At 37.9% G+C, this 57,671-nt stretch carries 55 protein-coding genes and 2 tRNA genes (1 of these 57 running past the window's edge); 21 read left to right on the top strand and 36 right to left on the bottom strand.

Going from position 1 to position 57,671, the window contains the following annotated elements:
* Together Q0039_RS04655 and topA are read right to left on the bottom strand one after the other, a co-directional pair.
* Positions 1–1,041, bottom strand: the 5' portion of a protein-coding gene (locus Q0039_RS04655) for a formimidoylglutamase (RefSeq protein WP_297509806.1). 111 nt of this gene lie to the left of the window's left edge; 1,041 of the gene's 1,152 nt are visible here — the first part of the coding sequence; it begins with the start codon at positions 1,039–1,041; its stop codon lies beyond the left edge, outside the window.
* Between the two features lie 6 nt (positions 1,042–1,047).
* Positions 1,048–3,552 (bottom strand): type I DNA topoisomerase, encoded by a 2,505-nt coding sequence (topA, locus tag Q0039_RS04650; protein ID WP_297509803.1) that lies wholly within the window; start codon positions 3,550–3,552, stop codon positions 1,048–1,050.
* Positions 3,553–3,861: 309 nt separating this feature from the next.
* On the opposite strand from topA, the gene miaB reads away from it, so the two are divergent.
* The 7 genes from miaB to groL all read left to right on the top strand — a co-directional run bounded on the left by miaB (position 3,862) and on the right by groL (position 10,546).
* Positions 3,862–5,316: a tRNA (N6-isopentenyl adenosine(37)-C2)-methylthiotransferase MiaB gene (gene miaB / locus Q0039_RS04645; RefSeq protein ID WP_297509800.1), complete on the top strand. Its 1,455-nt coding sequence runs from the start codon at positions 3,862–3,864 to the stop codon at positions 5,314–5,316.
* A 27-nt stretch (positions 5,317–5,343) separates the two neighbouring features.
* The gene (locus tag Q0039_RS04640; protein ID WP_297509796.1) at positions 5,344–6,603 is read left to right on the top strand and encodes a sigma-54 dependent transcriptional regulator; all 1,260 of its coding nucleotides are present in this window, start codon (positions 5,344–5,346) and stop codon (positions 6,601–6,603) included.
* 145 nt (positions 6,604–6,748) lie between these two features.
* Complete coding sequence (locus Q0039_RS04635) at positions 6,749–7,249, top strand: LptE family protein (RefSeq protein ID WP_297509793.1); 501 nt, start codon at positions 6,749–6,751, stop codon at positions 7,247–7,249.
* 1 nt (position 7,250) lies between these two features.
* A complete protein-coding gene (locus Q0039_RS04630; protein ID WP_297509790.1) occupies positions 7,251–8,105 on the top strand; it encodes a tetratricopeptide repeat protein in 855 nt (284 codons plus the stop codon).
* A 6-nt stretch (positions 8,106–8,111) separates the two neighbouring features.
* Positions 8,112–8,474: a preprotein translocase subunit SecG gene (gene secG, locus Q0039_RS04625; protein ID WP_297509787.1), complete on the top strand. Its 363-nt coding sequence runs from the start codon at positions 8,112–8,114 to the stop codon at positions 8,472–8,474.
* Positions 8,475–8,604: 130 nt separating this feature from the next.
* The gene (locus tag Q0039_RS04620) at positions 8,605–8,880 is read left to right on the top strand and encodes a co-chaperone GroES (protein ID WP_297509784.1); all 276 of its coding nucleotides are present in this window, start codon (positions 8,605–8,607) and stop codon (positions 8,878–8,880) included.
* Positions 8,881–8,917: 37 nt separating this feature from the next.
* Entirely contained in the window at positions 8,918–10,546 is a 1,629-nt protein-coding gene (groL, locus tag Q0039_RS04615; RefSeq protein WP_297509781.1) for a chaperonin GroEL, read from the top strand.
* Between the two features lie 49 nt (positions 10,547–10,595).
* Here the strand turns inward: groL and Q0039_RS04610 are convergent, their stop codons facing one another.
* The 8 genes from Q0039_RS04610 to xrtF form a co-directional block, all read right to left on the bottom strand.
* On the bottom strand, positions 10,596–11,264 hold the full coding sequence (locus Q0039_RS04610; RefSeq protein WP_297509778.1) for a VTT domain-containing protein: 669 nt from the start codon (positions 11,262–11,264) through the stop codon (positions 10,596–10,598).
* 264 nt (positions 11,265–11,528) lie between these two features.
* On the bottom strand, positions 11,529–13,115 hold the full coding sequence (locus Q0039_RS04605) for a SulP family inorganic anion transporter (protein WP_297509775.1): 1,587 nt from the start codon (positions 13,113–13,115) through the stop codon (positions 11,529–11,531).
* Positions 13,102–13,419 (bottom strand): hypothetical protein, encoded by a 318-nt coding sequence (locus Q0039_RS04600; RefSeq protein ID WP_297509773.1) that lies wholly within the window; start codon positions 13,417–13,419, stop codon positions 13,102–13,104. The genes Q0039_RS04605 and Q0039_RS04600 overlap by 14 nt, the downstream gene beginning before the upstream one ends.
* Before the next feature lie 359 nt (positions 13,420–13,778).
* Positions 13,779–14,117 carry a heavy-metal-associated domain-containing protein gene (locus tag Q0039_RS04595; protein WP_297509770.1) on the bottom strand — a complete coding sequence of 113 codons (339 nt, stop codon included), beginning with the start codon at positions 14,115–14,117 and terminating at the stop codon, positions 13,779–13,781.
* A 15-nt stretch (positions 14,118–14,132) separates the two neighbouring features.
* Entirely contained in the window at positions 14,133–16,139 is a 2,007-nt protein-coding gene (locus Q0039_RS04590) for a TonB-dependent receptor plug domain-containing protein (RefSeq protein ID WP_297509768.1), read from the bottom strand.
* Between the two features lie 50 nt (positions 16,140–16,189).
* Positions 16,190–16,606 carry a hypothetical protein gene (locus Q0039_RS04585; RefSeq protein WP_297509765.1) on the bottom strand — a complete coding sequence of 139 codons (417 nt, stop codon included), beginning with the start codon at positions 16,604–16,606 and terminating at the stop codon, positions 16,190–16,192.
* Positions 16,607–16,650: 44 nt separating this feature from the next.
* Positions 16,651–17,100, bottom strand: a complete 450-nt coding sequence (locus Q0039_RS04580) for an exosortase F system-associated protein (protein WP_297509763.1) — start codon at positions 17,098–17,100, stop codon at positions 16,651–16,653.
* Complete coding sequence (gene xrtF, locus Q0039_RS04575) at positions 17,087–17,644, bottom strand: exosortase family protein XrtF (RefSeq protein ID WP_297509760.1); 558 nt, start codon at positions 17,642–17,644, stop codon at positions 17,087–17,089. The genes Q0039_RS04580 and xrtF overlap by 14 nt, the downstream gene beginning before the upstream one ends.
* 72 nt (positions 17,645–17,716) lie before the next feature.
* Here xrtF and Q0039_RS04570 point away from each other — a divergent pair, with 72 nt between their 5' ends.
* From Q0039_RS04570 to Q0039_RS04545, 6 genes are all read left to right on the top strand, one after another.
* A complete protein-coding gene (locus tag Q0039_RS04570) occupies positions 17,717–18,172 on the top strand; it encodes a GAF domain-containing protein (RefSeq protein WP_297509756.1) in 456 nt (151 codons plus the stop codon).
* Between the two features lie 99 nt (positions 18,173–18,271).
* Positions 18,272–18,541: a 30S ribosomal protein S15 gene (gene rpsO / locus Q0039_RS04565; protein ID WP_073363115.1), complete on the top strand. Its 270-nt coding sequence runs from the start codon at positions 18,272–18,274 to the stop codon at positions 18,539–18,541.
* Positions 18,542–18,675: 134 nt separating this feature from the next.
* Positions 18,676–20,850: a polyribonucleotide nucleotidyltransferase gene (locus tag Q0039_RS04560; RefSeq protein ID WP_297509751.1), complete on the top strand. Its 2,175-nt coding sequence runs from the start codon at positions 18,676–18,678 to the stop codon at positions 20,848–20,850.
* 194 nt (positions 20,851–21,044) lie between these two features.
* On the top strand, positions 21,045–21,908 hold the full coding sequence (locus Q0039_RS04555) for a sigma-70 family RNA polymerase sigma factor (protein ID WP_073363102.1): 864 nt from the start codon (positions 21,045–21,047) through the stop codon (positions 21,906–21,908).
* Positions 21,909–22,177: 269 nt separating this feature from the next.
* The gene (rpe, locus tag Q0039_RS04550) at positions 22,178–22,837 is read left to right on the top strand and encodes a ribulose-phosphate 3-epimerase (RefSeq protein ID WP_297509742.1); all 660 of its coding nucleotides are present in this window, start codon (positions 22,178–22,180) and stop codon (positions 22,835–22,837) included.
* Between the two features lie 22 nt (positions 22,838–22,859).
* Positions 22,860–23,924: a glycosyl hydrolase 53 family protein gene (locus Q0039_RS04545; RefSeq protein ID WP_297509739.1), complete on the top strand. Its 1,065-nt coding sequence runs from the start codon at positions 22,860–22,862 to the stop codon at positions 23,922–23,924.
* Between the two features lie 147 nt (positions 23,925–24,071).
* On the opposite strand, the gene Q0039_RS04540 is transcribed toward Q0039_RS04545, so the two are convergent.
* The 15 genes from Q0039_RS04540 to mraZ form a co-directional block, all read right to left on the bottom strand.
* Positions 24,072–24,145 (bottom strand) — tRNA-Arg (locus Q0039_RS04540).
* A gap of 32 nt (positions 24,146–24,177) precedes the next feature.
* Positions 24,178–24,630 (bottom strand): GatB/YqeY domain-containing protein, encoded by a 453-nt coding sequence (locus Q0039_RS04535; protein ID WP_297509735.1) that lies wholly within the window; start codon positions 24,628–24,630, stop codon positions 24,178–24,180.
* 127 nt (positions 24,631–24,757) lie between these two features.
* Complete coding sequence (gene ftsZ, locus Q0039_RS04530) at positions 24,758–26,782, bottom strand: cell division protein FtsZ (protein WP_297509732.1); 2,025 nt, start codon at positions 26,780–26,782, stop codon at positions 24,758–24,760.
* 37 nt (positions 26,783–26,819) lie between these two features.
* Positions 26,820–28,217: a cell division protein FtsA gene (gene ftsA / locus Q0039_RS04525; protein WP_297509730.1), complete on the bottom strand. Its 1,398-nt coding sequence runs from the start codon at positions 28,215–28,217 to the stop codon at positions 26,820–26,822.
* A 29-nt stretch (positions 28,218–28,246) separates the two neighbouring features.
* Positions 28,247–28,969, bottom strand: a complete 723-nt coding sequence (locus Q0039_RS04520) for a cell division protein FtsQ (protein ID WP_297509727.1) — start codon at positions 28,967–28,969, stop codon at positions 28,247–28,249.
* Positions 28,966–30,306, bottom strand: coding sequence for a UDP-N-acetylmuramate--L-alanine ligase (murC, locus tag Q0039_RS04515; protein ID WP_297509724.1), 1,341 nt, complete (start codon positions 30,304–30,306; stop codon positions 28,966–28,968). The genes Q0039_RS04520 and murC overlap by 4 nt, the downstream gene beginning before the upstream one ends.
* Before the next feature lies 1 nt (position 30,307).
* On the bottom strand, positions 30,308–31,402 hold the full coding sequence (gene murG, locus Q0039_RS04510; protein ID WP_297509721.1) for an undecaprenyldiphospho-muramoylpentapeptide beta-N-acetylglucosaminyltransferase: 1,095 nt from the start codon (positions 31,400–31,402) through the stop codon (positions 30,308–30,310).
* A 4-nt stretch (positions 31,403–31,406) separates the two neighbouring features.
* Positions 31,407–32,693 (bottom strand): FtsW/RodA/SpoVE family cell cycle protein, encoded by a 1,287-nt coding sequence (locus Q0039_RS04505; RefSeq protein ID WP_297509718.1) that lies wholly within the window; start codon positions 32,691–32,693, stop codon positions 31,407–31,409.
* A gap of 131 nt (positions 32,694–32,824) precedes the next feature.
* Complete coding sequence (murD, locus tag Q0039_RS04500) at positions 32,825–34,159, bottom strand: UDP-N-acetylmuramoyl-L-alanine--D-glutamate ligase (RefSeq protein ID WP_297509715.1); 1,335 nt, start codon at positions 34,157–34,159, stop codon at positions 32,825–32,827.
* Between the two features lies 1 nt (position 34,160).
* Entirely contained in the window at positions 34,161–35,387 is a 1,227-nt protein-coding gene (gene mraY, locus Q0039_RS04495; protein ID WP_297509712.1) for a phospho-N-acetylmuramoyl-pentapeptide-transferase, read from the bottom strand.
* A 3-nt stretch (positions 35,388–35,390) separates the two neighbouring features.
* Positions 35,391–36,851 (bottom strand): UDP-N-acetylmuramoyl-L-alanyl-D-glutamate--2,6-diaminopimelate ligase, encoded by a 1,461-nt coding sequence (locus Q0039_RS04490; RefSeq protein ID WP_297509709.1) that lies wholly within the window; start codon positions 36,849–36,851, stop codon positions 35,391–35,393.
* On the bottom strand, positions 36,851–38,863 hold the full coding sequence (locus Q0039_RS04485; protein WP_297509706.1) for a penicillin-binding protein: 2,013 nt from the start codon (positions 38,861–38,863) through the stop codon (positions 36,851–36,853). The genes Q0039_RS04490 and Q0039_RS04485 overlap by 1 nt, the downstream gene beginning before the upstream one ends.
* Positions 38,854–39,201 (bottom strand): FtsL-like putative cell division protein, encoded by a 348-nt coding sequence (locus tag Q0039_RS04480; protein ID WP_297509703.1) that lies wholly within the window; start codon positions 39,199–39,201, stop codon positions 38,854–38,856. Before Q0039_RS04480 ends, Q0039_RS04485 begins: the two co-directional genes overlap by 10 nt.
* Complete coding sequence (gene rsmH, locus Q0039_RS04475; protein ID WP_297509700.1) at positions 39,198–40,097, bottom strand: 16S rRNA (cytosine(1402)-N(4))-methyltransferase RsmH; 900 nt, start codon at positions 40,095–40,097, stop codon at positions 39,198–39,200. Before rsmH ends, Q0039_RS04480 begins: the two co-directional genes overlap by 4 nt.
* Complete coding sequence (gene mraZ, locus Q0039_RS04470) at positions 40,084–40,557, bottom strand: division/cell wall cluster transcriptional repressor MraZ (RefSeq protein WP_297509697.1); 474 nt, start codon at positions 40,555–40,557, stop codon at positions 40,084–40,086. The genes rsmH and mraZ overlap by 14 nt, the downstream gene beginning before the upstream one ends.
* A 393-nt stretch (positions 40,558–40,950) precedes the next feature.
* Here mraZ and Q0039_RS04465 point away from each other — a divergent pair, with 393 nt between their 5' ends.
* The 3 genes from Q0039_RS04465 to Q0039_RS04455 are packed head-to-tail and all read left to right on the top strand — an operon-like array spanning position 40,951 to position 42,945.
* Positions 40,951–41,715, top strand: a complete 765-nt coding sequence (locus tag Q0039_RS04465) for an alpha/beta hydrolase (protein ID WP_297509694.1) — start codon at positions 40,951–40,953, stop codon at positions 41,713–41,715.
* A complete protein-coding gene (gene yihA, locus Q0039_RS04460) occupies positions 41,716–42,327 on the top strand; it encodes a ribosome biogenesis GTP-binding protein YihA/YsxC (RefSeq protein ID WP_297509691.1) in 612 nt (203 codons plus the stop codon).
* A gap of 18 nt (positions 42,328–42,345) precedes the next feature.
* A complete protein-coding gene (locus tag Q0039_RS04455; RefSeq protein ID WP_297509688.1) occupies positions 42,346–42,945 on the top strand; it encodes a hypothetical protein in 600 nt (199 codons plus the stop codon).
* A 6-nt stretch (positions 42,946–42,951) separates the two neighbouring features.
* Here Q0039_RS04455 and gldC read toward each other — a convergent pair whose 3' ends face one another.
* Together gldC and gldB are read right to left on the bottom strand one after the other, a co-directional pair.
* Positions 42,952–43,290: a gliding motility protein GldC gene (gene gldC, locus Q0039_RS04450; RefSeq protein WP_297509685.1), complete on the bottom strand. Its 339-nt coding sequence runs from the start codon at positions 43,288–43,290 to the stop codon at positions 42,952–42,954.
* A complete protein-coding gene (gene gldB, locus Q0039_RS04445) occupies positions 43,283–44,251 on the bottom strand; it encodes a gliding motility lipoprotein GldB (protein WP_366520875.1) in 969 nt (322 codons plus the stop codon). The genes gldC and gldB overlap by 8 nt, the downstream gene beginning before the upstream one ends.
* 187 nt (positions 44,252–44,438) lie before the next feature.
* Here gldB and nadE point away from each other — a divergent pair, with 187 nt between their 5' ends.
* Entirely contained in the window at positions 44,439–45,245 is an 807-nt protein-coding gene (gene nadE, locus Q0039_RS04440; protein WP_297509682.1) for an NAD(+) synthase, read from the top strand.
* Between the two features lie 46 nt (positions 45,246–45,291).
* Complete coding sequence (locus Q0039_RS04435) at positions 45,292–45,921, top strand: response regulator transcription factor (protein WP_297509679.1); 630 nt, start codon at positions 45,292–45,294, stop codon at positions 45,919–45,921.
* Here the strand turns inward: Q0039_RS04435 and dnaG are convergent.
* Positions 45,918–47,903, bottom strand: a complete 1,986-nt coding sequence (gene dnaG / locus Q0039_RS04430; protein ID WP_297509676.1) for a DNA primase — start codon at positions 47,901–47,903, stop codon at positions 45,918–45,920. The two genes, Q0039_RS04435 and dnaG, sit on opposite strands and share 4 nt — an antisense overlap.
* Before the next feature lie 214 nt (positions 47,904–48,117).
* Positions 48,118–49,095, bottom strand: coding sequence for a polyprenyl synthetase family protein (locus tag Q0039_RS04425; RefSeq protein ID WP_297509673.1), 978 nt, complete (start codon positions 49,093–49,095; stop codon positions 48,118–48,120).
* A 106-nt stretch (positions 49,096–49,201) separates the two neighbouring features.
* Here Q0039_RS04425 and Q0039_RS04420 point away from each other — a divergent pair, with 106 nt between their 5' ends.
* On the top strand, positions 49,202–50,080 hold the full coding sequence (locus tag Q0039_RS04420; protein ID WP_297509670.1) for a hypothetical protein: 879 nt from the start codon (positions 49,202–49,204) through the stop codon (positions 50,078–50,080).
* A gap of 53 nt (positions 50,081–50,133) precedes the next feature.
* Here the strand turns inward: Q0039_RS04420 and rlmN are convergent, their stop codons facing one another.
* The gene (gene rlmN, locus Q0039_RS04415) at positions 50,134–51,171 is read right to left on the bottom strand and encodes a 23S rRNA (adenine(2503)-C(2))-methyltransferase RlmN (protein WP_297509667.1); all 1,038 of its coding nucleotides are present in this window, start codon (positions 51,169–51,171) and stop codon (positions 50,134–50,136) included.
* Between the two features lie 257 nt (positions 51,172–51,428).
* On the opposite strand from rlmN, the gene Q0039_RS04410 reads away from it, so the two are divergent.
* Positions 51,429–52,082, top strand: a complete 654-nt coding sequence (locus tag Q0039_RS04410; protein WP_297509665.1) for an O-methyltransferase — start codon at positions 51,429–51,431, stop codon at positions 52,080–52,082.
* Here the strand turns inward: Q0039_RS04410 and Q0039_RS04405 are convergent.
* The 5 genes from Q0039_RS04405 to Q0039_RS04385 form a co-directional block, all read right to left on the bottom strand.
* Positions 52,071–52,625 (bottom strand): phosphatase PAP2 family protein, encoded by a 555-nt coding sequence (locus tag Q0039_RS04405; RefSeq protein WP_297509663.1) that lies wholly within the window; start codon positions 52,623–52,625, stop codon positions 52,071–52,073. The two genes, Q0039_RS04410 and Q0039_RS04405, sit on opposite strands and share 12 nt — an antisense overlap.
* Positions 52,625–52,984, bottom strand: coding sequence for a twin-arginine translocase TatA/TatE family subunit (locus Q0039_RS04400; protein ID WP_297509660.1), 360 nt, complete (start codon positions 52,982–52,984; stop codon positions 52,625–52,627). Before Q0039_RS04400 ends, Q0039_RS04405 begins: the two co-directional genes overlap by 1 nt.
* A gap of 35 nt (positions 52,985–53,019) precedes the next feature.
* On the bottom strand, positions 53,020–55,266 hold the full coding sequence (locus tag Q0039_RS04395; RefSeq protein WP_297509657.1) for a M1 family metallopeptidase: 2,247 nt from the start codon (positions 55,264–55,266) through the stop codon (positions 53,020–53,022).
* Between the two features lie 65 nt (positions 55,267–55,331).
* Positions 55,332–55,826 (bottom strand): DUF6702 family protein, encoded by a 495-nt coding sequence (locus tag Q0039_RS04390; protein ID WP_366520872.1) that lies wholly within the window; start codon positions 55,824–55,826, stop codon positions 55,332–55,334.
* Positions 55,810–56,535: a carboxypeptidase-like regulatory domain-containing protein gene (locus tag Q0039_RS04385; RefSeq protein WP_297509651.1), complete on the bottom strand. Its 726-nt coding sequence runs from the start codon at positions 56,533–56,535 to the stop codon at positions 55,810–55,812. The genes Q0039_RS04390 and Q0039_RS04385 overlap by 17 nt, the downstream gene beginning before the upstream one ends.
* Positions 56,536–56,660: 125 nt before the next feature.
* Between Q0039_RS04385 and pepE the strand changes: the two genes are divergently transcribed.
* A complete protein-coding gene (pepE, locus tag Q0039_RS04380) occupies positions 56,661–57,368 on the top strand; it encodes a dipeptidase PepE (protein ID WP_297509647.1) in 708 nt (235 codons plus the stop codon).
* Between the two features lie 225 nt (positions 57,369–57,593).
* Here the strand turns inward: pepE and Q0039_RS04375 are convergent.
* Positions 57,594–57,666 (bottom strand) — tRNA-Gly (locus Q0039_RS04375).
* Positions 57,667–57,671: the final 5 nt, after the last annotated feature.

The raw sequence follows: 57,671 nt of genomic DNA, 5'->3' as shown, positions 1-57,671 counted from the left end.
ATTGTGTATGTTTGAAAAAAATGGCACTTCGATCCACCAACGATCTGTTTTATTGCTTTTGTAAAAAACAATTTCCTCCTCTTCAAAAGGAACAATATACTTTAAATAGTGCTCTCTGCTTCCAAAAGGATATTCGTTGGAACGAAAGTTTACCCCTTCAATAAAATACCAAATAATTTGCGCAATCAGCGGTGCCTCTTGTGGTGTAGCATGGTGATTAAAAATACCAAAAGCACTAACTTTATCACTTATCCCCGAATAACGTGCCAATGCACATATTTCTTTACCATTAAAACCATTGGGTTGAAAATGGATAAAATTTCCAGAATCCGAAGATTTTACAGCAGTCAAATCCAAACTGACTAAATCGGCATCTCGAAAAACGGGTTCGGCAATTGCTATAGTGTTGGTTACTTCACCTAATCGATACGCATCAAAATAAAGTTTCTCAACCAAATCAATTTCTTCTTGTGAATTATAATAGGTTTGAAATCCAACATTGCTGTAATTAAACAAATTGGTCGGTTCTTCAACGATCATTTTTGACAAATACGATAAAGCCGGGACCGAATCATCTTGCTTTCCAAAATCAAATCTACTGTCTATTGAAACCAAATTCACCATTTGCTCCAAATCGTCATATCCACGGTAAACCGCATACGTCAAATCTTGAGAACCTCCTATTATTATAGGAATGACTTTTTGCTTTAACAAACGAGATACTACTTTACTCACAGCAAAATAGGTGTCTGCGGGAGAATTACCCGGAACAATATCGCCCATATCGGCAATGGTCTTGCTCCAATTTCCGGGAAATAATCGATACAATTCCAAACGAATTGCCGCTAAATCTTCCTGCTCAACATAGGTGTGAGCACCTCGGTTTTCTGGAACGCCAATAATTGCAATTGCTACTTTTTGAATATCGGGAAATTCCTCATGGGTATGAAACACTACTTTACTAGATAAGTGTTGCGAAGACAAGCGCTTAATATCTATTAGTAAATCGGTATCGAGTGGGGTTAGAAAGTCAAATTCCATAACGTTCTATTTCTTTTTGGCCGGTGTTTTTTTAGCCGATGATTTTTTGGTAGTAGTTTTAGTTTTTGAAGGCGCCTTTTTTTCGATCATTTCTTTTACCTGATCTAGGGTTAGATTAGCGGCCACCACATCTTTACTTAATTCGATTTTTATTTTACCTTTTAGTATTACCGAACGGCCCCAACGCGCTTTTTCAATACGAATACCTTCAGCTGTCCACTCTTGTATAACCTTTTCTTCTTCTTTTTGTAATTTTTCTACAATTAACGTTTGCAAATCAGCGGCTGTTAAATGATCAAAATCGTATTTCTTACTTACATTAATATATAACCCGTTCCATTTAATAAAAGGTCCGAAACGTCCCACACCTTTTTGCACTGGCATTCCTTCATATTCACCAATGGGTGCATCGGCTTGATTTTTTTCGTCGATCAAACGTTGTGCAATCGCCATAGTAGCATCCATAGGATCCATTCCTTTGGGTAGCGAAATAAACTGCTTCCCAAAACGCACATAGGGTCCGAAACGTCCATTGTTGACCTCAACTTCTTCGCCTTCATACACTCCTAATTTTTTGGGCAATTCAAATAAGTTAAGCACCTCTTCCAAGCGCACAGTTCCTATATTTTGATCTTGGCGCAAACTTGCAAATTGTTTGTTTTCGTCTTCAGCAGCTCCAATTTGAGCCATTGGTCCAAATTTACCTAATCGAACAGAGACGGGTTTGCCCGATTTTGGATCAATTCCTAAAATACGTTCACCACTCTCACGATCTGCATTTTGCTCTACATCCATCACATTGGGATGAAAATGACTGTAAAAATCATTCATCATCGCTGCCCAATCACGGTTTCCTTCGGCTATATCATCAAAATCTTGTTCAACCTTAGCAGTAAAATTATAATCTAAAATAGTTTCAAAATTTTTGACTAAAAAATCATTGACAATTGTTCCGATATCTGTAGGCACCAATTTTCCTTTATCTGAACCAACATTCTCTTTCAAACTTTGGGTTGTAACAACACCCTTTTTTAAAGTTAATTGTTGGTAGTTGCGCTCCTGCCCTTCAAAACTTCCTTTTTCTACATAATTACGTCCGATAATTGTAGAAATTGTAGGTGCATAGGTAGACGGACGCCCTATTCCTAACTCTTCAAGTTTTTTTACTAATGATGCTTCGGTATACCGACTTGGTGGTCTTGAAAAACGTTCCGTAGCGGTAATCGATTGATTAAGCATACGCTCCCCAACCTTCATCGCGGGCAGCATTCCTTCTTGCTCCTCCTCATCATCATCATGTCCTTCTAAATAAACTTTTAGAAAACCTTCAAATTTAATCACCTCCCCAGAAGCTACAAATTGTTCAGGGTGATTGTTGGCGACAATTTTAACGTGCGTTCGCTCCAACTCGGCATCACTCATTTGCGAGGCTAAGGTTCTTTTCCAAATCAAATCGTATAATCGCGCCTGATCACGATCCGTTTCTACAGTGTGCCGCGACATATCAGTTGGACGTATCGCTTCGTGTGCCTCTTGAGCACCTTTGGATCTATTCGTAAAACTGCGCGACTTACTATATACTGCTCCATACGAACGTGTAATCTCTGCTTTGGCTGCAGCCATTGCTTCTTGCGACAAGTTCACACTATCGGTTCTCATGTAGGTAATTAACCCCGCTTCATACAAGCGTTGGGCAATTTGCATGGTTATTCCAACGGGTAAATACAGCTTTCGTGCGGCTTCCTGTTGCAAGGTAGAAGTGGTAAACGGTGGTGCAGGCGATTTTTTGGCAGGTTTAGTTTCTAAGTCACCTATCGAATAATGCGAACCTATATTTTGTTCTAAAAACTGTGCTGCCTCTTGTTGGGTAGCAAAATTTTTTGAAAGCTTTGCCTTTACGACTTTTCCTTCTTCATTGGTAAATTCGGCTGCAATACTAAACGATGCTTCAGGTTGAAAACCTAAAATTTCGCGCTCACGCTCTACGATTAAACGAACAGATACGGATTGTACACGGCCGGCTGATAAACCTCCTTTAACTTTTTTCCATAGCACAGGAGATAACTCATACCCAACCAAACGATCCAAAACACGACGCGCCTGTTGCGCATTAACTAGATTATAGTTGATACCTCTCGGATTTTCAATTGCTTTTTGAATGGCTGTTTTGGTAATTTCATGAAAAACAATGCGCTTGGTTTTGTTTTGATCCAATTTCAATTCCTCTGCCAAATGCCAAGAAATAGCCTCTCCCTCGCGGTCCTCATCGGAAGCTAACCATACCACTTCAGCTGATTTAGCAAGATCTTTGAGTTTTTTTACCAATGCCTTTTTATCTGAGGAAACTTCATACTTGGGTTTAAAGCCATTGGTCACATCGACACCTATCTCTTTAGAGGGTAAATCAGCAATGTGTCCATAACTTGACTCCACTTGAAATTCATTTCCAAGAAATTTTTCAATGGTTTTTGCCTTGGCAGGCGACTCAACAATCACTAAATTCTTTGCCATGCTATAGTTTTATTTGGGCAAAAGTAGGTGTTTTTTTTAAATGATGTAAAATACACAAGGAATTGCAACTCGGGTATTTCAACATTAACCAACGCTACAACTATTTTTTAGAACTAATTCGCTATGAAATATAACTTCAATTTCTATGCAAAATAAAAATGTTTACCAACTTAATAATTTAGTTTAGTCATTTTAATCTTGATTTAAGATTGAAATTTAATTCAACTTTAATACTGACATCTTGTCATAATTTTTGAATTTAGTATTATCTTTGCAGTCCGTTTCACGCAATTGAACGGCAATAGATTGATGGAAAAAGAAATTAATGAAAGTATTCAAGGCCAACGTTTGAATTTGGACGAGCGTATTGGCAACACGAAAAAGATGTTTATTGAAAGCTATGGCTGTCAGATGAATTTTTCCGACAGTGAAATTGTAGCTTCTATTCTAGCAAACGAGGGTTATAACACCACCCAAAATCTCGAAGAAGCAGACTTGGTATTGGTCAATACCTGTTCGATTCGGGACAAAGCCGAGCAAACGGTTCGTAAACGGCTGGAGCAATATAATGCTGTAAAAAAAATTAACCCTACCATGAAAGTGGGGGTTTTGGGATGTATGGCCGAACGATTGAAAGAAAAATTTTTGGACGAAGAGAAAATCGTTGATATGGTGGTAGGGCCCGACGCCTACAAAGACATCCCCAATCTTTTAAAAGAAGTTGAAGAAGGTCGCGATGCCATCAATGTGATTTTATCCAAAGATGAAACCTATGGCGATATCGCACCTGTGCGCTTAAACAGCAATGGAGTTAATGCTTTTGTATCGATTACACGAGGATGTGATAATATGTGTACCTTTTGTGTGGTTCCCTTTACTCGAGGGCGCGAGCGTAGTCGCGAGCCTCAAAGTATTTTAGAAGAAATTCAAGATTTATGGAATAAAGGGTTCAAAGAAGTCACGTTACTCGGCCAAAATGTAGACAGCTATTTATGGTATGGTGGCGGTTTGAAAAAAGACTTTGTTAAAGCAACAGAAATGCAAAAAGCAACAGCTGTAGATTTTGCCCAATTATTGGACAAATGTGCCACACAATTCCCAAAGATGCGTTTTCGTTTTTCTACCTCTAACCCGCAAGATATGCATATTGAGGTAATTGAAACCATGGCGAAACACCATAATATATGCAAGTATATTCATTTACCGGTTCAAAGTGGTAGTACCCGAATATTGGAAGCCATGAATCGGCAACATACGCGAGAAGAATATATGGCCTTGGTCGATAAAATCTATGAGATCATCCCTGAAATCTCCTTATCTCAAGATATGATTTCTGGTTTCCCAACAGAAACCGAAGTAGATCATCAAGACACGCTTTCCCTTATGGAGCATGCTAAATACGATTTTGGATTTATGTTTGCTTACTCTGAACGCCCAGGAACTTTGGCCGCACGAAAAATGGAAGACGACGTGCCCGAAGAAGTTAAAAAGCGTCGTTTAAATGAGATTATTGCTTTGCAACAAAAGTTAGGTTGGGAACGCACCCGTCGCTTTGTGGGTCAAGAAGTTGAAGTGTTAATTGAAAAAGAGTCCAAGCGCTCCGACTCTCATTGGAGTGGAAGAAATTCACAAAATACGGTGGTTGTATTTCCAAAAGAAAACTACAAGCCCGGCGATTTTGTACTTGTAAAAGTTACCGATTGCACCTCTGCTACTTTAATTGGCCATGCGGTTAGTTACTCTGAAAAAATGCAATCGAATTAACAAAAATACGCTTTAACCCACTGAAATATGGAAAGTATTCAAAGTATAAAACAACGTTTTGAAATCATCGGAAACGATGCAAAACTCAACCGTGCCTTGGAAAAAGCGATTCAAGTGGCTCCTACCGACATTTCAGTATTGGTGGTGGGTGAAAGTGGTGTAGGGAAAGAAAGCATCCCAAAAATTATTCATTCATTATCCCATCGCAAACACGGAAAATATATTGCGGTTAACTGTGGGGCTATTCCGGAGGGAACCATAGACAGTGAATTGTTTGGTCATGAAAAAGGTTCGTTTACTGGCGCTACCAATACCCGGGAGGGCTATTTTGAAGTTGCAGATGGCGGCACTATTTTCTTGGATGAAGTTGGCGAATTACCCTTAACCACTCAAGTGCGTTTGTTACGTGTTTTGGAAAATGGTGAATTTATCAAAGTGGGATCGTCAAAAGTTCAAAAAACGAATGTACGAATTGTAGCGGCGACCAACGTTAATATGCATGAAGCTATTGAAAAGGGGAAGTTTCGGGAAGATTTGTATTACCGATTGAGTACTGTTGAAATAGGGTTACCTCCACTTCGAGAACGCAAAGAAGATATTCATTTATTATTTCGCAAATTTGCCTCCGATTTTGCACATAAATACAAAATGCCTCCTATCAAACTTGAGGAGGATGCAGTTCGGTACCTTGTAAATTACCGGTGGAGTGGTAACATACGGCAATTGCGTAATGCGGCTGAGCAAATTTCGGTTTTAGAAACCAAACGGGATATTTCAGCTACAGCTTTGGCTTCTTACCTGCCATTGGACAATCGAAATTTACCTAGTATTGTACCCAACAGTAAATCGGATAGTGATTTTTCAACCGAGAGAGATATCTTATATAAAGTACTTTTTGACATGAAAAGCGACTTGAACGATCTAAAAAAACTAACGTTGGAGTTGATGAAAAATGGAAAAAACACGCAGGATATTAATCCGAGTTTAATTCAAAAAATTTATGGCAAACCGGAAGAAAATACGCTTTTCAATCCCGAGCCAGCAGTTGCTGTATATCAGCCCAATGTGACGTCACAACAAGAAGAGTTTCATGATGATGATACGGACCAAAATTATTTGTTTGCTGAAACTGTTGAAGAAGAGGAAATTTTACGCCTCGAACAAAAAGAATTTGAACTAATTAAGAAGGCTTTAGAACGAAATAAAGGAAAACGAAAAGCTGCTGCTGATGAATTGGGCATCTCTGAGCGCACACTTTACCGTAAAATAAAACAGTTTGATCTTTAAAAACAATATGTACGGTAGTGCTAATCGTCAGTAGAAAAAAATAATAACTTCACTACTTGCTCCAATAAAACTACAAAAGATATCATCCAATTAAAATTCTATTTTTAGAAAAATTAAATTACTTTAGCATACCTATATTTCCCTTATGAAAGCATTTCAATTCCTATTCTTATTTTTTCTTTCACTTGCAACAACTGCTTGTGGAAGTTATAGCTTTTCTGGAATTCAAACCGATGCCAAAACCGTTCAAGTAAAATATTTTCAAAATACTGCTCCTTTAGTTGAGCCTGGGATTGAACGTGTTTTTACCAATAAACTTCAAGAAACAATACAAAACCAAACGAGTTTAGGGCTGACCAATTCGAAAGCTGATTTGATTTATGAAGGAGAAATTACCGATTTTCGTATTGCACCAATGACCTCAACGGCCAATTATACTGCTGCTCAAAACCGATTAAGCATTACGGTTTTAGTAAAATTTACAAACACTAAAAAAGAAGAAGACAATTTTGAAAAACGTTTTTCTTTTTTTAAAGATTATGAAGGCGACGCTCAGCTAACGGGGAGCAAACTGACTGAATTGGTCGACTTTATTTATGCGCAAATAATTCAAGATGTAATGAACGAATCATTAGCTAAGTGGTAATATGAATGTAACGGACTACACCTATTTAATCAATAAACCATTCGCTATTAATGAACGGCAATTTCAAGCGTTAGATCAAGTTCTCGAAACCTTTCCGTATTTTCAAAGTGCACGTGTTCTACGATTAAAACATTTATATAATCAAGATAGTTTCCGTTATAATGCCTCACTCAAAGTTGCTGCCGCTTTCACAACTGATCGCAGCGTTTTGTTTGACTTTATAACAACGGAACATTTTACTGCAGTAGACAACAAATTATATGATCAAAAAGTAGCCGAATTGTTGAATTTGAATGTAATTGACCTCGAAGTGGTAGATCCCAATTCCCAAACGCAATCCATTTCAACTTCTTTGGAACAATCGTTATGGGCTTCGATTAAACAATCGGGAGAAACTACGACACCCGAAATCGCTCCCGAGGTAAAATTAGAGTTGGGAAAACCGCTAGAATTTAACCCACATGAAAAGCACAGTTTTCAAGAATGGTTGCAACTATCGCGATTAAAACCCATCGAGCGCAAAGAAATTCCATCAAATAACGAAACTATAGCGGCAGACGATCGACAAAAAAAACTAGAATTAATCGATAAATTTATTGAAACAAATCCCAAAATTCCTGCACTTTCTAAAGACAGTAATCCTCCTGCAAATCCAGTTGAAATTGAAGATAAGAGCTATTTAATGACGGAGACACTAGCTAAAGTCTATTTAGAACAAAAAAAATATCATCGGGCAATTCAAGCTTATGAAATTTTAATTTTGAAATATCCAGAAAAAAGTAGTTTCTTTGCAGACCGAATTGAAGCAATAAAACAAATACAACAAATACAACAAATACAACAAAACAATAATTAATAAGTAATGAGCACATTTACAATCTTTTTGGTATTAATTACAATCGTATGTTTTCTTCTGATCATCGTTGTGATGGTTCAAAATCCGAAAGGCGGAGGATTATCTTCAACATTTGGAGGTTCACAACAATTAGGTGGTGTACAGAAAACAACTGATTTTTTAGATAAAAGTACTTGGTTTTTAGGGGGTGCTTTGATTTTATTAGTATTACTATCCAGTTTGAGTTTTTCAGGAACCTCTGGAGATAATAACAAAATCATTGACGCAAGTCAGTCTCAAGCCCCTACCGAAGCAGAAGCGACGGAGAAGAAGGCTGATGATAAATCTACCGCACCAACCACTCCACCGGCAACTCCGGAGAAAAAATAAAGAAAGTCCCGTTGGGACTTTTTTTATGACCTATTTTCAACCTGTCAGTACTACTGAAAAATTGACATACCACAACCTCTTGGCACAATTTCTGAATAGTCAGGAGCAAATTAACTTTAAAAAAATCATTATGGCTTTAAACATTAAACCCTTATCTGATCGTGTTATGGTAGAGCCTGCAGAAGCAGAAACTACCACTGCAGCAGGAATCATTATTCCAGATACTGCGAAAGAAAAACCACAACGTGGAACTGTTGTTGCTGTGGGTAATGGCAAACAAGACCACACAATGACTGTTAAAATTGGTGACACGGTATTATACGGCAAATATGCTGGAACCGAGTTAAAGTATGAAGGTAAAGATTACCTGATTATGCGCGAAGACGACATCTTAGCAATTATTTAATGAACGATTTAAGAATTCAACAAAAAATTAAAAAACTATGGCAAAAGATATCAAATTTGACATTGAAGCACGCGACGGGTTAAAACGTGGAGTTGACGCTCTGGCAAATGCAGTAAAAGTAACCTTAGGACCAAAAGGTCGTAACGTTATCATTTCTAAATCCTTTGGTGGACCTACCGTAACAAAAGATGGTGTGTCAGTAGCTAAAGAAGTAGAGTTAAAAGAGCCCCTTGAAAATATGGGGGCCCAAATGGTTAAAGAAGTAGCTTCTAAAACCAATGATTTAGCAGGTGACGGTACCACAACCGCAACCGTTTTGGCGCAAGCAATTGTGAAAGAAGGGCTTAAAAATGTTGCTGCTGGTGCTAATCCAATGGACTTAAAACGCGGAATAGACAAAGCCGTTGAATCAATCGTAAGCGATCTTGGCAAACAATCCCAAGAAGTAGGAAGTTCATCAGAAAAAATAAAACAAGTGGCTTCAATTTCAGCCAATAACGATGAAGTCATTGGAGATTTAATTGCGACTGCTTTTTCAAAAGTAGGTAAGGAAGGCGTAATTACAGTAGAGGAAGCAAAAGGAACCGACACCTATGTTGATGTTGTTGAAGGTATGCAATTTGACCGCGGGTATTTATCGCCTTATTTTGTGACCAATGCCGAAAAAATGGAAGTAGATTTAGAACGCCCTTATATTTTGTTATACGACAAAAAAGTGTCTTCGTTAAAAGAATTACTACCGTTACTTGAACCCGTAGCTCAATCGGGAAAACCCCTATTGATTATTGCTGAAGATGTAGACGGGGAAGCTTTATCTACTTTGGTAGTTAACAAACTACGAGGAGCTTTAAAAATAGCTGCTGTAAAAGCACCTGGTTTTGGCGATCGTAGAAAAGCAATGTTGGAAGATATTGCCATCTTAACGGGTGGAACTGTAATTGCTGAAGAAAGCGGATTTACATTGGAAAATGCAACTATGGAAATGTTGGGGACCGCAGAAAAAGTAACCATTGATAAAGACAATACAACATTGGTTAACGGTGCTGGAAATGTTGACATGATCAAAAATCGAGTGAATCAAATTAAAGCTCAAATTGAAAGCACAACATCGGATTATGATCGTGAAAAACTTCAAGAGCGTTTGGCAAAATTAGCAGGTGGTGTAGCCGTATTGTATGTTGGTGCCGCATCTGAAGTAGAAATGAAAGAGAAAAAAGACCGTGTAGATGATGCATTGCACGCTACACGCGCAGCAGTGGAAGAAGGTATTGTTGCCGGAGGTGGTGTCGCCTTGTTACGAGCAAAAGCCGCTTTAAGTTCGATTACTCCCGAAAATGCTGACGAAGCTACCGGAATTCAAATTGTTTCACGAGCAATTGAATCACCTTTGCGCACTATAGTTGAGAATGCTGGACTTGAAGGTTCTGTAGTGGTTGCTAAGGTAGCCGAAGGAAAAGGAGATTTTGGCTACAATGCGAAAACCGACGAATATGTTGATATGTTAAAAGCGGGTATTATCGATCCTAAAAAAGTTACGCGCGTTGCATTGGAAAATGCAGCTTCCGTAGCTGGAATGATCTTAACTACAGAATGTGCTTTAATTGACATCAAAGAAGAGGCTGCTCCTGCAATGCCTATGGGTGGTGGCATGCCGGGAATGATGTAATTCCAAGTCTTTATAAATAAAAGAATCCGACTCAAAAGGTCGGATTTTTTTATACGCGCTTACGAAGTATTTTTACCAAAACAGGGACTGTAGTAACCATCACAATTCCGATGACAATATATTCGATATACTGTTTTAAATCGATACCAAATTGCACCCTGAACAACTCATATAAAAAATGACCAGAAAAAATCATAATCACAGCCCATAGTACCGAACCCAATATGTTATAAAACATAAATTTTTTACGATCCATTTCAACGATTCCAGCGATAACCGGTGCAAACGTGCGAACAATGGGTAAAAACCGAGCAAATACAACGGCACGGCTGCCATATTTATCAAAAAAATCTTTGGATTGGTATAAATATTTCTTTTTAAAGAACAAACTATCCTCTCGTTTATAGAGGTATGAACCACTTTTTTTACCAAACCAATACCCAAACATATTGCCAAAAACGGCCATTAAAGCAATTAATAATGCTAAAAAAGTAACATCAATAAAATCACTACCCGTTGCAAAATCTGCCATTAACAATTTACTATAAATTCCACAAAGGAAAAGCAAACTATCCCCCGGCAAAAAGAACCCAGCTAATAATCCGGTTTCTGCAAAGACAATAAACAGCACAACATATAATCCGATTTTTACACCGCCAATTTGCAATAAAATGTAAAACTCGGGATTAAATAGTTGCTTCCAGTCAAAGTGATCCATTCAGTTAAAATTTCTGTTTGTGAAAATAGGTATTATTTTCTAATGGACATATTAAATTTTAGTTATAAAAAAAGAGACCGACAATGAAACAGGGAATTCATTGCTCTAAAATTAACTTGCCCTTTCTAATTAAAACAACAGGAGTTGGCAGTTCCATTTTTGCTTTCAAGAGATTATAACAAAAAGTAGTAACAAAAAACGACTCACTATTAGTAATCAACATATTCTCATGTGTTACGCTATCATTTATATTCACATGAAATCCTACTTTTTTTTACGCGCGGCTAATTTATGTTTCGAAAAAGGATGCAGTTCATCTAAACCCAGTATGTTTACTTTTCCTCCATCTATAGCCTCATAATCGTATTTAAAACGAGACAAACTTTCCATTACAGAGTGGTCAACCAACGTAGCATTTTTTAAATCAATAGTTACCTTAAATCCGACTGGAATCTCATCTAATTTTCGTTTAATCCCTAAAAAATTTGAAAATATAGCAACCTTATTTATTTCAATCAAACATTCATTACCTTCAAAAGAAACCATTGCATGGGCCTTGAAAAAAGAAGAAATTGGTGCACCATTCAAAAGATGAATAATCATTTTTAATACAATACCAACTGCAATTCCAACCAATAAGTCTTCATATAATGTAAAGAAAATCGTACTTAAAAAAACAAATGACTGTTCTTTACCAATACGAAACATGTTTATAAATTCTTTTGGATGTGCTAAACGAATTCCTACAGTAATTAACATCGCTGCCAATGCGGCATTGGGAATTAATTCGATTAAATCGGAAGCCAATAAAACAAATACTAAAATGAAAAATCCATGAAAAAAATTAGCCCAACGCGTTTTTGCCCCATTTGTCACATTCGCAGATGAACGCGCAACTTCAGAAATCATGGGTAAGCCACCTAAAATTCCAGCTAAAGTATTCCCTACGCCAATAGCAATGATGTCTTTATTAGCATTGGATTTTCGTTTGTAGGGATCCATCATATCGATAGCTTTTACCGTCAAAAGTGATTCCAACGTTCCTACCAATGCAAACATAATAACATATTTTAGAAATATCCCAGTTTGTGCTATACCACTAAAATCGACATTGACTCTAATATTATTTAACAAATTTCCAACGTGTACTATAGCGTTTTTCGGCTCCGAAATTTGAAAATCAATTATTAGATCTGCTGGAATCGCTACAAACAAAACGATCAAAGGTGCTGGAATGATCTTTAAATATTTATTTTTTACATAAGGCCAACCCAACATTATGGCTAAACTTCCAATTCCAATTGCGGTTGCTTTAGGGTTAAAATGAGTAAAAAACTCAGGGATTTTAGCAAACAATCCCAATGGACCTAATCCTTTTGTCATAGCAGGATCTATATCCAATAAAACAGGAATTTGTTTTGCAATGATAATTAATCCAATAGCAGCCAACATACCGTGAATAGCTGAAATCGGAAAAAAATCAACTAACCTTCCAAATTTTAATACTCCAAATAAGACCTGAATTACACCTGCAACAACTATAGCTCCCAATGCCAAATGCCATCCTTTTTCACCACCGCCAAATTCATTTACTGCACCAGCAACAATAACAATTAATCCGGCTGCTGGACCTTTAATTGTTAAACGTGAACCCATCAATAAACTCACAACTAACCCTCCAATTATGGCTGTAATTAAACCCATTAAAGGTGGAAACTCAGAAGCTTTTGCAATCCCTAAACTCAAAGGCAAAGCCAATAAGAAAACAATAAATCCAGAAATTGCATCAGTCTTGTAAAATTCTTTTAAGCCGGCTAGCCCATCGGCAGGAATGTTTTTATACTGAGCCATATGTTTTCTTTTTAATCTGATTTATTGGGTAATTTATATATGTTTTTTTTAGGAAAGCGTCTAAGAATAATTGGGCGTTAAACTGAAAATCTGCAATTCTGTAAACTATGAAAAGTGACAAAATTAAAAAGGCTAAAACAAATGGATGTACTTCAACATGGCTCAAAATAAAATTTTCATCAAAAAAGTGGGTTGTAATTGAAAATCCTTTGAATTCAAATGTTACCAAGAAAAATAAAACGGCAAACTTAGCATATTCATAGATATGAGTAAGATATTGATTAATTAAGATACGTTTTTCCATTTTAATTTTAACAGTGCAAAATAAACTACAAATCTAGCAATTACAAGGCCCGACCAAAAAACTTTAATTTCATTCTAATCCAATGACTATTAAATGCAATTGTAAACATCATTTAAAAATAAATGAGTCTTACTCATATAATGTCCATTCGTCAAACGGCTTTTGTCTCGGAAATTGCTATAAACACTATGATGAATTTAAGCATACCAAAACAGCAGGTAAATTTCGTAAATTTTAATTAGGTAATTGACCGCGAAAGTAAAAACAAAATAAACTAAGAGTATATAATTAGTTAGAAAAAGATATGTAGATGTAATTTTAATTCAAAAAAAATCCCGAAGTTTAATTCGGGATACATTTTATTTGCGTTCATACTTACAGCAATGGTGCAATTTATCATATACTGCATCATCTGCTTTAAGTTCACCCACATCATGACCGACAGCAACGATTGCTTTTTTTACGGTTAAGACATCCGTTTTTTCTTCGTTGAGAATCAAATCAAATTGATGGGTTTCAATATTCCATACCGCCGACTTTACGCCTTTTACTCCAAAAGCGGCATTTTCAATTCGCTTTTTGCAGGTTTCACAATTGCCATTAACTTCAAACGTATACTTGGCATTTTTATTTTTCTGTTCTTGTGCTTGAAGTCCAATACTGAAAAGGACCACCATTAAAATTACAATTTTTTTCATATTTTTAATTTTTAATTATTTGACTTTAAAACGTAAACCGGCATAGATCATTCGTCCAAAAACCGGTGCATAGACCAAAGTGGAATCAAAATAGCTGCCAAAAGGATTATCAGTCCCTAAAACCGCGCGCTCCTGACGGTAATTAAATATATTTTCTCCCCCTAAATACAATTCAAAAACTTTAGAAAACACGCGTGTTACTTGGGCATTAACTAAAGAATAGGCAGGAGACATGACTCCCATTTGTTCTCCTATAGGATTCGTTTGGGTAGTGGGTAATTGTTGACTCCCGATCCAATTGTAGGTCACATCCATTTTCCAAAGACGGTCTTTATTGGTGGCCTCGGTTTCGTACTCCACATTGGAGAAAAAACGATGCCTTGCTTGAAGCGGACGTTGAAAACGACCTGATTGGTAATCGGTACCAATATCGTAATATTTATATGAATTTCGAATATTGAGTTGATGAATCGGTTCAATGTTAAAATCCAACTGCAAACTGTTGGCAAACGAACGCCCTTGTAAATTATAAAAAAGAACTTGTTGTGCATTTTGAAGCACATCGACAACCACTTGATTTTGAAAATCAGTACGGTAAAGATCAAAGGTAACTTCAGAATTTTTATTAAAGATACGGAATTTTTGGGTAAAACTCACGCCATAATTCCATGCAATTTCTGGATCTAAACCATATAGATTTCCACCTGAATTTTGAATAATAAATTGGCGGGAACTGCTAAAATATTGTTGGTTTTCAGCAAATAGATTTGTTCCTCTTTTACCGCGTCCTGCAGAAAGCCGAAAAACGCCAAATTCCCAGGGATTATACCGCAAATGGAATCGTGGGGTTACAAATACCCCCAATCGATTATGAAAATCAACACGTCCTCCCAAAATGTAACTTAATGTAGTTCCGTTGTCAAAAGTATATTCAAAAAATGAGCCAATCGAATTATCAATGCGACTGAAATCGGCAGCATTAACCCATTCGTTATATCGGTCTAGTGTAAAATTCAAACCGGTAGCAAATTTATTTCGGGTGTTTTGAATAATGGAATTAAAAATAAAATTAGAGTACACACTTTGTTGTTTGATCGCGTAGGTACGCAATCCGAAATAGGAGTCTTGGTTATGGTAGGAAAAAGCATTTTGAAATCCCATACTTTGATAGGGCATATCTTTGAAAACATAACCCGTTTTGGTCGAAAAATCAAAGCGTTCGGTATTAATTTCAGAGCCCCAAAACGTAGTTGTTCCTCGGTGTTTATTTGGATCAAAGTCGATTTGACCGGTTTGTTTTTGGTCATTCAGGTATTTAAAATTAAAAAAAGAAACCCATCCTTTTTCAGCATTCGTATACTGCCACCGGCTGGTAAGGTTGAGCTGTTTGCCCAAAGGATTGTCTAAAAAACCATCGCTATTCATATCATTTTTCCCCACACGCGCATTCCCATGCAGGAACAAACTTGTTGCCCAATGTTGCCCTAATTTTCGATTAAAATGCGTATTTAACTCATACCGATTCCCGGAATCTCCGTACGTATTTAGAAAAAAAGGAACATCTTTTAACGGCTTGATGAGTTCGGTATTGATTTGTCCCGAAATACTTTCATACCCGTTTACTACACTTCCGGCGCCTTTGGTGATTTGGATACTTTCCACCCATGTTCCCGGCACAAAAGACAGCCCATACACTTGGGAAGCTCCTCGAACCGAAGGAATATTCTCTTCGGCAATCAACAAATACGGGCTCGTAAGTCCGAGCATTTTAATTTGTTTGGTCCCAGTGAGTGCATCCGAAAAATTAACGTCTATGGACGGATTGGTTTCAAAACTTTCAGCAAGATTACAACATGCTGCTTTAAGTAATTCCTTAGAAGTTACTGTAGTTGTATTCGTGGTTTTGGAAAGTGATTTTTGAATGCCTCGTTTTTTGTTTTCAATTTTTACTTCGTCCAATTTTTCTTGGGCACTTGCAAAAAAGAAAGTCAATAACGTCAAGACAAACGCTATTTTTTTCATATTCAATAAATTTAGTATTCGACAATTAACAATTAAATGCGAAAACTAAATCAAGCGTAAAAAACAAATTGGGAATACCGTTGGTACAAGGGTGGACCATGTATATCACAATAATAATCCAACTTTTGTGAAGTCGGTATTGCGATTTCGTTCTGATAATTTAGATAAAAAGAGGGTAATTCAAAAACCAACGCTAATAAATCAGGCGTTACATTTTTTACTAAAACCTTAGCCGAAGTATCCTTGAAGGTAAGTTGCTTATCAGTACAACACCTCATTTTTTTTGTGGACTCTATAGTAGCTCCACAACAACTTTTGGCTACATCTTTGGTAATCTCTGAAAAGCCAACTACAGTCTCTACAGCTGCTACTTCACCCGCACAATAACGCACGTGTAGGGCAACACCCATTTGAGCAACCAAAATCAATACTGCAATACATCCGCTAAGTAGCTTTCGAAAATACATGGGACAAAGGTAATACAAATACCTAATAAATTGATACAATTCGGTTAAACAACCTTTTGCTGCACTTTGATTTTTTTTTGGTAATACAAAGCGGGGATAAAAATCATCAAGAATAACGGTTGAATCAAAAACCGGCGGAGATAAAAAAGTTCGTTCTTGTTGGTTTCGGCAAAATAGAAAATAACTACAGAAAAAACAACCAGCATTACAGCGCCTATACCCGCATATAAAAAGGAAACAAACCGGATTAACTGCCGTTCTTTAAATAGCAAATAAATAATACCAATAGACGATATACTATTGATGAAATACCGCAAAAAAACATGAAGTATATAATTGAAATAATCCAACTTTGGAAAGGGTTGATTTTGAAAATCGCCTTTGAAATAAGCCAGCAAAGGATCATAAAAGAATGTGGACTCTCCTGCTCTAATTCCGATTAATAGTAGAAATAGAAAAAGCAACAACCCAACTTGTAATTTATTTTGAAACATGGTGTTTTGCATAAATTGAAAATCGATTGACCCAAATTATCCATAAAAGAAATACGATACCGTAAATTACCAATGGAAATAAAACTCCATGCAATAAATGTTCTGCTTTAGGGAAATGATATAAAGCAACAGCTAATGCAGCTATTCGAAAAACGTTGGCTCCATGAATGATTACGATGCCCAAAGGGATAAACCAAAGCATTGACTTAAGTTTTCCTTTAAATGCAATAACAAAACTAACAAACAACACGATCACACTTACAGCATTACACCCTTCAATGATTCGGGCAATCCAACGCTTATGAAAAAATAACTTTAAACCAGCTTCTTTGGGATTTGGTGCAAGATAAACCCCTGAATCAACCCATTGTAAAAGATCTTTAGCTTGTTCTGCTACCAGTTGTGTGATGCCATCAACCTCCTTATCTTTGATACTAAATTGATCTAAATATACACTATAGCAATACGACAACACCGTATAGGTTAGCGCAAAGCGCAGTAAAAAGAATAAAAAAGGACGGTATTGTGCAACGTAAGTGTTCAAGAAGTCTTATTTAACAAAAATTAGGTAAAAATACGAAATCGCATTGGTTACTTTTGCAAAAAACACCTAAAAATGCATTTTGAAAAATTACAAATTGGAGTTGTCTCTATTTTACATCAAGAGGAAAAAACTCGTGATGAAAAGTTATACGAACTTTGTGCGTATTTAAGTAACAGCGTAGCTTATTACAACTGGGTAGGGTTTTATTTTGCCAATCATGAGACCAAAACTTTGCACCTTGGCCCCTATGTAGGTGCGCCGACTGACCATACAGTAATACCTTTTGGAAAAGGCATTTGTGGTCAGGTTGCCGAATCCAATACCAACTTTGTAGTTCCCGATGTTTCAGCACAAGACAATTACATCGCCTGTAGTTTTACGGTAAAATCAGAAATAGTGGTGCCTCTATTTGTTAAAGGAGTAAATATTGGCCAAATCGACATTGATAGTCATGTCTTGGATCCATTTACAAAAGCTGATGAAGATTTCTTGGAGTTTGTAAATCAAGAAGTTGCCAAATTATTTTAAATCCAACGATTTATTTGTGCATTACAAAAATAAGCGTAACTTTGCACCCGAATTGGGAGTGACCCAATCTACATAATAATTATTAAAATTAATATTAGCATGTACTTGACTAAAGAAGTAAAAGAACAAATCTTCGCTAAACACGGAGGAGCTGCTGCAAACACAGGTTCAGCAGAAGGACAAATTGCTTTGTTCACATTTAGAATTAACCACTTAACGGAGCACTTGAAAAAAAATCGTCACGATTTTAACACTGAGCGTTCGTTAGTAAAGTTGGTAGGTAAACGAAGAAGTTTACTTGATTATCTCAAAAATAAAGATATCAACAGATATCGTGAAATCATCAAAGAATTAGGTATTAGAAAATAATACACAACTAAAGAGGTGCTTGCGCGCCTCTTTTTTTTAATAAAAAAGAAAAAAAGTTTTAGTTTTTCATTGGGTTACACAACAACAAACAACAACACAACTAACCTTAATGTTTAAAACCTATTGAATTATTTATGATTCCAAAAGTAACCCAAGAAACGATTACTTTGGCAGATGGAAGAACCATCTCCATTGAAACCGGAAAATTGGCAAAACAAGCAGATGGATCTGTAGTTGTACGCATGGGCGATACCATGTTATTGGCTACAGCTGTTTCTGCACGTACTGCAAATCCCGGTATTGATTTTTTACCTTTAACGGTAGATTACCGTGAAAAATTTGCTGCTGCGGGACGATTCCCTGGCGGATTTTTCAAAAGAGAAGCGCGTCCGAGTGACGCTGAAGTGCTAACTATGCGTTTGGTAGACCGCGTGTTGCGTCCATTATTCCCGGATGATTATCATGCAGAAACCCAAATCATGATTCAATTAATGTCGCACGATGAAGAAGTGATGCCCGATGCATTAGCAGGTTTAGCAGCTTCTGCAGCTTTAGCGGTATCGGATATTCCTTTTTACAATTTGATTTCTGAAGTTCGTGTGGGCCGAGTTAATGGCCAACTCATCATCAACCCTAGTCGTGCACAATTAGAATTATCCGACATTGATATGATGATTGGTGCTTCAAAAGATTCAGTTTGTATGGTGGAAGGCGAGATGAAAGAAATCTCCGAAAAAGAAATGGTAGACGCCATTAAGTTTGCACACGATGCAATAAAAATTCAAATTGAAGCACAAGAGCGTATGCGCGCCGCTATTGGCACTCCTGCTTACCGGGAATACGAGCCAGAAAAAGAGAACAAAACAGTTTACGAAAAAGTACGTGCTGCTTGTTATGACAAATACTACGCCATTGCTCAAGCTGCTTCTTCAAAACAAGAACGTGGCGAAAAATTTGGATTAGTAAAAGAAGAAGTAGTTGCTTTATTCACCGAAGAAGAATTAGCTGAAAACGGTGATTTAGTAAGCAAATATTTATACAAATGCCAAAAAGAAGCGGTTCGTAATGTAATCCTTGATTTAGGAATTCGTTTAGATGGCCGCAAAACCACAGAGATTCGTCCTATTTGGTGTGAGGTAGATTATTTGCCAAAAACACACGGTTCGGCAATTTTTACCCGTGGAGAAACACAAGCTTTGGCGACGGTTACTTTAGGAACTTCTCGCGAAGCAAACATAATCGATTTACCATCAGAGCAAGGTGAAGAGCGTTTCTATTTACATTATAACTTCCCTCCTTTCTCAACCGGAGAAGCGAAACCGTTACGCGGGACATCGCGCCGTGAGGTTGGACATGGAAACTTGGCGCAACGCGCTTTGAAAAACATGATTCCTGCAGATTGTCCGTATACGGTTCGTGTGGTTTCTGAAGTTTTAGAATCAAATGGTTCATCATCAATGGCAACGGTTTGTTCGGGCACTTTGGCCTTGATGGATGCCGGCGTACAAATGATTAAGCCAGTATCGGGTATTGCAATGGGATTAATCACAGATGGTGAACGTTTCGCTGTACTTTCCGATATCTTAGGTGACGAAGACCACTTAGGTGATATGGACTTCAAAGTAACGGGAACAGCCGATGGTATTACAGCCTGTCAAATGGATATTAAAATTGACGGATTACGCTATGATATCATGGAACAAGCTTTGGATCAAGCACGCGAAGGTCGTATGCACATTTTGGGTAAACTAACCGAAACGTTAGCGACCCCAAGAGTTGATGTAAAACCACATGCGCCAAAAATCATTACTCGAACCATTCCAGGTAACTTTATTGGAGCGCTTATTGGCCCCGGTGGAAAAGTTATTCAAGAATTGCAAAAAGCTTCTCAAACGACAATCGTTATTAATGAAGTCGATGAGCAGGGTATTGTAGAAATTTTGGGTACAAACCAAGACGGTATTGATATGGTATTGGCAAAAATCGATTCGATTATCTTCAAACCTCAATTGGGAGAAACCTATGAAGTGCGCGTCATCAAAATGCTTGATTTCGGTGCAGTTGTAGAATATACCCAAGCTCCTGGCAATGAAGTGCTGTTACACGTATCGGAATTGGCATGGGAACGTACCGAAAAACCTTCTGACGTAGTGAATATGGATGATGTATTCGAAGTGAAATACTTAGGAATCGATCCTAAAACACGAAAAGAAAAAGTTTCGCGCAAACAATTATTGCCTCGTCCACCTCGAGAGGACAAAAAACCGTTTCACAATAAAGGTGAAAACAACCAAAATCAAGAAGGTTAATATTAATTAATTCTTTATACAATCCCCGATTCTTTCTTGAATCGGGGATTTTTTATTAACTTCTTTTGAAGAAAAGGTCGATTTATTCCCATTATATAACTATTTACAAAACAAATTTTACTTTTTGTGTAACTTTTTTGAAGGTACTAACGTAAAAGTAACTGAACACTTTAATTTAATAAGGAAAGAACATAATGAGACAACTCAAAATTACCAAGCAGGTTACCAATCGTGAAACTGCTTCCTTAGACAAATACCTTCAAGAAATCGGAAAGGTAGATTTGATTACCGCCGACGAAGAAGTAGAATTGGCACAACGTATTAAAGCAGGCGACCAACGCGCACTTGAAAAGTTAACCAAAGCGAATCTACGTTTCGTAGTATCTGTAGCTAAACAATACCAAAATCAAGGTCTTACCTTGCCCGATTTAATCAATGAAGGAAATCTAGGTTTGATTAAAGCGGCACAACGATTTGATGAAACCCGTGGATTTAAATTTATTTCTTATGCGGTTTGGTGGATTCGTCAATCCATTTTGCAAGCATTGGCGGAACAATCGCGTATTGTTCGTTTGCCGTTGAACAAAATCGGATCGATCAATAAAATCAATAAAATGTACGCGTTATTAGAGCAATCGAATGAGCGTCCGCCATCAGCAGAAGAAATTGCAAAGGAATTGGATATGACGGTTAATGATGTGAAAGAGTCCATGAAAAATTCTGGACGCCACTTATCCATGGATGCTCCATTAGTTGAAGGCGAAGATTCTAATCTTTATGATGTATTGCGTTCAGGAGAATCACCAAATCCAGACCGTGAATTAATTCACGAATCATTACGTATTGAGATTGAGCGTTCGTTAGAAACCTTAACCCCACGAGAAGCAGACGTTGTACGATTGTATTTTGGCTTGGGCGACCAACACCCTATGACTTTAGAAGAAATTGGCGAAACTTTTGATTTAACACGTGAACGTGTTCGCCAAATCAAAGAAAAAGCTATCCGACGTTTAAAACATACTTCCCGAAGTAAGATATTAAAAACCTATTTAGGTTAAATCATGTCGCTTTTTTGCTCCTAACACATTGGATTATATGAATAATTTTTACTTATTATAAAGATAAAACCCAATAAAAACTCTGGATAAATCCGGAGTTTTTTTTTTAGGGGAATCAAAACTCAATTCGTACACTAAAACTTACAATCTTTAGTATTTTATATTGATACTCATGCCGGCTTGTTTTGAAACACCTACCATGTATAATTCATAACATATAATTCAAATTAACTACTTTTGTACAACAACACAACAAATCACCTAATCGTATGAAAAATACCCTAATTGCGCCTTCAGTATTGGCTGCTGACTTTGCTTATTTACAACGTGATATCGAAATGATCAATCAATCCCAAGCGGATTGGTTTCATATTGACATTATGGACGGCGTTTTTGTGCCCAATATTTCGTTTGGGATGCCCGTTTTAGAAGCGATTCAAAAACATGCAAAAAAAACTATCGACGTACATTTAATGATAGTCGATCCCGACCGATACATTAGCACTTTTGCACAATTAGGAGCCAACATACTTACTGTTCATTACGAGGCTTGCACCCATCTACACCGAACACTTCAAGCAATTAAAGCTGCCGGTATGCAAGCGGGCGTAGCTTTAAATCCACATACCAACGTTAATTTACTGGAAGATGTTATCCAAGACATTGATTTGGTGTGCTTGATGAGTGTAAATCCTGGGTTTGGTGGACAGTCGTTTATTGAAAACACGTACTCCAAAGTGGAAAAACTCAAAGAATTAATCATTCGCAAAGGCGCTTCAACCCTAATCGAAATCGACGGTGGCGTAACCGATAAAAATGCCAAACAATTGGTACAATCCGGAGCCGATGTATTGGTAGCTGGAAGTTTTGTTTTTCGAGCACAAGACCCCCTTGAGACCATACAACATTTAAAAGTTATTACCCAATAAACCTAATGCCAAGTAAATTAAAGTGAAATATATACTTTTATCGTACTTAATCTTTTCCTTCATTTCATGTTCGAAAAAAGAGGATACTACAACACCTGCTCCCGAACTCCTCTTTTATCGTGCTGCCGATATGTCCTTTCTACCATTAATTGAAAGCGAAGGGGTTATTTATAAAAATAATAATATTGCCGAAGACCCAATTATTACCTTAAAAAATGCAGGATGCAATACAATACGTATTCGATTATGGCAAAACCCTTCCGACGGTCATAGTGGATTTACAGAAGTTAAATCCTTTGCACAACGCATTAAACAGGCTGGTTTAAAAGTTTGGCTTACCGTACACTATTCGGATACTTGGGCTGATCCAGGCCATCAGACCAAACCTGTTAACTGGCAATCTTTAAACTTTACTACGCTAAAGAATACTGTAAACACCTATACGAGTCAGATAATGACCGAAATTCAACCCGACATCATCCAAATTGGAAATGAAACGAATGACGGGTTTCTCTGGCCCGATGGAAAACTATCTATAAACGAATCCCAATACTTGCAGTTGGTCAATACCGCTTGCGCAGCTGTTAGAGCCAAATCCAATACCGCAAAAATTATGTTGCATTATGGCGGTATTTCGGGATCGGATTGGTTTTTTAATAAAGTGGCTATGGTAGACTATGATTATATCGGTCTTTCCTACTACCCTATTTGGCACGGAACCAGTTTGACGAATGTGCAAAACACCATCAACTCTTTGGGCCAAATGTATAACAAGAAAGTATTACTTGCAGAAACTTCCTATCCCTTTACCTTGGGCTACAATGATTATACCAATAATGTTGTGGGATTGAGCAACCAATTAGCTCCCGGATATTCAGCAACAACAAGCGGGCAACTTAGCTTCCTATCAGCAATAAAAAACAGTGTTAAACAATCTGCTCACGGGATTGGATTTTGTTATTGGGGAGCCGAATGGGTGGCTTTCCGTGGACCAAATGCAACCAATGGCTCCTCATGGGAAAACCAAGCCTTATGGGATTTTAATAACAATGCCTTACCCGTTTTAGATGCATTTGGTAATAATTAAAAAGATCCAAAAAAATTTAAAATAAAGTAAATATTCACGAACGGGATTCAACTCCATTGATCCCTCAAAGCTCCGCTTTGAAAATAAAAAAACCCAAAAGAAATTTTAAAATGAATTTTATTTCTTTTGGATTTTTTTATTTATTCGTGACCGCGGAGGGATTCGAACCCCCAACCCTCAGAGCCGAAATCTGATATTCTATCCAGTTGAACTACGCAGCCATTATTTACTATTCTAAATTTTAAATTATGAATTATGAATTTAAAAGTTTTTTTACAAGGGTTGAGATTGTTTTGCCATCGGTTTTACCTGCTAAAGCTTTTGTTGCTAATCCCATCAATTGTCCCATGGAAGCCATGCCCGTAAAACCATTTTCAGCGATAATTTTTACTACCACTGCCTCAACTTCGGCTTCGCTCAATTGTGCAGGCAAAAACTTTTCAATTACAGCAACTTGGGCCAATTCTGGCTCAGCCAAATCAGCGCGACCTTGATCCGTATAAATTGAAGCACTGTCTTTTCGTTGCTTAACTAACTTTTGCAACAACTTAATCTCATCCTCTGTCGACAAAGTATCAGATGCTCCTGCCTCGGTTTTAGCTAAAATAATTCCCGATTTAATTGCACGCAATGCCTCTAAAGCAACAGTGTCTTTAGCACGCATGGCATTTTTCATTTCGTCCATAATTTGGGATTCCAAACTCATAGTCTTGAGAATAAGTGGGTTATTACTATATTTTAACGTAACTGAAATTTTACTTAGGCAAAGGTAAAAAAATAACCCGAAAGAAACAATTTCTTCCGGGCTACCCCCATCTTTAATTAACTTATGATTAATCTACATTATCGTGTAAGAATGAATTGTTGGAACGCAATTGTATATCATCATTGCTATCTGTTCCTAAAGACATTCTGGATTGGTTATTTGCATTAGTTGTTGAATCTAAATCCACTCCCATACGCTTATAAGCAGGTTCTTTTTCTAACTCGTCTACTCGAGAGGGATTGTTATGAAATTTATAATTAAAATCTTTTAACTTTCTTCGACGCTCATCTGCACGCATTTTCAATGTATCCTCGATACTCATCTCTAATGGAGAAATATCATCTGAAGCGAAGGTAGAATACTTGGGTTGTGCAGGTTCAGCTGCTAGTTTAGTAGCGAAATTCAATTCTTCGTCGATGGCCTCTACCTCCTTATTTTCAATAATTTCTGGTTTTGATGATCCCAACAATTCATTTTCAATTTCCATATACTCTTCCAATGAATAGCGAATCACACCATTATCTACTTCCGTCATCGGTACAAACTCAACATGAGCATTCACTTTAATATTTTTTGTATCCTCTGTTAAGTCAAAAATAATTTTATTTTCTTCCGGAGTAACTGAAGCAGCAGGTTCGTTAATTGGCAAATCAAACGTAAATGTTGGCTGTATCTCCTCGTGGAATGTTAGTTGCTGTGCTTCATTGACAACAATAGTATTCACATCTACTGATGAAGTTGCAACTGGCGTTACCGATTCAGCAACAGGTGAAACGAATGAAAAATCTAAGTCTTTTATTGGCGAAACGATTTCAAAAGTCACATCCAAATTACGAATAAACTCATTCATTGGAATCAACTCATTTTCATTGATTATTGGAGTAGTTTGAGCCATTGGGACTTCTTCATCCAACAATTCGAAAACGATTTTTTCAGCAACTGCAACTACATCGGTCACAGGAGCAACAATAGTTTCCTCAATTTGATCTTCAATACTACGCTCAAAAACCGCTACTGTTTTCTGACTTAAATCACGAACTAATCGCTGTTCATCTTCTAAAGAGTGAATAATTTTACGCGGTTCGGTATTTACAATCTCTGCTTGTTGATCAGAAGTAAAACCCGTAGCAATAATTGTTACAGCAATTGCATCACCTAATGATTCATCTTCACCAACACCCATGATAATATTTGCATTATTACCCGCTTCCGTTTGGATATGATCGTTGATTTCTCCAATTTCATCAATTGTAATTTCACTAGTACCAGAAACGATAAGCAACAATACGTTTTTAGCACCATTAATTTTATTATCGTTTAATAGTGGAGAATCCAAAGCTGCTATAATTGCATCTTTAGCACGGTTATCCCCTGCAGCAGTTGCAGACCCCATGATAGCTGTTCCACTATTAGACAATACCGTCTTAGCATCTTTCAAGTCGATATTTTGCGTGTAATGATGTGTAATTACTTCAGCAATACCACGAGAGGCTGTAGACAAAACCTCATCTGCTTTAGAGAATCCGGCCTTAAAACCTAAATTCCCATACACTTCACGCAACTTATTATTATTAATTACAATCAACGAATCCACTTGTTTGCGCAAACGCTCAACACCAGCCATCGCTTGTTCTGAGCGAACTTTTCCTTCAAACTGAAATGGAATAGTAACAATTCCTACCGTAAGAATATCGCGTTCTTTTGCTAATTGAGCAATTACCGGTGCTGCACCTGTTCCTGTTCCGCCACCCATACCGGCAGTGATAAAGACCATTTTGGTGTTGTTATCCAACATTTTTTCAATCTCCTCAATGCTTTCAATTGCAGACTGTTGTCCCACTTCTGGATTTGCACCTGCTCCTAAACCTTCGGTTAGACCTACACCTAACTGAATTTTATTGGGTACAGCGCTATTTTGTAATGCCTGTGCATCCGTATTACAAATAACAAAGTCTACACCTTTAATTCCTTGTTTGAACATGTGATTGATAGCGTTGCTTCCACCGCCACCAACACCGATAACTTTTATAACATTTGATTGGTTTTTAGGCAAATCAAATGAGATGCTTCCAAATTCTGAGTTGCTCATCATACGATTTTGGTTTTGTTTGATTTTATATTTTGTCTACTTATTCTGCTTTGTCTAAAAAATCTTTAATTTTTTCTACATAACGATCAAAAAATGATACGCTAATCGGGGGCTTTTCATGGCCACCTTTTTCTTTCTCTTCTGGCACTTCTGGTTTAGGAAGATCTGTATCTTCAACAGTAAGCGTAGGTTCTTGCACCTCGGGCTGCTTATAATCGGCTATAACAACCGGTTCAGAAGCTTCTTGCGTTTCAATTTTATACGCACTTTGCGTATTTTTAGCAATACTGTTCATTACTAATCCAACTGCTGTAGCATACATCGGGCTTGATATCTCTTCACTTGAATTTCCTGCCAAATGTTCATTAGGATACCCCAAACGCGTATCGATTCCCGTAATGTATTCTACCAATTGCTTGATATGTTTCAATTGCGAACCACCACCGGTTAGTACAATACCTGCAATTAGTTTTTTTCTTGGCGTTTCATGACCATACGCTTTGATTTCAGCAAATACTTGCTCAATAATTTCAACAACACGGGCATGAATTATCAACGAAAGATTTTTTAACGAAATTTCTTTTGGATCACGACCACGTACTCCTGGAATGGATACAATTTCGTTTTCTTTATTTTCTCCAGGCCAAGCCGATCCAAATTTGACCTTTAACAACTCCGCTTGTTTTTCGATAATCGAACATCCTTCTTTTATATCTTCGGTAATTACATTTCCACCAAAAGGTACTACTGCGGTATGACGGATGATTCCATCTTTAAAAATAGCCAAATCGGTAGTTCCCCCACCTATGTCGATCAATGCCACTCCGGCTTCTTTCTCTTCTTGACTCAAAACGGCATCGGCTGAAGCTAACGGTTCTAGTGTTAAACCTGCCAACTCTATTTCTGCACTCTGTACACAACGTCCGATGTTACGAATTGAAGTCGCTTGCCCTACCACAACGTGAAAACTAGCCTCCAATCGTCCACCATACATCCCTATGGGTTCTTTAATATCGGACTGGCCATCAATTTTATACTCTTGGGGTAAAACATGAATAATTTCTTCCCCAGGCAACATGGCTAATTTACTCACTTGATCAATCAACAAATGAATATCTTTTTCGCTTATAACTTCATCTGGATTAGTGCGAATTAAGTAGTCTGTATGCTGAATACTACGAATGTGTTGCCCGGCAATTCCAACAACAACATCATTGATTTTGTAACCCGAATTTTCCTTAGCCTCATTTACTGCTTGTTGAATAGACTGGATGGTTTGGGTGATATTGTTGACCACGCCACGCGCCACTCCTAGACTCTTGGCTTTTCCAACACCTAAGATTTCGAGTTTGCCATATTCGTTTTTCTTTCCGATCATGGCAACAATCTTAGTTGTTCCAATGTCTAATCCAACGGCAATGTTTTCTTTCTGGTTCATAGTTTCAAAAATTGACACTTTCTGTTTATTTATCGGGTGCACACCACTTGTTTGGTAAAACGTAAGTTGATGCGTTTGTATTTTTCAATTGTTCTGTCGTTTACTGCTTTTTGAAAAAAAGCCTTGTAATTCATTAACTTACGTTCAATTCGAATCATTTTACCGAATTCGATTATGTAATCATAATTACGACTCGTAAGCTCCAAATTTTCGTCATCCAACACCGTAACTCCCACAATATTTTTTTTCAAAAACATATCGGCATGGATCTGTTTTAAAACTTGGGTCAACTTCGGGAGAATTTGTGGCTTTACATTTCCAAAAACCAATGGTACACGTGCCGTGTGATTTGGCGAAAGCGGCATTTCTTTTCCCTTTTGATCAATGTAATAAGAACGACTTTTTCCATAATAGCGCCCCACGGGCGTACGCGTAACTACTTCTGCTCGTAAAACACCATCAACACTACTGTAAACCTCTGATTTCTCAATCATTGGATTTTGGTTGATAGAAAACTCCAATTTATTCAAATTTAACTGCTCTAAACGAATGCTTCGCAGGTCAGTTTTATTTTCTATTAACAATTTATTAACCGTTTCCTGCCGCACAAAATTGGTGTTCGATCCAATAAAAACCACTTCGGTTTTTTTAAGGGTTCGCTGTCCATTTCTAATTTGTGCAAAAGCATACAAAAACCCCACCATCACTAGGATTAGCATCAATCGAACTGTAGACCATTTGATCATTTTCATAGCAATGCTTTTTTAATTTCGGGAACCATTTCTCCTAGATCACCTGCCCCAATAGTTACAAATACAAATGCATCATTATCCCTTAAAAAAGGAATGAGTTGTTGCTTCGTTACGAGCCGCACATTTGGATTGGTCATTTTACCCATCAACCACGTTGAACTTACTCCTTCCATAGGTAGCTCTCGAGCAGGATAGATATCCAACAATACCACTTCATCAAATTGCGATAAGCTCTCGGCAAACCCATCAACAAAGTCTTTAGTACGGCTGAATAAATGGGGCTGAAATACGGCGGTTACTTTTTCCCCGGGGTACAATTCGCGCACAGCTTGATGCACCGCATTAATTTCTGTAGGATGATGTGCATAATCATCGATATAAACTCTCTTTTCGGTTTTTATTTGATACGAAAAGCGACGTTGTATCCCTTGAAAAGATGCCAAAGCTTTAGCAATAGAACCGGTTGGGGTGCCGAACGTGTAGGCCATTGCTAAAGCGGTTAAGGCATTCATTAAATTATGATGCCCTGGCAAAGCAAAGGCAATATCTTTTATCGTTTCTGTTGGGGTTCTTACATCAAATAGGTAAGCGCTATTTTCGATGCGAATGTTGTGTACAACAAAATCGGCTTCTTCATTTATTGCTAATGTAGTCCCCTTTAAAGGCAACCCTTTTGGAATAAATAAATGCTTCGGATCCGTTACTTTAAAAGCAAACTCACAAAACGATTCTTGAATCGCCGTTGCATCTCCATAAATATCCAAATGATCCGCATCCATTGAGGTCACACATGCCAAATCAGGATGTAAGTATAAAAACGAACGATCAAACTCATCCGCTTCAACTACCGAAATCGACTTTCCTTTCCCAATTAAATTCGAATGATAATTTTCGACAATACCTCCCAAAAAAGCCGTCACATCGGCACCACTTTCATACAAGATATGCCCTAAAATACTGGACGTTGTTGTTTTTCCATGTGTACCCGCAACAGCAAAACAATAGGTATCTTTGGTAATCATCCCTAATACTTCTGCACGTTTTTTAATGGTATACCCTTTTTCTTGCAAAAATTTCCACTCGGAATGATTTTTAGGAATAGCCGGTGTTATTACAACTAACGTATTTTCTTGGGTATACGAAGCAGGAATTGCTTCAATGGAATCTTCAAAATGGATTTTCATACCACTTGCAATCAATTCATCTGTCAACCTTGTTGGAGTTTTATCATAACCCGATACACTTTTCCCAATGTACTGAAAATAGCGGGCTAAGGCACTCATTCCAATCCCTCCAATCCCAATAAAATAGACATTATGAATTTGATTTAGATTCATTCTATTTGTGCATTAATTTAATAATTTCATCAACAATTGCTTGGGTAGCATCGGGCTTACCTAAGCGTTTCATGGCGTCACTTAATTGGTGTTGCAGCACCTCGTTTTGCATTAAATCAACCATTGTTGTTTCAAATTGCGTATCCAATTCGGACTCACGCAACAACAAAGCACCTCCTTTTTCAACAATGGCCTTGGCATTTTTCGTTTGATGATCTTCTGCTACATTGGGCGATGGAATAAACAGTGTAGGTTTTCCCACCAAACACAGTTCAGACACTGATGAAGCACCGGCGCGCGAAATCACAAAATCGGCTGCTGCATAAATTAAATCCATACGATCGATAAATGCAACGACATGAACATTAGGCCGTGCTTCTAAATGTTTATATGCTTCGTAATATAATTTTCCGCATTGCCAAAAAACTTGTATATCGTGTTGAAGCAAAAAGTCGAGTTCTTTAGCAATTAATTGATTTATGCGGCGTGCGCCCAAACTTCCTCCTAAAACCAAAAGTGTTTTTTTATTGGGATCCAATTTAAAATAGTTCAATCCCTCTGTACGCTTAGAACCACTATCTAATAAATCTTGACGAACTGGATTACCTGTAAATACAATTTTTTCTTTCGGAAAAAAACGATCTAGATTTTCATAGGCTACGCAAATCACATTAGCTTTTTTACTCAACAGTTTATTGGTAATTCCGGGATAGGAATTTTGTTCCTGAACCACAGTAGGAATTCTTTTACGTATAGCCATTTGCAACAACGGACCGCTCGCAAAACCACCAGTACCAATCACCACGTCGGGTTGAAATTGCCTAATAATACGATCGGATTTTAGTAAACTGCTCAACAATTTAAACGGGAAAAGCATATTTTGAAAGGTGAACTTTCGTTGTAAGCCTGCAATCCATAGTCCTTCTATTTTGTATCCGGATTGAGGGACTTTTTGCATTTCCATTTTATCTTGTGCTCCAACAAATAAAAATTCAGCATCAGGAAAACGTTGTTTCAATGCGTTTGCAATGGCAATTGCCGGATAAATGTGACCCCCGGTTCCCCCTCCACTTAATATGAATTTATGTGTTTTCATCCGTTTAATTCATTACCGTATTTAATGGATTATTTGGTTCGTCATTCCCATCATTTTGCGCACGTTCTGCTTCTTCTTCGGCTAGAATTTGTTGATCTATTAATCGTTGTAAAGCCTCGTCACGGCGTTTTTTATCGGCTTCTTCTTGGGCAATTTCTTCTTCTTTTTTAGTAACACTTAAAATGATTCCAATCGCAATACAGGTCATCCAAAGCGAAGTCCCTCCTGAACTAACTAAAGGGAGTGTCTGACCCGTAACAGGGAGTAACTCTACAGCAACGGCCATATTTATCATGGCTTGAAATACTATAGGGAACCCGAGACTTATCACTAAAAGCTTTCCGAATAAAGTGGTGGCTTTATGGGAGGCAACTACAAACCGGAACAACAATAAAACATATAAAAACAAGATTGACAATCCGCCTATTAACCCATACTCCTCAACGATAATCGCATAAATAAAATCGGATGACGATTGCGGTAAAAAATTTTTCTGTACACTTTTGCCCGGACCCAATCCGTAAATTCTACCCGAAGCGATAGCCATTTTAGCGTTATCAATTTGGTAATTGTTTTCGTTGGGCTTGTCGGAGGTGAAATTTTCGACGCGACTTTTCCATGTATCTACTCGGTTTGGAAACGCTTTAGGAAAAGCAACAACCAACAATATAAAAAACGAAGCTGCTGCTACAGCCAATCCAAGAATCATTGCAATGTATTTGAATGGATATTTTCCAATGAACACAATCATAAGCACCATGAGAAAAATCAATGCGGCGGTCGAAAAGTTGGCCGGAAAAATTAATCCTACTGTGATAAACACATAAAGCCAAAGCTCAAATAAAGAATTTTTAAATGTTACGGGCGTTTCCCGTGTTTTGGTCAAATACCGTGCAACAAAAACATAGAGCACTATTGCTGCTAAAGCTGATGTTTGAAAGGAAATTCCAATAAATGGGATCTGAATCCAACGGCTAGCATTGGCGCCTTCGATTACATTTCCACGGATTAAGGTGTACAACAACAGCACCCAGACTATAGGAAGAATGATTAAAGATAACCTTCGAAAATAATGAAACGGAACTTTATGAACTTTATAAATAATAAAAAAACCAACCGTGATATGAAGCGCGTGTTTTACCAAATAAGTTAACACATTTCCCGAACCGTGGCGCGTATAGGCTAAATTACTACTTGCACTAAACACAGGCATAAATGAAAATACCGCCAAAAAGACTACCAAAGCCCAGATGACCTTATCTCCATGTAACCTACTGATTAATTGCTTCATAAAATTAGTTTTTTGTATTGGGTATTATCTATTGTATACGCGGGATTCTTTTACTTGACGGTTGCCCATGAAACGACTGCATTGACTAACCCTAGTTTATCTTTTTTTATTTATTAACCCCTTGGAATTGATTAAAGATTTCGAACCACATCTTTAAACTGGCGGCCACGATCTTCATAGTTTTCAAACAAATCAAAACTTGCGCAAGCAGGAGATAATAAAACGGTGTCCCCTTTTTCGGCAATATGTTTGGCTGTATTTACGGCATCAAACATATTGTCAACTTCAACCATCATATCTACCACATTTACAAAAGCATCGATTATTTTTTTATTATCAACGCCTAAACAAATAATTGCTTTTACTTTTTCATGTACCAAAGCCATTAACTCGGTATAATCATTTCCTTTATCTACTCCCCCAACAATCCATACGGTAGGTGTGGTCATGCTTTCTAAAGCAAAGTAGGTAGCATTTACATTGGTAGCTTTACTATCGTTAATGTATTGTACATTTTGAATTTTTAAAACTTTCTCCAAGCGGTGTTCTACTCCCTGAAAATTGGACAAACTCTCTCGTATCGTTTGTTTTCTGATACGCATCAATTGAGCTACTGAAGCCGCAGCCATTGCATTTTTCAAATTGTGTTTACCTTCGAGAGCAATTTGAGCAGTTTCCATCATGAACTCCTCTTGATTAATGTTGATTTCCATAGTTTTGTCGTTTAAATAGGCTCCTTCTTTATTACTTTTTGTTATTGAAAAAGGAATTGGTTTTGCTTTGATTTTATTATTGTTAAGCCAATTATTCATGGCTACATCATCGGAATCATAAATGAGATAATCGCCTTCGTTTTGATTCATTGTGATTCGGAATTTGGATGCGATATACTTGTCATAATTATAGTCATAGCGATCCAAATGATCCGGACTTATATTGGTTATAATGGCAATGTGTGGTTTATAATGCACAATACCATCCAATTGAAAACTGCTCAATTCCAACACATAACAGTCGTAATTTTCTTCGGCCACTTGCCAAGCGAAACTCTTTCCGATATTCCCCCCTAAACCCACATTAAGCCCACCTTCTTTTAGTAAATGGTAGGTTAACATGGTTGTTGTAGTTTTACCGTTGCTCCCAGTAATCCCAATTGTTACCGCATCTGTGTAAGGATACGCAAACTCAATTTCTGAGATGACCGGTATTTTTTTTTCGACCAACTTTTTTACTATAGGTGCTTTATCGGGGATACCGGGACTTTTCATTACTACATCGGCATTGAGAATCAATGCTTCCGTATGTTGGTTATCTTCCCAAGCAATCTTGTATTGAGTAAGAACGTCTTTATAATTCTGTTTGATAGCTCCAAAATCAGATACAAAAACATCGTATCCTTTTTTTTGCCCTAATAGTGCAGTACCCACGCCACTTTCACCGCCACCCAGGACGACCAATCGTTTCATTTTAGCGTAATTTTAAGGTTACAATAGCTACAATGGCTAACATGATCGTTACAATCCAAAAGCGGGTTACGATTTTACTTTCGTGGTACCCTTTTTTCTGATAATGATGATGTAATGGCGACATTAAAAAAATACGGCGTCCTTCACCAAATCGTTTTTTAGTATACTTGAAATAGGAAACTTGCATGATTACAGAAGCGCTTTCGGCAAAGAAAATAGCACACAATACGGGTAACAACATTTCCTTACGTACAGATATCGCCAAAACCGCAATAATTCCACCTATAGTTAAACTTCCCGTATCTCCCATAAAAACCGAAGCGGGATAGGAATTATACCAGAGAAACCCAACTAAAGCCCCTACAAATGCTGCAATAAAAACCGTCATTTCTCCAGAATTTGGAATATACATGACATTCAAGTAGCTAGACAAAATGATATTTCCAGAGATAAAGGCAAATATTCCTAGTGCTAAAACCGATATCGCCGAAGTACCCGCAGCAAGTCCATCAATTCCATCCGTAAGATTTGCCCCATTGGAAACCGCGGTGATGATAAAAATTACAATCGGAATAAATACCAACCATGCCCATTGATGGTAATTTTCAGTAAAAGGCTTTAAGATTTGAGCATATTCCAATTCATTGTTCTTCATGAATGGAATTGTAGTGGTTGTCGATTTAACCTCTTTGGCCACAGGAGCAACCATGCTTTGGGTTTGATTGAATGTAATTGGGACATTTGACTTTTCACGAACCGTTACTCCGGGATGAAAATACAATACCGATCCAACTATTAAACCCAATCCTACTTGACCTATAACTTTGAAGATTCCTTTTAATCCTTGCTTATCTTTTTTGAAAATTTTAATATAATCATCTATAAATCCGATCGTACCCATCCATAGTGTGGTAACAATCAACAGAATGATATAAATATTGTTCAATTTGGTAAACAACAACACCGGAATCAACGTGGCAACAATAATAATTAATCCACCCATCGTTGGTGTTCCAGCTTTTTGTGTTTGCCCCTCAAGGCCCAATTCGCGAATGGTTTCGCCCACTTGTTGGTTACGAAGGAAATTGATTATTTTTTTTCCATAAATCGTTGAAATCATCAAAGACAAAATCAAAGCCATTGCCGATCGGAACGTGATATATTGAAACACACCCGCTCCAGGGAAGTCGTGATGTTTATCGAGAAAGTCAAACAAATAGTAGAGCATAGTTTATTTATTTAATAATTCGAGTATATCTTTTACAATTTGCATATCGTCAAAATCATGACGAACACCGTTTATTTCTTGATATGTTTCATGTCCCTTACCTGCAATCAAAAGAATATCGTTGGCATTAGCCAATTGACAAGCTGTTTTAATGGCTTGCTTACGATCGACTATAGATATTGTTTTTTTAAAATCTTGAGGTTCAACACCTGCCTCCATTTCGACAATAATTTGTTCAGGAGATTCAGAACGCGGATTATCGGAGGTAAAAATGACTTTATCACTCAACGCAGCAGCAATTTGCGCCATAACGGGACGCTTGGTTTTATCGCGATCACCACCACATCCGACAACGGTAATCAGTTGTTCATTTTTTGTTCGGATATCAGAAATGGTCCGTAACACATTTTCCAATGCATCGGGTGTATGGGCATAATCAACTATAGCCGTTATTTTATCTTTGGAAATAATAAATTGAAACCGTCCGGAAACACTTTCCAACTCAGATAACAAACGAAGCGTTTCTATTTTTTCTAGTCCTAACGCTAGCGCTACACCATAAATTGCCAATAAATTGTACGCATTAAACGAGCCGATTAACTTTACCCAAACTTCATTTTCATTGACTTTCAACAACAATCCAGACAACTGATTTTCGAGTATTTGAGCCTTATAATCGGCCATTGATTTTAAAGCATAGGTCAATTTACGTGCTTGGGTGTTTTGCAGCATAACCGGACCATTTTTATCATCATTATTGGTTAAGGCAAATGCCGTTTTGGGTAAATGATCAAAAAAGGATTTTTTTACATCTCGGTATTCGGCAAAAGACGCATGATAATCCAAATGGTCATGCGATAAATTGGTAAATACACCGCCTTCAAACACCAATCCCTCTGTACGTTTTTGGTGGACTCCATGGGAGCTAACTTCCATAAAACAAAATTCACAACCGATCTGAACCATTGCATTCAAATACTGATTGATTGTCAAAGAATCGGGTGTTGTATGCGTTGCTTTGTAAACGGTATCATCAACCATGATCTTTACCGTCGACAACAATCCTACTTTATAGCCTGCTTTTTTAAACAATTGGTACAATAACGTCGCAATCGTTGTTTTTCCATTTGTTCCGGTAACTCCTACCAATTTCAATTGAGATGAAGGATTGCTATAAAAATTATTGGCCATATAGGCTAAAGCCGAATTGGTATCCACAACTTGAACATACGTAACCCCATCGTGAAACTGCTCGGGCAATGTATCACATACAATAACCACAGCTCCTAATTCAATTGCCTTAGCGATATAATCATGTCCGTTTGAAACTGTGCCCCGAATCGCAACAAAAACATCTTGATGCGCTACCTTTCGCGAATCAAACTCAATTTTTGATACAGCAATATCGGTCGGCCCTTTAACCGACACTAATGCAACTTTATATAAGAGTTCTTTTAACTGCATTACGATAATTCTAAGGTGATACGCGTATTTTTTCGTAGGACTTCGCCCGGTTTTATTGACTGCGATTTTACTCTTCCAGCACCATTCACAATCACTTTCAATCCTAAATTTTCTAGTAGTGCCACAGCATCCATACCGGGCATACCTTTTAAATTTGGCACTTTATTTTTTGCTTTGTGCAACCGCGAATAATATTCCTGGTATTTTGCATCTTGTTTTGCAACCTTCTTATTAACATCTTTTACTTTGTTAGATGAAGGGGCATCGGTATAGATTTTTTGTGCAATACGTTTAAATACTGGACCTGCTACATCTGCACCGTAATAATTATTATTTTTTGTTGAGGGTTTATGAACCACTACTATACACGAATATTTTGGATTATCTGCCGGAAAAAAGCCCACAAAAGATGAAATATAATGTTTCTCCATACCACCATTAACCGCATAATTGGCTTGTGCTGTTCCCGTTTTTCCCGCCATAGAAAAATCTTTTGAATACAATGATTTACCCGTGCCGCGTTTCACAACATTTTCTAGGACAACTTTTATTTTTTTTACGGTATTGTCTGAGCAGATCTTTGGATTGATTACTTCTTTATTGTATTTTTTAATCGTCTTGTTCCACTCTTTAATTTCGGACACAAAAAGAGGCTTAATCATTTCCCCATTATTTGCTATTGCATTGTATAAGGTTAATGTTTGTAAAGGCGTTACAGAAACCCCATACCCAAAAGCCATCCAAGGCAACGCAATTGCACTCCATCTTTTGGATCCCGGTTTAGGAATTGAAGGAATACCTTCTCCAGCAATAGGCAATCCTAATGGCTTATCCAAGCCCATACGTTCAATACGCTCTACAAATTGTTGGGGATTATCTTTATAATTTTCACATACCGCTTGAACCAAAACCGTATTGGAAGAGATTTCCATACCTCTAGCTAAAGAAATTTTTTGGGGTCCTTCACGATGTGAATCTTCTACTTTTTTACCGTAATAATAAATTAAACCGCCCTTACGGTCATACACTTTACTCGTATCAACTTTTTGATCATCGAGCAACGCTATCAAATCAACCAATTTAAAAGTTGAACCAGGTTCATGGGACTCATAGATGGCATAATTGAATGATTCATAGTAATCTCCCGACTTATCATCCTTTTCCAAATTAGAAATTGCACGCACATAACCGGTTTTGGTTTCCATAACCACCACACAACCGTGCTCGGCATCATAATCTTGCAATTGTTTCAATAACGCATGATGTGCAATATCTTGAATAAAAACATCTAGAGTAGCAATTACATCATAGCCATCACGGGGCTCTTTTTCGTTCTCATCTCGAATAGGTTTCCATTCACCTTTGGCCATTTTTTGTTTTAAAACTTTACCGTCTTCGCCTTTTAAATACTTTGAAAAAGCCCCTTCAATTCCCACCTTCCGTAAGGTTCCATCTTCCAATTTACGCTCATAACCAATGGTGCGCTCAGCAATTTTACCAATAGGATGCACCCTTACAGGATGTGCTTCAACTATAAACCCACCTTTATTTTTACCTTCTTTAAAAATTGGCATCTCTTTCAACACCATAAATTGGGTGTAGGTTAAATCTTTGGCGATAAACAAGAATCGATTATTATTTGTGCGGGCGCGTTGGAATACATTTTGATAATGAGAAGCGGATTTACCGAACATTTTGGACATTGCTTTCGCTAAATCGGCAACATTTTCCTGAAAAAGCGATTGTTTTGGAGCAACGGCATCAAAATGAATGGTGTAGTTTGGTATTGATGTCGCCAACAAACTCCCGTCTGCTGAATAAATATTTCCTTTATTGGCTGGAATAACAAATGTATTTACCGTGCGTTTTTTGGCCAACTTACGGTAATGCGCTCCTTCTACCCATTGGATATTTATCAATTTTACTGCGATTGCAATGGTCATAATAAAGATGCCCACAGCAGTAAGGTAGGTGCGGTATGAAAGTGCTTTATTAGTAGTATCTACTGCCATAATCGTGCAAAAAATCCTTTTTCTTCTTTTTTATTTACCGTTATTTTTTGGGGCGGAACCTGAGAGGGATAAATACCACGCGTTTCCATTTTTTTAGAAATAGTGGACTCCATTCGCAGTTTCATCAATTGGGAACGGCGGTCTACAAAGCGAGAGCGCAATTCTTTTACCTCCTCATTTAATTCGGCTATACGTAATACCTTTTGCTCATAGCTATGCGTGTTAGCGATCATTATAATGGCTAAGAGAATTAAAAACAGAATAAAGCGCCAATTTTTGGTGGCATCTTCATTAACTAAAAACCGCGCTTTTAATATGCTATAAACCCCTTGTTTCATTCGACTTTTGCTGCAATTCGTAATTTGGCACTACGCGCTCTATTATTTATTTTAATTTCTTCTTCAGAAGGGACAATTAGTTTTCCAATGGTTTTAAACGGGACTGAAAAATTTCCAAAAAAATCGCGTTCAGGTTCACCTTCAAACATCCCATTTCGCATATAGCGTTTTACCAATCGATCCTCTAGCGAGTGGTAAGCAATTACACTTAAGCGACCTCCCGGGTTTAAAAGTGCATTGGTTTGCTCCAAAAACTCTTTAAGAACATCCATTTCTTGATTTACCTCAATGCGAATAGCTTGGTAGATTTGGGCCAATATTTTATTACTCAAATGCGCTGGCAGGTACTTAGCCAACACCGCTTTTAATTCGATTGTCGTTTGAATTGGCTTCTTGCTACGCGCTTCCACAATGGTTCGCGCCAGGGCAGGTGCTTGTTTCAATTCACCATAATTCAAAAACATTTGCTTTAAAAGCTCCTCATCATATTCGTTTATGACACGATATGCATCCCAATCGTTTTGACGGCTCATACGCATATCCAACTTAGCTTCAAATCGAGTTGAAAAACCGCGTTCGGCTTCATCAAATTGATGGGATGACACTCCTAAATCGGCTAAAATTCCATCAACTTTTCGGACGCCATGAAAACGCAAAAACCGTTTGATATAGCGAAAATTCTCTGGCACTAACGTAAAACGATCATCATCAATCGTGTTTTTCCAAGCATCTTCATCTTGATCAAAAGCAAATAACTTTCCCTGGGGACCGAGACGCTTTAAAATCTCCCGAGAATGCCCACCTCCACCGAAGGTAACATCTACATAAATTCCATCCGGACGAATGGCAAGACCATCAACCGTTTCTTTGAGTAAAACTGGGTTATGATATTCCATGGTCCTCGTCGTTTACATTACCCATTACATCTTCGGCCAAATCTGCAAAGTCAACGACAGAATCATCAATTGCTTTTTCATAAAGATCTTTATCCCAAATCTCAATAATATTGACCGCTGAAGACAACACGATATCTTTAGAAATCTGGCCAAAAGCCACAAGATCTTTGGGAACCAATAAGCGGCCTAAGTTGTCGATTTCAACCACTTTCACTCCAGCAGTAAACCGCCGAATGAAGTCATTATTCTTTTTTACAAATCGGTTAAGCTTATTGATTTTTTGCATCATTAGATTCCATTCGGTCATCGGATACAATTCCAAACAAGGCTGAAAAACAGAGCGCTTCAGCACGAAACCGTCCTGAAGAGAGGCCGTCAGTTGCTTTTTCAAAGGAGCAGGCAATAACAACCGTCCTTTGGCATCAACTTTACACTCATATGTTCCAACTAATGAATTCAAAATGGATTTTCTAATTTGATATAGAGCAAAAATATAAAACTTTTTACCACTTTTTACCACAATCTACCACTTTGTTAATAAGTTTTACCACTTCATGCGCAAACACGTGCTTTTAAAGCGTATTGCGATTTTATTTTCTTTTAATAACCTCTTAGAAATTGTGGACATTTTTAGTCTAAACCCTACTGCTCTTGAATAGGTATTCGTTTTCTGATATTTTTATCAAAAAACCTTTTCAATACAACAAGAAAGCTGCTGATTTACGGAGGGTTAGCTGTTGACTATTATACTTACGACTTATTTAGATTGGTTTATTTTTAAATAAAAGACGCACCTTGCCAATATTGTTTTGAAACACCTATATTTGTAACAATTCAAAACAGAACTTTCACAATGGCTGTAAGCATAAAAAACGAAGGAAAATACCACTATTTTGAAGCGGGAGAAGGCACCCCAATTGTAGTATTGCATGGATTAATGGGCGGATTAAGCAACTTTCAAGCGGTTGCTGATCATTTTTCTAAAAAAGGCTACAAAGTTATTATACCCGAATTGCCTTTGTACACCCAAAACATTTTAAAAACGAATGTTAAAGCTTTTGCTAAATATGTAAAAGACTTTATTACCTATAAGGGTTTTGACCGCGTCATTCTTCTTGGAAACTCCTTAGGAGGCCACATTGCTTTATACCATACAAAAATGTATCCTGAAAAAGTTGCTGGCTTAGTAATCACAGGAAGTTCTGGTCTTTATGAAAGCGCAATGGGCGATAGCTACCCTAAACGAGGCGATTATGAATACATCCGAAATAAAACTGCCGATGTTTTTTATGATCCTAAAATGGCATCTAAAGAATTAGTCGATGAAGTTTTTGGTATTGTAAACGATCGTATTAAAGTATTAAAAACGCTTACTATTGCGAAAAGTGCAATTCGGCACAATATGGGAAAAGATTTGCCAAAAATGCACGTTAAAACCTGTATTATTTGGGGTAAAAACGATAAGGTAACACCTCCTGAAGTGGCCGAAGAGTTTCATAAATTAATGCCTAATTCGGACTTGTATTGGATTGATCAATGCGGTCATGCTGCGATGATGGAACGTCCGGATGAATTCAACCAACACTTGGAAAATTGGTTGAAAAAAGAACAATTGTAAATGAAAATTACCACAGCTGAATTCATAATCAGCAATTCTGTAGTAAGCAAATGCCCACAAGAGCCATTGCCCGAATATGCCTTTATTGGCCGTTCCAATGTTGGAAAATCTTCATTGATCAACATGTTGACCAACCATAAAAATTTGGCAAAAACATCGGGAAGGCCAGGAAAAACGCAACTCATAAACCACTTTAAAATCAACCACAATTGGTTTTTAGTGGATCTGCCCGGATATGGTTATGCCCGTGTTTCAAAATCGGCTAAAGAAACCTTTCAAAAATTTATCACGGACTATTTTGAGAAACGCGAACAGTTGGTTTGCGCCTTTGTATTGATTGATGTTCGCTTGGAAGCCCAAAAAATCGATTTGGAATTTATTAATTACCTCGGCGAAAGCGGCGTGCCTTTTTGCCTGATTTTCACTAAAGCAGACAAACTTACACGCATTAAAGCCGAGTCAAATGTAGCTGCCTATCGCAAAAAATTATTAGCCAATAATTGGGAAGAAATGCCTCCGTATTTTATTACTTCTTCTGAAAGCGGTTTGGGTCGAGAAGAACTCTTAAACTATATTGAACAGGTCAACAATGATGTTAGAAATTCGCTATAAATTATAGTATACGATTCTATGACTATTTTTCGTGTCTTTTTTTCACTTTCAGTTATTTTTCTATTTAACAGCTGTAATTTTCCTCATTTCTCATTAACTAATAATGGCCCTGCGGGAGGAGTTAATTTTAGAACAGGTAATTGGTTGATCAATGAAATTGAATGCCCTTCCAAAATTTATGGACAACTGAATGCTGAAATTCAAGAAAATTTTAAGGATTTATTGAAAGATCGATATTTTACATTACTTACTGCAAAAGGAAGTATTATTCCAAAAAAAGCTGGAATTTCAATGTCTAAAGAAACCTTACATCAGTTGGCTTTAGGAACAACAATGGATTATTTCATTCAAGTAAAGGCAGTAATCATAACTAATGAAGTGGGCGCAATAAGCTATAATTCAAAAAGAACAAACCCACAAAATAGCAGTGTACAAGTTACCATTGCATGTTATGACATAAAAAAAGAAATCTTATTGTATTCTAAAACCTCAACGGGTTCTGTTTCAACAAGTCCTAGCACACGAGACCAAATCGAATTTTCACCTGCAATAAACAATTTAATACTATCAAGTTACAGAAAAGTTTTTAGAGACCTTTTCGAACATTCAGTTAAATAACTATTTTCAAGCTTTCAAGTTCAACTTTTCTGCAAAAAATTCGGTAAAATCGCGCATAGTATCGGCCATTTTATCGTCTTGCGTTGCCCGTTGGTAGGTATCCGCTAAAGCGACAAGTGTTTGATGAAAAAACACTTTCATCTCATCTACAGGCATGTCTTTGGTCCACAAATCAATGCGCAAGGTCTCTTTTTGTTGACTATCCCAAATGGAAAGCAATACCGCCTTGGCTTGGGCTTTGCTTACCCCACCGTCTTCTGCAGTCCAATGCAATTGCTCAGGAATACGGTTTTCATCAAGTTCGACATTGATCTTTATTTCTGATGTATAGGTGTTTTTACTCATTTTTCTTTGGTTTGTATTTTGACCCTTCAAAGATACGATGCGCATCCATAGCCAACAATTCTTTTGGGGTAACTTTTTCGTTATTTTCTGCAAATGACCGAACAATTTGCCAACCCACCCACTGTCCAATTCGACCAGGAGTTTCATTGTCGATTTCTAAATAAAATTTTGAAAAAGGAGCCAGATTTATAAACCGATTGGCCAACTTCGAATCGGAGCTGTAGAGGTATTTATTTTGAATGAAATTTTCCCAAATGTAGGATTCATTTTCTTGACAAAACTTTAATTGCTCGGCGGTATAACCAATTTTTTCTACGTCGGTGTAGTTCGGTAACAACAAATCTTTTAGATACAATTCTTTTCCGGAATCGATCATTAAGCTAATAAAATCATTATGCCGCGACTGAGGAATTACTTGAAACCCAATAGCCGAAACCACATCAGGCATCATCTGTCGGGGCTCAAAATTATCGCGTATATATTGTGCAATACCAGCATAAAAAGGGTGACTTTTGCCCAAATACATTTCCAAGGAAACAATCAACTTATCATTCGTATAAATCGCCTTAGTGGTATTGTCCATCTCACCAATTACAGTATAAATTACAGGTTCTTTAACTTTTGGGAAATAGTATTTTACATGTTTAAACACATCTTCTATCTCGGTTTGCGCAGCGCTAAAATCTTTATACTTCGCTTCAACAGCACGGTATAAAGCTTGCCAATCCTTGTTGGTCATTTTATTAATCCAAACCGAATCGGGGACCTCGTAAGGAAAAAATTCGGGAAACTGCTTTTTAATTTGGGGTAAATCACTTGATTGTGACCCATAAAAAGCTTGTTCAAAACGAACCAATTGGGTTTTCACTGGAATCGCTTCCACCTCTTTCTCAATTTTTGATTTTTGGCTACAACTCCAAAACATAAAAACAGCAATACAAAACCCTACGCTACGTATCATAACCTAAATTTAATTTTTAGTTTGTAAATAAAACCTTACCTTCGTTATCGATCCCTTTCGATCGTGCAATTAAAATTAAGAATCGCATAATCAATTAACAACAAACGAAAAGGTATGAATATTCGTATAAATTAATATTTTTGCAAATATACGTTAGTTAATAGATTTTTTAGGCACAACCCAATAAATGACAAAAATTAGCACGCTTCAAGTAGCTCAAGTCAATGCGCATATCGTATCGTGGCTCAAGTCGTATGCTGAAAAAGCAAACGTACAAGGATTTGTCATTGGCATATCGGGTGGTGTAGATTCGGCGGTAACCTCAACACTTTGTGCCCAAACAGGATTACCAACTTTGTGTGTAGAAATGCCTATTTATCAAGCAGAAAGTCAAGTAAATCGGGCCCAAGAACATATCGCGCAATTAATGGAACGATTCCCTAATGTAACCGAAACGCGAGTTGACCTTACCCCTATATTTGAAAGTTTTAAAACAGAAGTGCCCCCGAGCAAAGACGAGAAAGCCTATTTTTTAGCGTTGGCCAATACGCGCGCACGTTTGCGCATGAGTACTTTATATTATTTAGCGGGAATTCATGGTCGATTGGTGGTGGGGACAGGAAATAAAGTGGAGGATTTTGGGGTTGGATTTTACACCAAATACGGTGATGGAGGTGTAGATGTTAGTCCGATTGCCGATTTAATGAAAAGTGATGTGTATGCACTTGGTGCGTTTTTAAATATTCCAGAATCCATTCAGCAAGCGGCACCAACTGATGGGCTTTTTGGCGATAACCGAACTGACGAAGATCAATTAGGAGCCAGCTATGATGAATTGGAATGGGCAATGCTAGCAGCGGCCAAAGGATGTCAAATGGATGAATTTGAAGGAAGACAACGCGAAGTGTTTTCCATTTACCAACGCTTAAACCAAGCCAATAAACACAAAATGAATCCAATTCCCGTATGTTTAATTCCGGAAGCATTTCGGTAAAAAGGGAATTAAAAAATAAATAAACTCACCACTAAAAACGTTAAGTATGATTACAGTTTGTCTTGCCGATAATTTACCCGTGGTTCATTATGGTGTTAAATCTTATTTTAGAGATCATCCTGAAATTTCGGTTGTTTCCAATGTTGGAAGTTTTTATATGGTACCCGATGCATTGCGCAATCGCGAGATTAACGTATTGGTAATCGATTTAGAACTCGATGGATTGAAAAGTATTTACGAATTAAAAGCGATTATCAAAAACTTTCCCAGCACCAAGGTTTTGGTTTTTTCCAACCTCAATGAACAAGTTTATGCCCCCAATGCAATAAAAGCGGGTGCAGTGGGCTATGTACACAAAGGGTCTAAATTGGAAACACTAGGAACCACGATAATTCGCGTACATCAAGGTTTAGTGATGATGAGCGACACCATTAAGAAAAACCTTGCTTTAATTGCAAAACAAAACAAAACGGAACGTGTATACCGAAAATTATCCAACCGTGAAATCGAAGTATTGCGCTACCTATCGGATGGAAAGAAAAATAATGAAATTTCGAAAATTTTAAACCTAAACGAAAAGACAGTCAGCACCTACAAGTTACGCTTATTGCAAAAATTAAACGTTACAAATCTTGTTGATTTAGTGAATAAAGCGAAAACGCTGGATATCGTTTAATTCAGTCGGTGCCTTGAGATTACACGTCCAAGTTTTTTGGAAAAAACATTGGTAAGTCCTAAATAATCGACAATTAATGCCAATGTTTCTGAATTATCACCATCCGTCTCCGGACTGATTTCTTTTTTTAGTTCATCAATAATTTGATTGACCCAATACCAACGCAAGGTTAAAATCGTTTCGGTTACATATTGACCTGTCGACTGATCTTTGGCTTTTACCAAAATGTTTTTAGCTTCCCATTTATGGAGCACTTCGCGCTCTTCATTCAACAATATACCCGTGACTTCTTGGGAAAGTTCGAGAGGAAGTTGCGCGATATATTGATTTAATTCAAAGATTTCATTTTGGTGGTAATACTGGATTACGTCGTCATAAATTTGTTTGAAACCCGGATGCGCCAATTCAATTTCGTCTTCTTGCAAACTCAAGAAAATACGGTGAAAAACCTTGTAACGATTAACTTCCTTAACCTCAATCATTTCGCCATTTTCATCGGTTTTAATCAAAATATCTTCAAAATCATCTTCTTTATCTCCATACAATAAAAGAATCTCTATAATCTTGCGCTCTAATAACAATTGAATGTCGACTCCCTCACTAGGTTGAGTAGATGAATTATTGCGATGTACTTCAAAAGCTTTTTGTTCTTCTTTATGTTGTTTCCCCAACGCATCCAAATCTTTTTTAACCATTTGGGCTAGGGTATTAAACAAGACCTCTTCAGAAATATCCATGATTCGGGAACATTCTTGAACGTAAACTTCACGTTTAATACGGTCGGGGATTTTAGCAATACTAACCACCATATCGCGGATCAATTCTGCTTTTTTTACCGGATCATTTTTGGCTTCATTCATTAATAATGACGCCTTAAATTGAATAAAATCTTTGGCATTGGTATCCAAATAGGCGATTAAATCGTGCAAAGGTGTCTTTTTTGCAAAACTATCCGGGTCATCACCATCGGGGAAAGTACAGACTTTTACGTTCATTCCCTCTTCCAAAATCAAATCAATACCGCGTAACGAAGCGCGCAATCCTGCGGCATCGCCATCAAACAATACGGTTATATTTTTGGTTAAACGACTTACCAATCGAATCTGATCGGGCGTTAATGCAGTTCCCGATGAAGCCACCACATTTTCAATACCTGTTTGATGCATTTGAATGACGTCGGTATAGCCCTCGACTAAATAACAATTATCGTTTTTGGCTATAGCTTGCTTCGCATGAAAAATACCATAGAGCACTTTACTTTTATGGTACAAGTCACTTTCGGGCGAATTAAGGTATTTGGCTGCTTTTTTATCGTTGGTTAAAATGCGTCCGCCAAACCCCAACACACGACCCGACATGCTTTGAATGGGAAACATCACACGACCTTTAAATCGGTCAAATATTTTGTCCTCACCAACAATGGTTAGTCCTGTTTTTTCAAGAAATTCAAGTTGGTATCCTTGCGTTTGGGCTTCTTTGGTTAACGCATCCCAAACATTGGGAGAATAGCCTAAACCAAACTTTTGTATCGTATCTTTTGTAAAACCGCGCTCTTTGAAATAGGTCCCACCAATAGCCTTTCCTTCTTCGGTCTCTGTCAATTGTTTTTGAAAATACTGTGCGGCAAACTCAGTTACCAAAAACATACTTTCGCGCTCGTTTAAAGCTTCTTTTTCCTCATCGGTGCGCTGGGTTTCCTCGATTTCAATTTGGTATTTTTTGGCTAAATACCGTATGGCTTCGGGATATGAAAAATGCTCATGTTCCATTATAAAAGCGATTGCATTTCCGCCTTTACCGGTACTGAAATCTTTCCAAATTTGTTTAACCGGCGAAACCATAAACGAGGGTGTGCGTTCATCTGAAAACGGACTCAAACCCTTGAAATTACTACCCGCGCGTTTGAGTTGGACATAGTCGCCTATCACCTCCTCAACACGAACGGCATCGTATACTTTATCAATAGTTTCTTTGGTAATCAAACTTAAATTTTTTTAATGTCGTGTAAAAATACAAAAAAAGACGCCGCAACAAAGACGTCTTTTTCGAGTCCATCCCAAAGAATACAAAGGGGGAACTATTTAATTGAAATCTAATCGAAGTCCCAAAGAAATATTGTGCTGCTTTACCGTGTTGTTTTTGAAAAGATGATAAAAATATGCAGTTGATTACTGCAATTAAACGCCTTTAAAAATCTTATTTTTTGCGTTCAGTAACATAATTTACCATCAATTCAAGGCTCTCCTTGTAGATTGAAGGAGGAAAATGCTCGAGTAAGGCCAAAGCCTCAAGCTTAAATTCAGTCATTTTTTGTTCGGCAAAGGCCAATCCATTTTTATCTTTAACAAATTGGATAACTTCTTTTACCCGTTTTTTGTCTTTATTGTGGTTTTTAATTGAATTGATGCACCAGCTTTTCTCAGAAGGTGCGCAATTATTTAGCGCATAAATTAAGGGGAGGGTCATTTTTTGCTCTTTAATATCAATTCCTGTGGGTTTACCTATTGCATCATCAGTATAATCAAACAAATCGTCTTTGATTTGAAATGCCATACCAATTAGTTCGCCAAACTTGCGCATGCGTTCAACCTCCTCTTCGTCATCAGAAACCGAACGGGCACCCAATGCACAACAAGCAGCAATCAAAGTAGCCGTTTTTTGACGGATGATTTCGTAGTAAATTTCCTCGGTAATATCCAGACGCCGTGCTTTTTCTATTTGCAACAACTCCCCTTCACTCATTTCGCGAACGGCCACGGAAATAATACGAAGCAAATCAAAATCACCATAATCTATTGAAAGCAATAGCCCTTTAGACAACAAATAATCCCCTACTAATACGGCAATTTTATTTTTCCACAAGGCGTTGATGGAAAAAAAACCACGGCGGCGGTTGCTATCATCAACAACATCATCGTGCACTAAAGTTGCGGTATGAATCAATTCGATCACACTTGCCCCGCGATAGGTGCGCTCCTCTACATTTCCGTTATTGAGCATTTTGGCAGTTAGAAAGACAAACATCGGGCGCATTTGTTTGCCCTTGCGGTTAACGATATAGTAGGTAATTCGATTGAGCAGAGCAACTTGCGATGACATCGCTTCTCGGAACTTCTTCTCGAAAAGTTCCATCTCATCTTGGATAGGCTGTTTTATTTGTGCCGTAATATTCATTGCCCTCAAAGATACAACATTCCCTATTGTGTAAAAATTTTTTGAAATTGCATTAAACTTTTTTTAACTTTAGAGTTCTAATTTGTAGAACCATAAATTAAAACCTATGAAAACAACAAAATGGATTTTAAGTGCCCTTGTCGTTAGCTTTTTAGTTAGTTGCAACCGAGAGGATAAAGAAATATTTATTACCGCCGAAGAAGCTACTGTCAATGCTAAAATGGATATTGCCAATAATGATGTGACAGATATCGTAGAGTTGGAAGAAAAAAACACCTATGACAATTCGCTATCTGGAAGAACTACCGAACCGATTTTAGATGCTCTTCCGAGTTGTACAACTGTAACCCGCGTGCCAGCATTTGGAATTCCAATCACGCCCGGAACTCAAGTAACTAAAACGATTGACTTTGGTACTACCGGATGTTTATTGGCAAGTGGAAATGTAGTAAAAGGTCGAATTATCATCACATTTGTTTATAATCCTGGTGCTACCACGCATACGATTAACTATGCTTTTGACAACTTCTACCACAACAGTATAAAGTTTGTTGGTAATAAAACGTTTACTCGCACCATGACAACGGCAACCGCTACTATGCCAAGTCTCCCTATTGTAACCATGAATATGGATATGACCGCTACTTTTCCAAACGGAAATAGCTACCAACGTGTCGGGCAACGCATCCGTGAAATTGTTGAAGGTTATACTACGCCCGGAATATTAGCAGACAATGTATACAAAGTAACTGGAAGTTGGACCACATCATTCCCAAACACCACCCTACAAACCAGCACAATCACTTCGCCATTGTATGTGAAAATGAGCTGTATGGCTGCTAACAAACCGTTAATTGTGAGTGGGGTGATTTCAATTGTTCGCAATGGCAACACTGGAACGTTGGACTATGGTGACGGAACTTGTGACAACACAGCCTTGTTTACCTTTAACGGAAATACCTATACAATTATAATCGGTAATTAATTCAATTGATTTACAAAGAAAAACGTCCCGAACAAATCGGGACGTTTTTTTTTTTAGGATTTATTGGCCAACTGACCACAGGCTGCGTCGATATCTTTACCACGGCTACGTCTAACCTTAACTACAATATCGTTTTTTTCCAACGCAGTAATATAGGCCTGAATGGCTTCTTCGGTGGCTTGTTGAAATACCCCATCATCAATTGGATTGTATTCAATTAAGTTGACCTTACACGGAACATATTTACAAAACTTCACCAAAGCTTCGATGGCTTCGCGGTTATCGTTAATGCCTTTCCATACTACGTATTCATAAGTAACCTTACTTTTAGTCTTTTTGTACCAATATTCTAAACTCTCCCGTAGATCGGTGAGCGGAAAATTGGTGGTAAACGGCATAATCGTGTTGCGGGTGCTTTCAATAGCGGAATGAAGTGAGACAGCCAATTTAAACTTTACAGCATCGTCGGCCATTTTCTTAATCATTTTTGGAATACCCGATGTCGAAACGGTAATACGTTTAGGTGACATGCCCAAACCTTCGCTAGAGGTAATCTTTTCGATCGCTTTCATAACGTTGGGATAGTTCATCAGGGGTTCACCCATACCCATAAATACAATATTAGACAATGGGTGGTTGAAATACAACCGGCTCTCACGGTCAATAGCTAACACTTGATCATAAATTTCATCGGGCTGAAGGTTGCGCATACGCTTGAGTTGAGCAGTTGCACAAAAATTACAGTCCAAACTACAACCCACCTGACTCGACACACAGGCCGTTGTTCGCGTTTGGGTTGGAATCAGCACACTTTCGACTACCAATCCATCGTGAAGGCGCACCGCGTTTTTCACCGTACCGTCTGCACTGCGTTGCATTTGATCCACCTGAATATGATTAATGACAAAATGGATCTCCAATAAAGCGCGTGTTTCTTTGGCAATATTTGTCATGGCCTCAAAAGAATGAGCCCCTTTGGTCCACAGCCATTCATAAACTTGATTCCCCCGAAAAGCCTTCTCGCCTTGAGCTACAAAAAAATCGCGCAACTGATCCTTAGTAAGCGCTCGAATATCTTTTTTGTCTTCCATAAGGCAAAGGTAATTAGGAATTAGAAATTTTGAATTAGAAATTATAAATTATGCGTTTGGAGTTTGAGGTTTATTCCACTGCCGTAGATCAGTTGGTTAGCGCTTGAATTCCAAGGCTTATAAGTAGAAAGTTAACCCAACCTGCGTATCCCAAAATTTCGGAGAATGACTGATGGTTATTTTGTTCAAAGTCGGGACTATTGCGGAGCAGCGATTAAATCCACTTTGAATTCGTACTTTTGCACAAAATCAATCCTATGCATTTCATTTCTGAAGAACTGGAGCTTTATGTCGAGCGGCATTCACAGGAAGAACCGGAGTTATTGGTACACCTTTTTCGGGAAACACACCAAAAGGTGTTGCAACCACGTATGCTGAGTGGACACTTTCAAGGCCGAGTGCTGAGTATGCTCTCAAAAATCATTCGACCGAAACATATTTTGGAAATTGGGACCTACACCGGCTACGCTACTTTATGTTTAGCTGAAGGATTGGCAACGGATGGCACCATAGACACTATCGATATCAAAGAAGAATTGGTGGGCATCCAACGAAAGTATTTTGACCTTTCGCCCTGGAAAAATCAAATTGAAGCGCATTTAGGAGATGCTTTGGAAGTGATACCTACCCTTGATAAAAAGTTTGATTTGGTCTTTATCGACGCCGATAAAGAAAATTATATTGCCTATTTCCAACTCATTGTGCCGATGATGAATCCCGGTGGTATTATCCTTTCCGACAATGTATTGTGGAGCGGCAAGGTATTGGAGGAATTGGATCCCCGTGATACCAGTACGAAGGTCCTTTTGGAATACAATGCACTTTTAAAAAATGATCCCCGAGTAGAAACCGTATTGCTTCCCATTCGCGATGGCTTGACGGTAAGTCGGGTGTTGAAATTAATCCTTTAAAATAAACTTGCGGTACAAGCGGTACGTTAAGTAGCCATAGCCTGCTCCAAAGAAATAGCCGGTCAAAATATCACCGGGATAATGCAAGCCCAAATAGATGCGACTGTAGGCAAAAATCAACGGAAACAAGAATAATAAGGGCGCGTATTTATAGTACGGGCGCAACAGCGAAAACACCAATACAGTAGTCGCCATGGAATTGGTGGCGTGACCCGAGTAAAAACTATAGGTATCACTTGATTTTATTACTCGAATCAATCCTTCTAAAGCGGGCTCATTGCAGGGACGCAAGCGCATGAAATAATTCTTGAAGAGATTGGCCGATTGGTCGGTAACCATCAATAACAGTGTGGTAAAAAGAAGCAGATAGAGGAAATTCTTCGTTCCTAATTTCGTATAGGTTAGGTATAGTATTACTGCAAAATAGGGCGACCAATAGAACTGCTTGGTAAGAAACAACCACAAACCATCGTAGGTTGGTGAACCCAAATTATTCAAGAAGACCATAAGCGACTGGTCCCACAAAATAAGTTGGTCAACCATTACCGCTTTCTTTTAATTGGGCCTGTCATATTTTCGATAGCTTCCTCAACTTCTTTCACAGGATTGACGGCATCCAATGGAGAATCATTTCCTAAATCTATAAATCCAGCTGGACTAACGCTCTCTTTAGCTTGATCGACTTCTTTAGTAAAGGTTTCGGTCAGCTCCTTCATGGAATCAGTGATCCCTTCGGTTTGAGCGCTTTTCTGAATTTCATATTTGATTTCGTTGGTCGTACTTTTCAAATTAGCCATGAACTTCCCGAACGTACGAGCAAATTCTGGGATTTTATCCGTCCCGAAAAGCATCAACGCAATAAAGATGATGAAGATTAACTCGCCGCCTCCTATTCCAAACATAATTCCTAAATTAATGTAACAAAGGTACGAAGTAATTAGTCAAATTTTGACTTCACTTCTTGTTTTGGCCATACATTGTTTTGGGTGTCAATATCCGCTGTTTCCTCTTTTGGGTCGACTGTAATTTTCGTAATTGCTTTGATTGTAGCAAAGGTGCGACTCACTTCTTTGTCGTTCATACGCCAAATTTGTGCAGGAAATTGATGAAATTCAGTTGTTCCATCCTCAAAAGTTAATTGGACTAACAACGGCATCACCAAACCACCCGGTTTATCAAATGTCACTTGATAGAAAAACTTCGGCTCTTTTAACTTTGCACGCTCCTCTGCTGTAAAATGTTGCGTCACATAATCCTCTAATGGCTTAAAGTCTTTAATTACAAAAGGCTTGTTTAAAGTCGGTTTATAATCGGCACTACCTTCTTCGATCATGTACACCATCGGTCCAGGATCGGCGTTACGACGGCGGCGTTTTTTCATAAATTCTTCAACCTCTTTCGAAGGTTCGTTACTAACAAAATACTTTTTCACTTCTTTGATACCGATATCATTAGTATCGGTAGTATAGAACCAGCCCCTCCAGAACCAATCGAGGTCAAATGCCGATGCATCTTCCATAGTTCGGAAGAAATCTTCTGGGGTTGGGTGTTTAAATTTCCAACGGTTGGCATAGGTTTTAAACGCATAATCAAACAATTCGCGCCCCATGATGGTTTCGCGCAAGATATTCAATCCACATGCGGGTTTTCCGTAGGCATTATTTCCAAACTGACGGATGCTTTCGGAGTTGGTCATAATGGGCTCTAAATTCTTTTGGTCACCACTCATATAAGGCACAATATTTTTAGCAGGGCCACGGGTTGCAGGAAACTTTGGATCCCATTCCATTAATGCCATATATTCCATGAACGAGTTCAACCCTTCATCCATCCAGGTCCATTGACGCTCATCGGAGTTGACAATCATGGGGAAGAAATTATGTCCGACTTCATGTACAATTACGGAGATCATTCCATTCTTTACGCGATCAGTATACTTCCCATCAGCATCGGGACGGCCCCAATTCCAACAAATCATCGGATATTCCATTCCTTGGTCTTGGGCATGTACCGAAACGGCTTTTGGATACGGATAATCAAAGGTATGCGCAGAATAACTTTTTAAGGTGTGGGCTACTACACGGGTTGAGTATTCGCCCCATAATGGATTTCCTTCCTTAGGATAGACAGAAACGGCCATAACATTTTTGGTCGCTAGTTTAACTGCCATGGCGTCTAAGATGAATTTACGCGAAGTTGCAAAGCCAAAATCACGCACGTTTTCAGCCTTAAATTTCCAGGTTTTCTTTTTATCTGAGAACCCTTTTTCAGCGGCCATCGCTTCTTCTTGGGTAACAACTACAATAGGCTTATCAAATGATTTTTCGGCTTCAGCATAACGCGCCAATTGAGCGGGAGTGAATACCTCGTTTCGGTTCATTAAAGTCCCCGTAGCTTCCATAATATGATCAGCAGGCACGGTGATTTCTACTTCAAAATTTCCAAAGGGCAAAGCAAATTCACCCGAGCCCCAAAACTGCTGATTTTGCCATCCTTCCACATCGTTGTAAACGGCCATACGTGGGTAGAATTGTGCCACAACATAGAGATTATTTCCATCGGAATCAAAGTGTTCATAGCCCGAACGTCCGCCATCCAAAAGGTAATTGTTAATGTTATACCACCATTTGATGTTTAAACTTATTTTTTCGCCATGTGCTAAGGGTTTGGACAATTCAACGCGCATCATGGTTTGGTTGACACTGTATGTCATGGGTTTCCCAGCGGCATCTTTAATGTATTCAATAGTGAAACCGCCGTCAAAACGTTCTTCCAAGTATTTACGAGAAAACTGCTGCGCTCCCAATGCGGGTTCAGTACGGTCCCCATTTTGTAAAGGTGAAAGTGACTTTCGAGAATGTTGGTTTTGGTCCAATTGAATCCACAGATAATCCAAGGACTCTTTTGCATTATTGGTGTAGGTTATCACTTCTGAACCGTAAACTTTTTGGTTACGATCATCCAATTCTACCTTAATTTTATAATCGGCTTGTTGCTGATAGTACTCCGGACCCGGTGCTCCCGAAGCCGTACGGTACATGTTGGGCGTAGCCAACACATCATACATTTGTTTGAATTTATCACTATTTCTGAAACTTGGATCGGATTTTGGAGCTTCTTGAGCGTTTACTGTAACTGCGGAAAGAAACCCCGCAACCATTAGATATTTAGACAATTTAACCATTTTGTGAATCGTTTTTAGGGTTATAAAAATACCTTTTTCTCAAAAGGTAGTCAAGTAATCGGAACTTATTTTAACATTCCTTTAGTCTTTTCAGCATCCAAAACTAGGGTATGTTTGGTTCCGTTTAAATGAAAATGCATCATATTTTCTTGTTCATCAAAAATTTCGGTGAGTATGGCATTGTGCACTTCCAAAGAAGTAATTTTTGACACATCAATAGCCGTGAGATAGCACACCAACACATTACCTTCTAGGGCATTGCTTTTCAAAACTAAGGTTTTTGACTCCTTCCCTATTATAATTTTCAGCTTTTCCGAAAGGTATTTTTTTAAATCATCCCGATCGGTTTCCGACTCATTGGCAGCGCCTAAAAAATGTTTTGTTTTAAACTTTTTATCCAAAGCGGTATTCAAATCATCTACAAAAATACGGGCCGTGATTTCAAGTCGCTTCTTAGCTACATTATGATTAACTTGGTAAATAGCCATGTAAAATTTATGCACTGAAAATCCGGTACAAACAAAAAACAGAAGAAATAATACGCTATTTTTTAAATTCATTTTCATTGGGTTTCAAAAATTCAACCAGCAACTGCGCAAGTTTGAACTTCATTTTTTCCTTGTTTTCTATAATAAGCAACTGGCGTAGTTCCGCGTTTTCAACAGCATAGTATTGAAATGCTTTAACACGATCGGCTGGCAAATGCAACTGCTGGGTAAAATAAAGCGAATCCAATTGCGTATGCAAACGCGCTAGTGCTTTTTCTTTTCGTTCAACTTCCAACTCTTTTTTAAGCATAGCCGTTCGTCCTGATAGCGCATTAATTAAGGGGTCTAACGGCATCCCTCCTACAGGGATTAATAAAATTTGCCATGGTGAAAACCGTCCAGCTGTATGCAGTCTTCGCTCTGCAGGTGTATATTTTTTGGGTTTATAATCAATAATACCCATTTTTTGGGCATCTAATTTAACTATTTGAACGGCATCTAAACTGTAAACAGCGGCTTTGAGTTTAACTATTAATTGTCGACTTTTCACAATTAATTCATCTACTTTAACATAGTAATCCTCATAGCCTACAGCACTAAATTTAAGTGCATCGTTAGCATGAATAGGAAGTCGGAATTTCCCCTGTTCATTGGTTATCACCGTTTGTTGTGTCACTAAATTAGTAACGTTAATATTGTATAATTCATTGCCCAATTCAGAGCGCACTAAACCCTCGAGCCATACCGATTCGGCTTGACTAAAGGCAAGCTGAAAGCACATTAGACTATAGATTAACCAATATCTCATTGAGTAAAAGTACCAAATTTCATTCCGGTTCCCATTGCACTATCGGTCTAAATTTTTGTTAATTGTTACCTTTGCAGTAAATAATTATGTCAGCTTTCATGAAAAAAATGATTATCGCTAGCACTTCAACCTTGCATGGCGGCACCTATTTAGACTATTTGTTACCCACGCTTGAAGAACATTTTGCGCACACCACTACCATTTTATTTATCCCATTTGCACGTCCTGGCGGAATTAGTCATGACGATTATACCGCCAAAGTACGCGCTACTTTTGCTACAATAGGAAAGTCGGTCGTAGGGTTACATACTTTTGATGACCCAGGAAAGGCAATTCTTGAAGCCGAAGGAATATTTACAGGTGGAGGCAATACCTTTCAGTTGGTTGCGCAATTATATGCAATTAATGCATGGGAGTATTTACGAACGGCTATCGCCAGTGGCACTCCCTATTTAGGTTGCAGTGCGGGAAGTAATATTACCGGGGTTTCGATGCAGACTACGAATGATATGCCCATTGTATATCCATCATCGTTTCAAACCTTAGGTGCTGTTCCTTTTAATTTGAATCCGCATTATTTGGATCCCGAAATTAATAGTACCCATATGGGAGAAACTCGTGAAACACGGATTAAGGAATTTCATTGTTACAATGACTTACCGGTTTTGGGATTGCGTGAGGGAAGTTGGTTGGCTGTATCAGGAAGTACTATCACTTTGAAAGGTTCTTTAACCGCGCGCTTATTTCAAAAAGATCAAGCACCTGTTGAATTGGAACCCGAAACAATTGTAAATTGGGGTAAATAAAAAAGCCTGACATCAATCAGACTCTGGAAGACGAGGCTTCCCGATTTCACTTCGTTACTTCGGGATAAACTTCTCGCCTTGGCAGAAAAGAAAAAGTCCCAAACTTCCGTTTGAGACTTTTAGAGCGGAAGACGAGGCTTCCCGATTTCACTTCGTTACTTCGGGATAAACTTCTCGCCTTGACAAAAAAGAAAAAAGTCCCAAACTTTCATTTGAGACTTTTAGAGCGGAAGACGAGGCTCGAACTCGCGACAACCAGCTTGGAAGGCTGGAGCTCTACCAACTGAGCTACTTCCGCTTTTG

The organism is Flavobacterium sp. (genome assembly GCF_027484945.1).
Lineage (GTDB): Bacteria > Bacteroidota > Bacteroidia > Flavobacteriales > Flavobacteriaceae > Flavobacterium.
Note: the sequence above shows the minus strand (reverse complement) of the source record. Positions and strands in the feature narration are given on the sequence as shown.

Bases quoted from the DNA above. Each gene is read 5' to 3' on its own strand.
- Q0039_RS04520 (WP_297509727.1), bottom strand. From the start codon at position 28,969: ATGAAAATGATCAAATGGTCTACAGTTCGATTGATGCTAATCCTAGTG.
- Q0039_RS04635 (WP_297509793.1), top strand. From the start codon at position 6,749: ATGAAAGCATTTCAATTCCTATTCTTATTTTTTCTTTCACTTGCAACA.
- Q0039_RS04455 (WP_297509688.1), top strand. From the start codon at position 42,346: ATGACTATTTTTCGTGTCTTTTTTTCACTTTCAGTTATTTTTCTATTT.
- Q0039_RS04435 (WP_297509679.1), top strand. From the start codon at position 45,292: ATGATTACAGTTTGTCTTGCCGATAATTTACCCGTGGTTCATTATGGT.
- Q0039_RS04490 (WP_297509709.1), bottom strand. From the start codon at position 36,851: ATGCAGTTAAAAGAACTCTTATATAAAGTTGCATTAGTGTCGGTTAAA.
- Q0039_RS04505 (WP_297509718.1), bottom strand. From the start codon at position 32,693: ATGAAGCAATTAATCAGTAGGTTACATGGAGATAAGGTCATCTGGGCT.
- nadE (WP_297509682.1), top strand. From the start codon at position 44,439: ATGACAAAAATTAGCACGCTTCAAGTAGCTCAAGTCAATGCGCATATC.
- Q0039_RS04385 (WP_297509651.1), bottom strand. From the start codon at position 56,535: ATGTGCTTTCAGCTTGCCTTTAGTCAAGCCGAATCGGTATGGCTCGAG.
- ftsA (WP_297509730.1), bottom strand. From the start codon at position 28,217: ATGAACCAGAAAGAAAACATTGCCGTTGGATTAGACATTGGAACAACT.
- Q0039_RS04535 (WP_297509735.1), bottom strand. From the start codon at position 24,630: ATGAGTTTGGAATCCCAAATTATGGACGAAATGAAAAATGCCATGCGT.
- Q0039_RS04465 (WP_297509694.1), top strand. From the start codon at position 40,951: ATGGCTGTAAGCATAAAAAACGAAGGAAAATACCACTATTTTGAAGCG.
- Q0039_RS04395 (WP_297509657.1), bottom strand. From the start codon at position 55,266: ATGGTTAAATTGTCTAAATATCTAATGGTTGCGGGGTTTCTTTCCGCA.
- rsmH (WP_297509700.1), bottom strand. From the start codon at position 40,097: ATGGAATATCATAACCCAGTTTTACTCAAAGAAACGGTTGATGGTCTT.
- Q0039_RS04400 (WP_297509660.1), bottom strand. From the start codon at position 52,984: ATGTTTGGAATAGGAGGCGGCGAGTTAATCTTCATCATCTTTATTGCG.
- gldC (WP_297509685.1), bottom strand. From the start codon at position 43,290: ATGAGTAAAAACACCTATACATCAGAAATAAAGATCAATGTCGAACTT.
- Q0039_RS04595 (WP_297509770.1), bottom strand. From the start codon at position 14,117: ATGAAAAAAATTGTAATTTTAATGGTGGTCCTTTTCAGTATTGGACTT.
- Q0039_RS04485 (WP_297509706.1), bottom strand. From the start codon at position 38,863: ATGGCAGTAGATACTACTAATAAAGCACTTTCATACCGCACCTACCTT.
- Q0039_RS04630 (WP_297509790.1), top strand. From the start codon at position 7,251: ATGAATGTAACGGACTACACCTATTTAATCAATAAACCATTCGCTATT.
- secG (WP_297509787.1), top strand. From the start codon at position 8,112: ATGAGCACATTTACAATCTTTTTGGTATTAATTACAATCGTATGTTTT.
- Q0039_RS04555 (WP_073363102.1), top strand. From the start codon at position 21,045: ATGAGACAACTCAAAATTACCAAGCAGGTTACCAATCGTGAAACTGCT.
- murG (WP_297509721.1), bottom strand. From the start codon at position 31,402: ATGAAAACACATAAATTCATATTAAGTGGAGGGGGAACCGGGGGTCAC.
- Q0039_RS04405 (WP_297509663.1), bottom strand. From the start codon at position 52,625: ATGGTTGACCAACTTATTTTGTGGGACCAGTCGCTTATGGTCTTCTTG.
- Q0039_RS04560 (WP_297509751.1), top strand. From the start codon at position 18,676: ATGATTCCAAAAGTAACCCAAGAAACGATTACTTTGGCAGATGGAAGA.
- Q0039_RS04580 (WP_297509763.1), bottom strand. From the start codon at position 17,100: ATGTTTCAAAATAAATTACAAGTTGGGTTGTTGCTTTTTCTATTTCTA.
- topA (WP_297509803.1), bottom strand. From the start codon at position 3,552: ATGGCAAAGAATTTAGTGATTGTTGAGTCGCCTGCCAAGGCAAAAACC.
- yihA (WP_297509691.1), top strand. From the start codon at position 41,716: ATGAAAATTACCACAGCTGAATTCATAATCAGCAATTCTGTAGTAAGC.
- Q0039_RS04610 (WP_297509778.1), bottom strand. From the start codon at position 11,264: ATGGATCACTTTGACTGGAAGCAACTATTTAATCCCGAGTTTTACATT.
- rpe (WP_297509742.1), top strand. From the start codon at position 22,178: ATGAAAAATACCCTAATTGCGCCTTCAGTATTGGCTGCTGACTTTGCT.
- Q0039_RS04585 (WP_297509765.1), bottom strand. From the start codon at position 16,606: ATGTATTTTCGAAAGCTACTTAGCGGATGTATTGCAGTATTGATTTTG.
- murD (WP_297509715.1), bottom strand. From the start codon at position 34,159: ATGAAACGATTGGTCGTCCTGGGTGGCGGTGAAAGTGGCGTGGGTACT.
- Q0039_RS04410 (WP_297509665.1), top strand. From the start codon at position 51,429: ATGCATTTCATTTCTGAAGAACTGGAGCTTTATGTCGAGCGGCATTCA.
- mraY (WP_297509712.1), bottom strand. From the start codon at position 35,387: ATGCTCTACTATTTGTTTGACTTTCTCGATAAACATCACGACTTCCCT.
- ftsZ (WP_297509732.1), bottom strand. From the start codon at position 26,782: ATGATGAGCAACTCAGAATTTGGAAGCATCTCATTTGATTTGCCTAAA.
- Q0039_RS04420 (WP_297509670.1), top strand. From the start codon at position 49,202: ATGAAAACAACAAAATGGATTTTAAGTGCCCTTGTCGTTAGCTTTTTA.
- Q0039_RS04600 (WP_297509773.1), bottom strand. From the start codon at position 13,419: ATGGAAAAACGTATCTTAATTAATCAATATCTTACTCATATCTATGAA.
- Q0039_RS04620 (WP_297509784.1), top strand. From the start codon at position 8,605: ATGGCTTTAAACATTAAACCCTTATCTGATCGTGTTATGGTAGAGCCT.
- Q0039_RS04570 (WP_297509756.1), top strand. From the start codon at position 17,717: ATGCATTTTGAAAAATTACAAATTGGAGTTGTCTCTATTTTACATCAA.
- pepE (WP_297509647.1), top strand. From the start codon at position 56,661: ATGAAAAAAATGATTATCGCTAGCACTTCAACCTTGCATGGCGGCACC.
- murC (WP_297509724.1), bottom strand. From the start codon at position 30,306: ATGAATCTAAATCAAATTCATAATGTCTATTTTATTGGGATTGGAGGG.
- Q0039_RS04480 (WP_297509703.1), bottom strand. From the start codon at position 39,201: ATGAAACAAGGGGTTTATAGCATATTAAAAGCGCGGTTTTTAGTTAAT.
- Q0039_RS04425 (WP_297509673.1), bottom strand. From the start codon at position 49,095: ATGAATATTACGGCACAAATAAAACAGCCTATCCAAGATGAGATGGAA.
- groL (WP_297509781.1), top strand. From the start codon at position 8,918: ATGGCAAAAGATATCAAATTTGACATTGAAGCACGCGACGGGTTAAAA.
- Q0039_RS04390 (WP_366520872.1), bottom strand. From the start codon at position 55,826: ATGAATTTAAAAAATAGCGTATTATTTCTTCTGTTTTTTGTTTGTACC.
- Q0039_RS04590 (WP_297509768.1), bottom strand. From the start codon at position 16,139: ATGAAAAAAATAGCGTTTGTCTTGACGTTATTGACTTTCTTTTTTGCA.
- Q0039_RS04640 (WP_297509796.1), top strand. From the start codon at position 5,344: ATGGAAAGTATTCAAAGTATAAAACAACGTTTTGAAATCATCGGAAAC.
- rpsO (WP_073363115.1), top strand. From the start codon at position 18,272: ATGTACTTGACTAAAGAAGTAAAAGAACAAATCTTCGCTAAACACGGA.
- miaB (WP_297509800.1), top strand. From the start codon at position 3,862: ATGGAAAAAGAAATTAATGAAAGTATTCAAGGCCAACGTTTGAATTTG.
- Q0039_RS04605 (WP_297509775.1), bottom strand. From the start codon at position 13,115: ATGGCTCAGTATAAAAACATTCCTGCCGATGGGCTAGCCGGCTTAAAA.
- rlmN (WP_297509667.1), bottom strand. From the start codon at position 51,171: ATGGAAGACAAAAAAGATATTCGAGCGCTTACTAAGGATCAGTTGCGC.
- gldB (WP_366520875.1), bottom strand. From the start codon at position 44,251: ATGATACGTAGCGTAGGGTTTTGTATTGCTGTTTTTATGTTTTGGAGT.